Source organism: Synechococcus sp. MIT S9509 (assembly GCF_047303035.1).
In the GTDB taxonomy this organism is placed as follows: Bacteria; Cyanobacteriota; Cyanobacteriia; order PCC-6307; family Cyanobiaceae; genus Synechococcus_C.
Genome location: NZ_CP138940.1, coordinates 1,377,149 through 1,431,012, shown reverse-complemented (window position 1 = coordinate 1,431,012; position 53,864 = coordinate 1,377,149). Strand labels below are relative to the sequence as shown.

Below are 53,864 nucleotides of genomic sequence, written 5' to 3'. Positions count from 1 at the left end.
GCCCTGAAAAATTCTACGGACCGTGATGGTCTGATTGATTCCGCCGTGACGCTTGGCGATCACCACTCCTTCATAGGGCTGCACCCGTTCCTTGTTGCCTTCGCTGATGCGGACGCCGACCCGAACAGTGTCACCGACGTAGATATCAGGAAGGTTGGTTTTCTGTTGCGCCTGCTCAAACTCTCTGATCAGATCAGAAGGGTTGAGGCGTTCAGCCTTGGCAGCTGGAGCAGCAGTCTTCTTGGACTCTTTCTCAGTGTCTGTGACAACCGTATCCGCGCCGTCATTCGCAGATGTGTCTTTCTGATCCGCTGCCATCCCTGCTCCGGGTAATCACGCCAAACAACCACCTTAACCTGCCGACCCACCGTCGACTGAGCGTTTCTTCCAAGCGTTTCGCCAGGACTGCACCATCATTCCCCCGCCGGTGATCAACATCCAGAGAACGCCCATTGCGTTGAGAACCACCACCACCGGCTCAAGCTGCGGCCCCAGCCATTCGCCTTCGTGCAGGCTCATCAGCCAATGGGCGCTGTCCCGACTCACACCGAACCAGTCCCGTGCCACCCGGTAGCTCAGGCCCGTGACGACCGTGGTCATCAGCGGCAGGAGAACCAGAGGCGCCACCCTGCTGTGCCAGCGCCGCAGTCGTGCCATCCAGAGAGCCACCGGCATTAGCTCGTCACCATTGATAGCGTGACAGGAGGACGTCGGGACTGCCCGAAGGATTCACCGATGAACTTGTTCGCTGATCTGCTTGCCTCGACCAAAACCGGCAGCGTGACCGCCACCGGCCCTCGCATTCAGCAGCGTCGTGGGGTTGAGATCAAATCGGCGAGAGAGCTGAAAATCATGGCCAAGGCCAGTCGGATCGTGGCAACAGTGCTGCGGGAGATCATGGAGATGGTCGAACCCGGTCAGACCACCGCCGATCTTGATGCCCATGCCGAGCGGCGCATCAGGGAAATGGGGGCGACTCCAAGCTTCAAGGGTTACCACGGCTTTCCCGCCAGCATCTGCTCGAGCATCAATGATGAGGTGGTGCACGGCATCCCCAACAATAAAAAGGTGATACGCGCTGGGGATCTGCTCAAGGTGGACACAGGGGCGTTTTACGAGGGTTATCACGGGGACAGTTGCGTCACCATCTGTGTTGGTGAAGTGACCGATGAGGCCTCGAACCTCAGCAGAGTTGCCCAAGAGTCCCTGATGGCAGGGCTGGCTCAGATTCGCTCCGGCAACACGCTGCTGGACATTGCCGGTGCCGTCGAGGACCGCGTCCATCAAGGAGGTTTCAGCGTCGTTGAGGACTACACGGGACATGGTGTCGGCCGCAATCTTCACGAGGAGCCCTCAGTGTTCAACTTCCGAACGGATGCTCTGCCGAACGTCAAGCTGCGTCCAGGCATGACACTTGCTGTTGAGCCGATCCTCAATGCAGGCAGCAAGGCCTGCCGCACGCTCCGGGACCGATGGACAGTGGTCACCCGCGACGGCAGCCTCTCCGCTCAGTGGGAGCACACAATTGTAGTGACCTCCGACGGATGCGAGATCCTCACTGACCGTGGCGATTAGTCCACAAAACTCTGTTGTAGGTCAGCCGTCCAAGCTCAATCAGTGGCATCAGCAGCAGAGTGAGTGGATTGGGAGACACGATGACCAGTGGCAGGCCCAGCTCGGCTTGCCAGAGGATCTGTTCTGCCACGAAATCAGCTGACATCACACCGATTGGATTGAGATCCGAACGAAATGGTCCGAGCACCAGCTTGCGCAGTTTCGGAAGTCCGTTCCGCTGCTGACGCGGCGCACTCCAGCGCAGGCTCACGAGCTGGCCGATCAAGCGCTTGCTCAATTCATAAGCAGGGCTCAGTGCCGGTTGAATCTCGGCTTCCGATGTGTTCACCCACAGCTCCGGTGGACGTGACTGTTGTGGAAGGTCTCTCTCCACCTGCTCAAAGCGCTGCAGAAGCCTCCACTGGCTGAGAGCGTTGATCTCGAGGGCCATGTTCAGGCTCTCTGGACACTGATCTCCTCCAGGGTTGATGCCGTGGTTGAGCACGAGCACATCGAGATGACTCAGCGTGGAATCCAGTTTCTCCTCCTGTCCGCAGCTCCAGCAGATCCACTCCTGGGGCCCGCTCTGGCTGTTCTGTTCCGTTGGCTTTGGGCGGTGACTCAGGGCGACAACCCAGGCGCCCTTCTCTCTCAAGCGGCGCGTCAAGGCACGGCCCAGGGCTCCACCTGCACCTGTGATTCCCACTCTTCGTCCCACCCAGCTCCCTGCGACGGAGGTTGGGGCAGAAGTCCTTGGCACTGGCTGGGCCATGGCAGTGAACTGGTGCATCCTTGGAACAGCTCGACGGTATGACCTTGTCCAGTCCGTCCGGTGACGCTCAACAGGCGCTGTTCGCTGCATACTGCGGCGGGCTTCGTCGAGAGCAGGCGTTGCGAGATGCTCTTGATCAGCTTCCGCTGGGCCTGTTTGAAGGTGAGCGTTCCCGCGGTGATGCTCTTCCCCACCGGTACGTGCTGAGCTGGAGCCCGGCCAGTGCTCCGTTACAGGTGTGTCGCTGTGAGTTGCATTTTCAGGAACAGTCCAGGCAACGTTATTCGTTCGAATGCCCGGCGCATCAACTGCTGGACTGGTTGATGCAGGCTTCGGAGGAAGGTCGCAGGGACCTGCCAGACAGCTTCTGGCGGTGGTTATTGCTTGATCGGATTGGGGAGGATCGCTCCCCTTAAATTGAAGGCATCAACCTCAGACCTTCCGGATGGGCTCAACGCTGCTGATCGGATCCTGTGAACCCTTCAGCGGTAAGTCCGCCCTGGTGCTGGGGATCGCAAGACATCTGCGCTCGGAAGGCATTCGGGTCCTTTTCGGCAAACCGCTTGCCACAAGCCTGGACTGGGAGTCCGATCAAGGAGTTCTGCCTTCACCGTTGATCGATGACGATGTCCGTTTTGTTGGAGAGACTCTCGGTCTGCCCCATCAGGACCTCATCCCCTCTCTCCATCTCCTGTCTCCCGAGACTGCACAGCAACGTCTTGCCAAGGGAACCTTGGCAGCCGGGGAGGGTCTCGAGCACCTCAGGACCAGTCTTGAACAGTCAGAGAACAGTGTCACCCTGCTGGAAGCCGCCGGTAATCTCCATGAGGGTCTGCTCTACGGGCTGAGTCTGGTGCAACTGGCCCGCGATCTCGATGCACCGGTAGTGCTCGTTCACCTCTGGGAAGACAGTCGCAGCGTCGATGCGTTGCTGGCCGCCAGTCAACAGCTGGGTGATCGACTGCGTGGAGTGGTGCTGAACGCCGTCACTCCCGATGATGTGGAAAATCTGGAACGTGATGTCGTGCCGTCACTCCTTGCGCTCGGCATCAGGGTGTTCGGTGTGATGCCCCGTTCCCCGCTGCTGCGCAGCGTCACGGTGGGTGAACTCGTGCGTCGGCTCGATGCAAGGGTGATCTGCTGCAGAGAGAAGCTTGACCTGCTGGTCGAGACGCTCAGCATCGGGGCGATGAACGTGAACTCAGCAATGGAGTTCTTCCGCAGGCGCCGCAACATGGCGGTTGTCACAGGAGCCGACCGCACCGATATCCAGCTGGCTGCTCTGGAGGCATCCACTCAATGTCTGATTCTGACGGGCGCGGGAGATCCACTCCCTCAGCTGATCAGTCGAGCGGATGAACTGGAGGTGCCATTGCTCAAGGTCGAGCAGGACACACTCGGCACCGTTGAAGTGATCGAACAGGCGTTCGGTCATGTGCGTCTGCACGAAGCGGTGAAAGCGACTTATGCCTTCCGGCTTGTGGAGGAACACTGCCGGCTTGCAGACCTGCTCAGCGCCGTGGGACTTGAGCACCTCGCGATCAGCTCAAAGTGATGGTCCCGACAGGGTTCACCGCTGCTAGCGTCTGGTAAAGCCCGCAGGTAGTCATTGAGCCGATCTCTTGATCTTCCTGCAATCGACAGGGTTGACACCCTCGCTCAGGAATTGGCCTTGCTCCAGGACAAGGGAGCTCGGAGAATTGCCATTCTCGGCAGCCGCCATGTTCCTGTGGTCGCGATCCATCTGATCGAGCTGATTGCCCGGTCGCTCGCTCAGGAAGGTCACTCTCTGGTGACATCAGGAGCGCAGGGAGTCAATGCAGCCGTGATTCGAGGCGTTCTGGCTGTGGATGCCTCCAAGCTCACGGTCCTTCTGCCGCAGAGTCTCAGTCGCCAAGGGCCTGAGATCCGTGATCAGCTTGAAAGTGTTCTGCATCTGATCGAGAAGCCTGAACATGATGATCTGCCTCTGCCGATGGCCAGCAGTCTCTGCAATCAGGACATCATCAGCCGTTGTGACCAGCTGATCTGTCTGGCTTTCCATGACAGCGAGACACTGCTGTCGAGCTGCCGGAACGCCGAGGACATGGGGAAGGTCGTCAGCCTGCTGTTCTTCGACTGACGCTCAGGGCGTCGGGGGAGTCGGCAGAACCTGAAGTCTGGTGCCCTCCCGGTTGATCACGAGCACATAATCTCCTGCCTGAAGCGGGGTCTCCACATCCAGAGAGCTGGCGGCCCAGCTTTGTCCATGCCAGCGGACCCTGCCTTCTCCCCCAGGTTCAATCGTCACCAGCACCTCTGCGGTGTCCTCCTTCAACCGCCGATGCCCGGGTCTTGGGTTGCGCCTCGCAGACCAGCGGCTCAGCCAGAGTGTTCCCAGCACCGTGATGAGGCTGAAGAGGATGATCTGAATCCAGGCCGGGAGCGGCAGAAGGGCCGTCAGCACGGACAAGGCAAGACCGGCGAAGACAGCGAACATCAGGCCATCGAAACTCGGCTGCACCAGCTCCACGACCAGCAGTGCTCCCGCCACGAGCAACCAGATCAAAGGACTCCAAAGGGGTGGCATGTCTGGTGGGTTGTTCGCCTTACTTTGGGGACTAACGTCTCCGCAGACATCCATTTGTCATGGAAGCGCTGCTGAGCCTGCCTGCACTGATCCTGATCGCACTGCTCGGCAGTGGCAGTGTCAAGGTCACCAGCGGCGGCAGATCGCGACTGGTCGAGCGACTCGGTAAATATGACCGTGAGCTGCAGCCTGGGCTCTCCATTGTGATTCCCGTTGTCGAACGGGTGGTGAGTCACGAGTCCCTCAAGGAACGGGTTCTGGATATTCCCCCTCAGCTCTGCATCACGCGGGACAACGTTTCTATCGAGGTCGACGCTGTCGTGTACTGGCAGTTGCTGGAGCATTCCCAGGCTTACTACGCCGTGGACAATCTGCAGGCGGCGATGGTGAATCTGGTACTGACCCAGATTCGTGCCGAGATGGGCAAGCTTGATCTCGATCAGACCTTCACCACTCGCAGCGAGGTCAACGAGCTTCTACTCAAGGAGCTTGATGAGGCCACTGATCCATGGGGTGTGAAAGTGACCAGAGTTGAAATGCGTGACATCAATCCGTCACCTGGGGTCAAACAGGCCATGGAGGCTCAGATGACCGCCGAGCGGGAAAAGCGCGCCGCGATTCTCCGCTCCGAGGGCGAAAAGGAAGCTCAGTTGAATGAGGCACGTGGCCGTGCGGAGGCTCTCGTTCTCGACGCCCGTGCTCAGAAGGAAGCGATCCTGCTTGAAGCCGAAGCCCAGGCCCAGCAGCAGGGTGTGATGGCTGAAGCGAAGTCTGAAGCGGCCCGGGTCATGGCCAGGGCTCTTTCCGAGAGCCCCGAGGCTGAAGAGGCCGTCCGGCTGATGCTGGCTGAGAACTGGATGGCCATGGGACAGCGCATGGCTGATTCGCCCGCCGGCAGCGTGCTGATGGTGGATCCCCAGTCACCCGCCTCACTGCTGGCTGCTCTGAAGCAATTCCAGCAAGGCAAGGGCTAGGACGCCAGCAGAGCTTTCACTCCCTCGATGTAGAGGATGCCTGTACACAGCAAAGCACCTGCCCAGCACAGTCCTCTCAATGGAGGAACATTGGCCACATAGGCCGGCAGATAAATCAGTCGCAGCACCGGCTGGAGCAGCGCAGCAGGAACGGCAAGGCCCTGAAGCCCTCCGACCTGGAGCGCGGTGATCAGGGCCAGGAGTGCCGCTGGAGCATGCAATGTGAAGGCTTCAAAGCTGTTCTGATGAGCCCAGCTGGCCCGTTTCCCCCAGTCGGGAAGCCGGTCGAACATGGCTCTAGGAGCTTTCATGTCGGCCAGGGTGAAGTCCGCCTGTGAGCGGGCAGCTCCCAGGGGAATCACGCTTGCGATCACCACCGCACCCGAGAACGCAAGCGACAGGGCGAATGGTGCTGCTGGTGTACCTGTCAGCAGGTCATTGATGAACATAATCAATCAAATCGCGGTTGAAACAATACTGATCGACTGTTGTTCGCTGCGATCAATCCCGCTGCATCATCGAGTCTTTTGCAGTTCTCTTCTTCGTCCTGTCCTGAGGCTGTGTCTGACATGGATTTGCTGATTGCAGCGCAGATATTCATCGCCATTGATTGGTCGTTAGATCTCAGGTTGAGAGCAGCTCCATGAGCATTGCTACCCTTCAGCCACCGATATCTGATCAATGGCGTCGTATTCATTTGATGTGGTCTCTGATTTTGATCGTCAGGAGCTGGTGAATACGCTTGATCAGGTGCGGAGGGACGTTTCCCAGCGCTATGACCTCAAGGATTCCGGCACGGAGATTGTCCTTGAAGACTCTGCTGTTGTGATCACAACGGCCAGTGATATGACACTTCAGGCTGTCGAAGATATTCTGCGAGCCAAAGCCACAAAGAGAAATCTGTCCTTGAAGATCTTCGATTTTCAGCCGGCGGAAACAGTGGGTGGTAACCGCGTTCAACAGACGGTGCAGCTGAAGAAGGGACTCAGTCAGGAACTTGCAAAGAAAATGAGCAAAATTGTTCGAGACGAGCTCAAGAAAGTCACCGTGGCAATTCAGGGAGACAGTTTACGAGTGACAGGTAAGAGCAAGGATGATCTCCAGCAAGTGATTCAGTTGTTACGTTCAAAAGAAGATGAACTGGATATCCCTTTGCAGTTTGAGAATTATCGCTGACTCTCAGAGATTCAGATTGATCTGGATTCCACCGGCCCAGATCCCTTGCGACTGTCCTTTCCCGCCTGGATTGATAATCCATTGCATAACAGGTTGGATTTGAAGTTCGTCTGATAAATAGAAGGAGTAATTCAATTCCACCATTCCTTCGTAGTCCAGGCCTGGATTGATGGTTGGACTGAAGCTTGTTCGTCCAAATCCAAATGCAACCACATCTAAGGGTCTGCCTGGAATGATTCCCTGGCTCAACCAGCCACCTCCAACAAAGGATGGATACGGATTATTGCCAGGGTCAAAGCTGACCGTGCCAGCGGCCCAGAGACGATTATCCAGCCCAATTGCAACATCCATTGGCCATGTGAAAGATCCATAAATTCCTCGATTCGTTCCTTCTCCCAAGTCGATTCCGTTGTCAATGAGCAGACGCGTTGATGACAAATAACCCCCGATTTGAACCTCAGGCTGTGGAAGTTGTCTGGCAATATTTTTTTTGGATTTTGGAATGATGATGTCTTCTTTGAGATCAGTTCTTGACAAGAGTGGATTGCTCTTCCATTGAAGGGCTTGAACGCCTCCCTCTACATCAGGAATTCCAGGATCGACGCCAAGGCTTGACGCGATGTTTTTCTGAGGATTCAGGTAGAAATATCCGTACTCCAGGGAGCCGAGAGACTCTGAACTCGCCTGAAGCTTCACACCCGGGGCAACAAAGGGATTGATCGGTACTCCCACAATCAGCAGGTTGAAAGTGTTGTTGAGCACTGAGCTGATGTAGCTGTTCATCGCGGGTGCAGACAGAAAGCCTGGCTCCCCGGGCGAAACCGGACTCAGCGATAACAATCCAAGTTCCGCTTGCCACCAACTTTCCCCCTGGTTTCTGATCATTGAGACTTCAGTGATCCAGGTACCTACAGGGTTCGCCAGGGTTTGCAGGGCGAATTCCGCTCCCAGCTCGCTGTTCAGGTTGGGATCGCCGGCATTGTTTGTCAGCTGCAGGTTGAGCTGCCAGTGGTCCAGTTCGTTCCAGTCCTTCCGGTTCTTTGCGAAACCGCTGCTCATAGAAAGGTCGAGCACCACAGTTTGATACCAGCTCGCCGCTGAAGGATGGGCCCCACCGGTGATACCGGTCATCGGCTCTGAGGTGTAGTCAATGCTGAGGTCAAGCCACTCGGGAAGATCAAGCCACGTGTTGAGTGGTCCACTGCGGCCTGGAGCTCCCAGGAGTGATGAAGAGACCAAAGCAAGCCCTACCAAAAGCCCTCTGAGCTGCCCCCCCAGGCCGGTGGCTTGATGCGGCATGGGGTTCATTTCATGACCTTCCCTGGATCAGGCGACTGCAGCGAAACTTTCGCGGAATGCCTGAATCGTGGCCTCGATGTCTGCGTCCGAGTGAGCCAGTGAGGTGAAACCGGCCTCGAAGGCAGACGGCGCCAGATAAACGCCTCTCTCCAGCATGGCCCGGTGCAGTCTGCCGAAACGATCAGCATCCGTTGCCTTCGCCTCTTCAAAGTTGCGCACAGGCCCCTCACACAGGAAGAAACCGAACATGGCGCTGACACTTCCCGCCGTGATGGACAGACCAGCAGCCGTTGCTGCCTCCTTGATGCCAGCGACCAGTTTTTCAGTGGTTGCGGTGAGTTTGTCGTAGCTGCCAGGCTGTTTCAGGAGCTCAAGAGTCTTGATGCCCGCCGTCATGGCGAGGGGATTTCCGCTCAGAGTGCCGGCCTGGTACATGGGACCGGCAGGAGCCACCATCTCCATGATTTCCCGTCGACCTCCATAGGCCCCCACAGGCAGCCCTCCGCCGATCACCTTGCCCATGGTGGTGAGATCAGGGGTGACACCGAAATGCGCCTGGGCGCCGCCGTAACTGATGCGGAAGCCCGTCATCACTTCGTCGAAGACGAGCAAAGCTCCGTTCTCTTTGGTGAGTTCGCGCAAACCCTCGAGGAACCCAGGCTCAGGCTGGATGAATCCTGCGTTGCCAACGATGGGTTCAAGAATGACACCTGAAATGGCATCGGGGTTCTCAGCAAACAGCTGCTTGACCGCTTCGAGATCGTTGTAGGGCGCGGTGAGCGTGTTCGCGGTGGTGCTGCGTGGAACACCAGGTGAGTCAGGCAGCCCCAGAGTGGCCACACCCGACCCGGCCTTGACCAGGAACATGTCGGCATGGCCGTGGTAGCAACCTTCGAATTTGATGACCTTGTCGCGACCGGTGAAAGCGCGCATCAGTCTCAACACCGCCATGCAGGCTTCGGTGCCGCTGTTCACGAAGCGAACCATCTCCACACTGGGAACGGCGTCGATCACCATCTCCGCCAACGTGTTTTCGAGTGCGCAGGGGGCTCCGAAGCTGGTGCCCTTCTCAATCGTTTCCTGCAGCGCACTGATCACTTCGGGATGGGCATGACCACAGATCGCGGGCCCCCAGCTGCCGATGTAGTCGATGTATTTGTTGTCATCAACGTCCCAGGCGTAGGGGCCCTTGACGCGATCGAAAACGATCGGCTGGCCACCCACAGATTTGAATGCACGCACTGGGGAGCTCACGCCACCAGGCATCAGAGCCTGGGCGGCACTGAACAGCTCCTGGGAGCGACTGGTGTTGAAGCTTGGTGCTGTCACGGGGGCGGATGCCAAGGGGCCGATGCAAACCGTGCCACATCCTGACCCAAGAACGTGCCAAAACGGCCGATCTGTGTACGAAGCAGGGATTCCGGAACTTGTGATACATGTCAGAGCATCGTGTTTCCGGGCCTGATCATTTCGCGCCTGAACAGCGTCTGAGCTTGATCTGAGGCATTTCCAGGCCGCACGCGGTGTTGGCTGCCGCATTCAGGAATGGCTTGTTTAAGACTGTGACGGATCGACCTTGAACGCAACTTCATCGTCGTTTCCGGTCAGAGCAACCGCCTTGGACTGAACCATTTCCGTTTTGATTTTTTGGGCTCAATCAGCGACGAAGCTCCCGTCATCGTCACCGGATTCGTCCTCCAGCTCCCAGGAGAGATCAACGATCACAGGTGCATGGTCGCTGGGTTGTTCGCGGTCGCGCTCGCGTTTGTCGATCTTGCAGCTGAGTGCCAGCTCCTGAAGATCGGAACTCAGATAAATGTGATCAATCCTCCATCCGCTGTCTCGATTCCATGCGCCGCTTCGGTAGTCCCACCAGCTCCAGTGGCCGCTGCCCGATTCGAACAGCCGGAAAGCGTCCTTGAGATCATCCCCGAGCGCTTGAGACAAGGCGTCGCGTTCGGCATCGGAAGCCATGATCCCCCCGCTGAGCCGGTCCGGGTCATGCAGATCTCTGGCCTCCGGTCCGATGTTGAAATCCCCCACAACGCATAGAGGCTCATCCCGTAACTGAGTCGCTCTCAGATACCTCTCGAGGCAGGAAAGCCACTGGAGTTTGTATGCGTACTTCTCGGATTTGAGGCTGGAACCGTTCGGTACATAGAGGTTGATCACCCTGATCCCATCCACCAGCGCACTGATCACTCTTTTCTGTTGGCTCAGCTCTTCGGTCTGCAGATCGGCAGTCAGTTCTCCGGTGAACCCCAGGCGAACGTCTTCCAGTGAATGCCGGCTGACCAGAGCCACGCCGTTGTACGACTTCTGCCCATGGAAGCTGACGTTGTACCCCTTTGCGCGAAAAGACTCCGATGGAAAGAGCGGATCATCGACTTTGGTCTCCTGCAAGGCCAGCAGATCCACATCGCTGTTCTCCAGCCAGCGAAGGACATGATCCAGTCGAGTGCGAATCGAATTGACATTCCAGCTCGCGATCTGCACGGAAGCCCTGCTGCATCTCTTTGGAGACCCTTAGCATCCACCGGTACCGAGGATCTGATCCCATGCAATCGCTCCGCGTGACCTCCGGTCTTGTGATCGCCGTCAGCAGCGCTTTGCTTCCGGTTTCTCCCGCTGCCTATTCCCAGACCACGCTGTCGCAGCCGAGTGGGATTGAGCGCAATGCAGATCGTGACATCTACAACACACTCCCGGGGGAATCCAAAAAGAAGGGTTCCGTGCTCGATGTCACGAATCCGATGGAGCTGATGAGGAACCTGCGTCAGGCCTCATCGATGAACGATGCCACTGACCCTTCCGATGCCATTGACGAGGCGCTCAGGGAGTTGTCGCAGCCTTGAGAGCTCGGCTTGCCGGTTTGTTCCGTGCAGCTTCAAGCGCCCAGCGACGTTCAAGCGTCTTCAGTTCCGCTGCTGACGTCGCGGGATTTCTGTTCAGTTTGATGGCCTTGCGCAGCAAAGCGATGGCAGCATCCCCCTCACCCTGATCCCGTTTGAGAAGGGCGAATGCCAGAAATGGTTCTGGTCGTTGCGAATGGGTTTTGATCAGATCTCGGTAGCGATCCGAAGCGGCTTCCGAGTCACCTGACATGCGGCGCAGATCAGCCATCAGCAGTCCCAGTCCAAGCCGACGTTCAGCGGTTGCGGATTCGAATTGTCCGTTCAGATGTTTGATCAGCTCTTCCTCCCGGTCGGCTTCCAGAGCGAGCAGAGCCGATAAAGTCACCACCTCGAGTCGATCGGGATGCAGGCGCTGCAGAGGTCTCAAGGTGCGAACGGCTGCTTCGCGATCTCCGTTGTCGTGCTGTGCGCGAGCCAGCAGCAGTGACCAGCGCCAGTCGCCGGGGTGGTTCCTGACCTGGCTTCTGAGAATCTCCAGAGTGGATGGCTCGGAAGGGGACGAGTCTTCGCGGATGGTCGCCTGAGGTTCAGTTGCAGGCCAAAAGTTGATCACCATCCAACCCGCAAACACACACAGGCCAGTAACAGCGCTCAGCCTTGCCAGAGTTTCCGTCGTTTGACGCCAGTAGCCCGCCACCGTGCCGTGGGAACGCTCGCCCAGTCTGAGGCTCCTTGTCGAAGCTGGCTAGAGTTCCTGCGGGCCAGTGGATGCCCCTAAAGCTGATGCGCGACCATCCCATTCCCGCGGTCACCGAGCCGCTGCAGTACCGGGCGATCGGCGTCGTGCGCGGAATTTTCCGCCCGGAATCCGAAGAACAAAGCACCCGCGGCCATTTGCTTGATGCCGATGGACAGGAGATTGATGCCGTTGTTCTGGGCCGAATGCTCACGTTGATGCGTCGTCATCTCGACATGGGCAAACCCCACCTCTGGGTGGTTTACCCGCGATGCAGGGAGGCTGGTCAGCTGCATCTTCAGATCGCTGGAATCTGGGAGCCCAGCACCCTTTCAGCTTCCGATCCGGAGACCGATTCCGGTGATCCATCCATCGATGCGTTGCCTGAGGGTGACGATTACTTCTCGATCAGAGGCGAGCTCATCTACACAAAGCCCGAGGCTTCGGAGGTTGTCATCAAGGTGCGTCAGCAGCCGCGTGCTGATGGCTTCCGTCCCTTGCCGTTCAAGTTGCAGCTCAGTGGTGATGTCGAGCTTGCGCACCTGCGCCATTTCGTCAGCCTCGACGTGCGTCGTCAGGGACAGTTGCTTCAAGTCGAGTCCGTTGATGTGATCGCACCGATGCCCACCCGTGGCGGCAAGGGCCGCGGTGGCGCGTCCCGTCGTCCTGCAGAACGCAGTCGACCCGCTCGCAGTTCATGAACCCATCTCCCGTTTCCAGCACCACCGCCGGGCTTGCAGTCGCCGGATGCACAGGACTCGCGGTATTCGGTCCGCTTGTGGGCCTGTCGCCTGCCTGGATCGCTCTGATTGTCGGTGGTGGGCTACTGGGACTCACCCTCGATGCTTCCCAGCTGGAGGGGATGGGAGGGCATCTTCTTGCTGAAGCCCTTCCCGGAGGCAGGACACGCCTGCGTCGGGTGGCGCGCCATGAAGCTGGCCACTGGCTTGTTGCCCGCGAAGAGGAGATGAAGGTGCGGCGCGTTCTGGTTGGAACCCGTCCCTGTCTGGAGGCAGGCCTGCGCAGCAATGGAGCCACCGAATTCGAACTCCCTGATCAGGTCCGCTTACCCCTGGAGGATCTGCGTCGCTGGAGCAGGGTTCTCCAGGCCGGGATGGTGGCTGAGACACTGCTGGAGGGATCCGCTCGTGGCGGGGCTGATGACCGTGCCCTGCTCGGCAGGATCTGGGGTCTTTCAGGCCAGGATGTTGCCACTGCGCAACGGGAGCAGCGTCGTGCCCGCCGTGAGGTGGAGCAGCTTCTCAGAAAACGTCTGGATGATCTCGATGTCATCGCTGAAAGACTGCTGGAGGGTCTCGATCCGGAGGTGAAATGACCTCAGGGATCGATGCCACCTACGTGGTGGACTGTCCAACGGGGCTGGCAGGAGACATGTTGCTGGCGGCTTTCCTTGATCTGGGTGTTCCAACTGAGGTGGTTCATGCCCCTCTGAGGGAGCTTGGTTTCGAAAACGCCTATGTACTGCGAGTCGAGGAAGCGCAAAACGGCGGTTTGCGCGGACTCAGACTCGATGTTGAAGGCCGGGATCAGCAGCCACCGCATCGACGCTGGGGCGAGTTGCGTCGGATCATCGAGGCTGCCGTGCTTCCTCCATCACTGCAGGACAGGGTGTTGTCGGTGTTTTCCGCGCTCGCTGACGCCGAAGCGGCCGTTCACGGCATTCCAGCTGACCACGTGCATTTCCACGAAGTCGGAGCCATGGACAGCCTCGTTGATGTGGTTGGGGTCTGCGCCGCCGTGGAGCATCTCAATCCAAGGTCCTTCTGGTGTGTTCCTCCTCCCGCAGGACGAGGTGCGGTGGCCACGGCTCACGGACTGCTGCCGGTCCCCGCCCCAGCGGTGCTTGAGCTGGCGCGACGTCATTCTGTTGAACTTCGCTGGGGCGGGGACTGGCCGGAAGCTGAGCTGACAACCCCGACGGGGCTGGCTTTGATGGCTGTGCTTGCAGACGGGTTCGGATGGCCTGAACAGCTGGCTCCCGACGCGGTGGGAACCGGCCTCGGCCATCGTCAGCTTGACCGCCCCAATCTGCTCCGCCTCATCCGCCAGCGTCCACAGGGCCCTGATGCATCCAATCAGCCTCGTTGGCAGGACCTGATCGTTCAGGAGGCCTGGATTGATGATGTTTCAGCTGAAGCCATGGCGTGGTTGATACAGCAGCTGCGCGATGCGGGTGCTCTCGATGTGGCCTGTTCCTCGCTGCAGATGAAGAAGGGTCGTCCAGGAACCGCCTTGACGGCTCTTGTACTGCCTGAGCGAGCGGCGGACCTGCGCCGGATCTGGTGGAAGGACAGTCCAACCCTGGGACTGCGCGAGCGGCGTCAGGGGCGCTGGGTGCTGCCGCGGCGTCGAGGATCGCTCTCCACTCCGTGGGGTGAGCTTGCTGCAAAGCAGACTTTGAAGCCGGATGGAACCAGGACTGTGAAGCCCGAGAGGGATGCTCTCCATGAACTCGCACACCGAGCAGGCCTTTCTCCTGAGATGCTCTGGCAGAAGCTTTCTCAGGAAGCACTTCAGTTCGATTCCCAGCAGGAGTGGACATGTTGAAGCGTTTCCGGTCCCTGCTCTCGGCAAAGCTTCCCGCAGGCGTGAGGTTTCCCGGCGGCGTGAAGCTGTGGATCACCCTGCTCACGCTGGGATTTGTCGTCTGGGCGCTGGCCGGCCACGCAGCGGGACTGCGATCCCTTTCAATCACAGCTCAAGGCTGGTGGTGGCTTGTGCTTGCTCTCGGCCTCAGTTGGCTGAGCCTGCTTGTCAATGCAGGCGCCTGGCAGGTGCTGGTGAGCTGGCTGGGACATGGCACGGGCTCAACACCTCTGGTGCCTCTGTACCTCAGCAGCAATCTGCTCAAGTACCTGCCAGGCGGCGTGTGGCATTTCATCCAACGTGTGCGGGTCCTGGGCCCTTCCATCGGCACGGGGCCCGCACTGGTCTCCGTTTTGATGGAGCCCATGTTGATGGTGGTGGCGGCCCTGCTCTGGGTGCCCTTCGGTGGCTGGCAGAGCGGTCTGGCTTTGCTGACTCCGCTGCCTGCTCTGCTGTTACTGCCTCGCTGGAGAGAGCCCTTGCTCAGCCGGCTGGAACGCAGCCGTTTAAGGCAACTCAACCGGTCAGATCCCGATCTTGCCTCCTTGCCTCCGCTGGAACAGCTGGGAAGCGGCCGCAAGGACTACCCCTTGCTTCCTCTCCTGGCCGAGCTGGTGTTCATCACTTCCCGCTTCTCGGGGTTCTGGTGCTGCATTCAGGTGTTCGGTCTGACACCAGTGCTTCCGATCGGCAGCTGGATGGCAGCCTTCGCTCTGGCCTGGGCCACAGGGCTTGTTGTTCCTGCTGCGCCCGGTGGACTGGGTGTCTTTGAAGCGGTGCTGCTGCTGCGCCTGGGTTCATCCGTTCCGGAGCCAGCACTTCTGGCTGTGGCACTCAGTTATCGACTCGTGGTGACTCTCGCTGATCTGATGGCCGCGACAGGTGTCAAAGCGGACCGCATGATCGCTGTTCGTTTGCATCAGCTGAGCGATTCGCCGCAGTCTTCGTCGGGTTCTTCCAGTTGAACGGTGCAGTGTTCGATGCCCTTTCGTTGCATGGCCTGTCTCACCTCGCTCAGGAGCTGCGGATCCTGTTGGCTCACTTCTTTGGGCCTTTGGAGATGAACTGTGAGGGCTACGCGCGTTCCGCCGATGGACCAGATGTGCAGGTGATGGACTCCCTGAACGCCAGGCATGGTTTGCAGAGCCTCCAGAACGGCTGCGGGATCAATGCGATGGGGAGTTTCGTCCATCAGCTCGGCCAGACCATCACGCAGCAGCATGATTCCGAGCCATCCCACGCTCAGGCCGACTCCAAGCCCTGTGAGTGGATCCAGCCACGTCCAGCCGGTGATGCCGGACACAAGCGCACTCACCAGCACCGCCGCAGAAACGGCTGCATCTCCGAGCAGGTGAAGAGCGGCTGCTCGGCGGTTGAGATCACCATGATGATCTGATCCGAACAGCTGGGCGGAGAGCAGGTTCACGACAAGGCCAGCGCCTGCGGCGATGGCAACCGGCCATGCCACCACCAGCTCCGGTTGTCGGAATCGTTGCAGCGACTCCACGCAGACGACGGCGGAAGCCATCAGGATCAGAACGGCGTTGGCGACGGCTGCCAGCTGGGTGGAGCGTCCAAAGCCGTAACTGAACCGCCCCTTGGCAGGTCTTTGGCTCAGGCTCTCCGCTCCCCAGCCCATCAGGAGTCCCGCCACATCACCGACGTTGTGGAGGGCATCGCCGATCAATGCGATCGATCCGAAGGCAATCCCCACAGCGATCTGCAAACCGCTCAGAGAGGCATTGAGCAGAACCGTCCAGCGAAATGCCTGCCGACTGTGGCTGTGGTGGTGATGATGTTCCAGTTGCTCATGGCACCTAAGGACATGATGGTCATAGCTCTGTCGGCTTTGCCATCGCCAGCCCGGGCACTTCCTTGCCCTCTGGCAGCTGGCTGGGAGTTGCTTCACAACGTTGAACTCCCATCCAAAGGGTTGGATGGCGATAGTGTTGGTGGCTTCTCTGCTTTGGCCTATCAACGGAAGCAGGACCGTCTCTGGTTGCTGAGCGATGCAACCACGGGTTACCTGGTGTCGTTCACTGGCCTGAGCCATCTCCTGAAAGGGGAGCAGGCATCGCTGCAGGGTGGGCGACGTCTGCTGTTGAGGGGGCGAGAGGGCTCACCTCTGATGGCGGGCTTTGACGGAGAGGGGCTGGTGCTTGACGGCAATCAGATCTGGATCGTCAGCGAGGGGCGACGAAGCCCTGAGAGAAGGGCAAGACTGCAGCGTTACAACCTCTTGAACGGACGCCTGCAGCAGGAGATACCCCTTTTGGCCGACTGGCAGGAGAGGGAGGGTCAGGGGCTTGCCGCCAACAAGGGACCCGAAGCACTCACGCAGAGGGCATCCGGTGATCTGCTGATGGCAGCTGAGGCGCCGCTGATTCAGGACAAGGCTCAGAAGGGAAAGGACTGGGTGCGTTTCGCTCGCCTCGGTTCCGGTTCGCAGCCCGGTTCGCAGCATCGACTTGAACCGCTGGGGGGATTCGAAATCGGACCAGCAGGTGCAGCCGTCAGTCGGAAGCTGGGCTTGAGTGAACTGCTGGCGATGGAAAATGACGCAACTGTTCTCGCTCTGCTGCGCGGTTTTTCATGGCCGGCTGGGTGGACTGCCCATTTACAGATTCTGCGACTTCCAGCGAGGGAGTTGCCTAAAGCTCCGCCGATACAAGCATTGCAAAGCTGGGATCTGTTGGCGAGTGGTCTGCCATCAGCCAACTGGGAGGGAATGGCCTGGGGGCCGGTGATGAAAGACGGTCGAATTCCACTTGTGCTGGTGAGTGACGATGGTTTTCACCCTTTACAGAGCAGCTGGCTGTCCGTGCTGGCTCCTCGGCGTGGGCCGGACTGTGTGCCCAGTCGTTTCGCTTTCTGATCTCGACCTCTACTCCGTGTCCCGATCCAATCGGGGCACCAGAGCTGATGAAGCGATCAGACCCAGGACCAGGATCATCAGGGACGGCCAGACCGCAGCGGCGAGTCGCTCATCACCTGCGTACTGAAACACCCGCACGGCAAGCGTGTCGAAATCGAAAGGCCTTAGTGCGAATGTGAGCGGAAGCTCCTTCACGGTGTCCACGAACACCAGCAGGCTGCCAACAAGGATTGGGCCTCGCAGAAGCGGCAGATGAACCCGTCTGAGCACGGCCGGCCAACGCAAGCCCAGCCCTGTTGCTGCTTCGTCAAGGCTGGGGGAGAGTCGCTCCAGAGCTGCATCAATCCCTCCTTTGTTGACCGCGAGGAATCGGTCGCTGTATCCCCAGAGCAGAAGCAGTATCGGAGACAGTTGCCAGGGTCCGCCGACGACCAGCAGAGCCAGCGCCAGCACCGCGCCTGGAATGGCGTAGCCCATGCCCGCTAGAAACGTCACACCTCTGAGCCATCTGGCAGGACTCCAGCGCTTGGCAATGGCCAGCAACATGGCCGCCAGACCTGCCAGCAGTGTCGCTGCCAGCGCTAGACCCAGAGTGCGCAGGGTGAGCAGCAGCAATTCGGGTGTCAGACCTGTGGCCAGCTGCTGCCAGTTCATTCCGCCCCACAACAGAGGAATGCCAAGGGTGATCAGGGGAGGTACCGCTCCCAGCACCTGGGCTGCAAAGGCTCGTCCGCCGCTCAGCATCCACGCAGGAGATTCTCCTCCTGCCACGCCTTCTGACCAGCGGCGGCTGCGGCTGCGCAGTCTGCGTTCGCCGAACAGAAGCACCATCACGATGCCGAGTGTGATCAGCGCAAGACCCACGGCACCGGTGGGATTGCCTTCGATTCTCCAGGCCTCGATGATTCCAGCCGAAAGACTGGGAATGTTGAGCAGTTGCACAGCACCGTATTCATTCAAAACCTCCATGCCCATGAGGGCAATGCCTGCTCCGATCGCCGGCAGGGCCATGGGCAGTGCGATCCGGCGGAAACTGTTCCAGGGCCCGACTCCCAGCGAGCGGCAGGCTTCCAGTTGTCGGCGTCCGCAGATGGTGAAGCTTTCGGTGCTGAGCAGGAAGACATAGGGGTAGGTGGTCAGCGCCATCACGACGATTCCCCATCCCATCCCGCTGATGGTGATTCCCTCGAGACTGCCTATATCCACAAGGGTTGCCGCTAGCAGATACGACGGATTGGCCAGTGGCAGCAGCTGGGCGATCCGCAGCCAGCGGCGGCCTGGGAAACGGCAGTTCGCCAGCAGCCAACCGTTGGCGGTGCCGATCACACCTCCCAACAGGCTGGTGCCAAGGAGTAGCACCACCGTGCCGCGGATCTGAATCAGACCATCCGGCCTGAGGCTGGCATTGCCGTTGCTCACTCCACTGAGTCCCTCGCCCAGCAGGCCGATGACCGGAAGCAGAGCTAGGAAGGCAATGGCCACGGCTCCTGCCACCAGCCAAAAGCGGCCTGACAGCAAGCTGCGCATACGAGTGAGCACCCCTTGCCGAAGAGGATCTGCCATGGAGGAACTGTCACTATTCACGCTTGAATCACTTGCTAGGACTGGTGTTCAGGAGCAGACCAGGCTTCCGGTTCTGTTTGCTGGAGCCAGTGGGTGTGGTGCTCTCCAGGCAGAAGGAATCCATTGGATTGCTGCAGGAAGGCCGGAAAAAACACACTTGAAGCCGATCTTGAGAAGCGTATTCAATAACCTCAATGCCTGCATCAAAAAACCCTCACGCCAGGTGAGGGTTGTGAAAGTGACAGCAAATACAAGCCGCTGTTAACGATCGTTGCTCCGAACAGGGATGGGAACGAGGGCAGGCTCCATCAATCCTCCACCACCGTTGTCGTCATCGGAGTCGAGCAGCAGCCAGTAGGCGAGTGCCAGGACCATTACCAGTCCACCTGCAGCGAGAACTTCAACCATGCCCTCTCCTCATTGCTTGCCACCCTAATCAAGTTTGCTGAATACGGGGCAACTTCTCTCCCACTTAACGATCACCAGCGACGAAAACGCAGTCCTGAAGCTGCTGCCTCAGGGCGTCATGGTCGAGTCCACGGCCGATCAGCACCAATTGGTTCTTGCGGGTTCCGCTCCAGTCGCTGTCATCGATGGAGAAGCGTTTGCCAGCCAGATGAAATACATGGCGGCGCTCGCTTTCCTTGAACCAGAGAATTCCCTTGGCCCGGAAAACACTTTCAGGCAGCTGGTTGTCGAGAAAATTCTGAAACGCTCTCAGATCAAAGGGATCACTGCTTGAGAAGGACAGTGACGTGAAGCCTTCAATGGCCAGTTCATCAGCGGACCCGTGGTCGTGGTCATGGTCGTGGTGGCTGTGCCCATGGTCATGGTCGTGGTGGCTGTGCCCGTGGTCATGGCTGTGTCCGTGGTCATGGCTGTGCTCATGGTCATGGCCTTCTTTCACCACTCGGTCGGATTCGAACAGACCCACGCTCAACAGCAGCGGCAGCGGCACATCTCCCTTCACCGAGTGAAGGATTCGTGCATCCTTCTTAACGTCGCGCAGCTGTTGCTCGACATCCTTCACTCGACCCTCATCGACGAGATCGGTCTTGTTGAGCATGAGGATGTCGCCGTAGATCACCTGCGATCGACCGACTTCGCTGGCAATGGCCTCCGCCCCGAAGTTCTCGGCATCAATCAGGGTGATGATCGAGTCGAGTCTCGTCAAATCACGCAGCTCGCTGCCCAGAAATGTCATCGCGACGGGAAGCGGATCAGCCAGCCCCGTGGTTTCCACCACGAGATATTCCACAGGCTTGGGTCTTTTGAGAATGCGGTCGACGGCTTCAAGCAGCTCGCCGTTGATCGAGCAGCAGATGCACCCGTTGCTCAGTTCGACCATGTCCTCGTTGGTGCTTACCACCAACTCGTTGTCGATCCCGATCTCTCCGAATTCGTTGACCAAAACAGCTGTCTTAAGCCCTTCCTGATTGCTCAGGATGTGATTCAACAGCGTGGTTTTCCCTGCTCCGAGAAAGCCAGTGAGAATCGTCACCGGCACTGCGGCTCGCTTCACGCTGGTGGTCATAGACGGTTTTCTTCTCTAGTTCCACTCTGACAGCGGCTCACTGCAGGGCGTCAATGGAACGCGCCAGCTCAACATCCAGATTGCTGATGCCTCCCAGGTCGTGCGTCGTCAGTTCGATCGTCACCCGGTTGTAGACGTTGCTCCAGTTGGGATGGTGCTGTTTCGTTTCCGCCAACAGCGCAACCCTGGTCATGAAGGCGAATGCCTCGCTGAAGTCGCTGAATTGCCACTGGCGTTTGATCCGCTTATCTCCCACCTGCCACTGCGCCAGCGTGGCGCGAAGGTTGTCGCGTTCCTGAAGGCTGAGCAGTGCTGCCATGGACCATCTCTTCTGAACTTCAGCTTTAGCCTGGAACATGAGCAGCGGTTTCGGTCAACAGATGATCAACAGAATGGTCTGGCTTCCGCTGATTGCTGTTCCGATGCTCAGCGTTTCGCCTTCCCCGGCGATCGCGCAGCGCGTCGTCAAGAAGCTCACTGCGGAGTGCCCGATGGGCTACACGGATCTGTCAAACGGTAAGTGCAGCGCTCTTGGGCTGATGAGTTACACACTCCGCCCGGCAATGGATGCGAACTGTCCGTCCGGTTGGAATCCCATGGGCGGTGGCTATTGCCGCAAAGACTGAACCAATCGCCAGTTTTTGCGAGACAATGCGTTGATTGTGCGGTCAGCTTGCGATGGAGGTCTTGATTGATGACAGACGTCGACTATCTGGTCATTCGCTTTCATGAGCTGTTCAGGCGTCAGGAATCCCGTCGCCAGTTGAAACGGCTCACGTATGAACAACAGGAGGAACAGAAAAGCTCCTCTGAAGACGGCGAGGAACTGAAATGAGTGGGCTGTTGATTTCAACCACGCCCTCGGACCATCATTTCAATTAGAACAGCTTCTCTCCGGACCTTGGGAGATCATGAGACTCCTGTATTTCGCAGCAGTCTTCGCAACCGCCTCCTGGCTGATTGCACTGCTGTGGCGAAAACTTGTCGCTGTCAGGCAGGTCAATGTCATCGTTGAATCACCTGAACGAACAGCCCAGGTCAATGCTCTCGAGAGGGCTTTGCGCGCCGAGGGTGGGGAGCATGATTCCACTGCAAGCGATGATCAGGAACAGGCGTGAAGGCTGATTGATTTCAGTCATGTCAAGCGCTGATCAGAGCCCATGGATCTGTTTCCGGATCTTGAAGCTGGTTAAGGTCTTTTCAGATCGATGAAGCCAATGGCTGCCGGGACAACGGCTTGGGATCGTCTTGGCTCACACCTGCACGAAACCCAGGTTATGGATTCCATAACCAGGACTCTTTACTGGGATCAGAACACCCGGATGCCGAGCGGTGGAGCGGCCTGGAGGGGAGAACAACTGGCATTGCTGGCTCGCCAGCTTCATTCCCGCCAGAGTTCCGAGCACTATGCGGAGCTGATCGCGGATGCCCGCGAGGAGTGGCGAATCGGCGCCAACGATGTTGATTGCCCTGAAGCCATCAGTGGTCAGGGCCGCAATCTGGATCTTCTTGAGCAGGATCTGCAGCGGCAGCAAGCACTGGATCCTGATCTTGTCAGTGCTCTCGCCACAGCCAAATCCCAGGGTTACGACCTCTGGCAACAGGCCCGCAGCAGTTCCGATTTCCCCTTGTTCGCTCCGGCTCTGCGCCGGATGGTGGAGTTGCGACAGGAACAGGCCCGTCAGCTGGCAGAACCGCGAAGTTGCTGGGAAACCCTCGCGCAGCCATTTGAGCCTGACCTCACGCTGGAGAGGCTTCAGGATCTTTTCGCGCCGCTGCGCAGGCGTTTGCCTGAGCTACTAGAGCAACTCAAGGGCAGTTCCAGGCCGTCGTCTCTCAGCTGGGATCTGCCCGCGTCGACTCAGCAGCAGCTCTGTGATCAGCTTCTCAGTGACTGGGGCAGGGACAAGGGAATCACCTGTGTGGCGGCTTCGCCACACCCCTTCTCGATCACGTTGGGTCCTCGCGACTTCCGCATCACCACGCGTGTGGTGGCTGGCCAGCCCCTTTCATGTTTTCTGGCAACAGCCCATGAATGGGGCCACTCGCTTTATGAGCAAGGATTGCCGACCACAACGCATCAATGGTTCGCCTGGCCTCTCGGCCAGGCCACGTCGATGGCCGTGCATGAAAGTCAGTCGCTGTTCTGGGAGAACCGGGTGGCCCGCAGTGAACCCTTCTCGGAACTCTGGTGGGAGCGCTTTGCCGCTGCGGGTGCACCGCTTGAGTCGGCGGTGGATCTCTGGAAAGCGATGAATCCGGTTGCCCCTGGATGCAATCGCGTTGAGGCTGATGAACTCAGCTACGGGCTTCACATTCTTGTGCGAACGGATCTTGAGCTGGCTCTGCTGGAGCAGGGCCTGCCGGTGGAGGATCTCCCGAGCGAATGGAACCGTCGCTACCGCGATTTGCTGGGAGTCACTCCCGTCGACGATGCCCAGGGCTGCCTTCAGGATGTGCACTGGAGCGAAGGTTTGTTTGGTTATTTTCCCTCCTATCTGCTCGGGCACCTCGTCAGCGCGCAGTTGAGCGAGGCGATGGCAGCGTCCATCGGTTCTCCCGAAGAGCATGTCCGCCGTGGTGATCTCAGCGTCATGCTCGGTTGGCTGAGGTCCAACGTTCATCCAATCGGGCGTTCCCTCAATGCCGAACAGCTTGTCGAGCAGGTGTCCGGTCGACCTCTCTCCAGTGATCCGTTCCTGAACTACCTCGAGGCCAAGCTGGAGCGGTTGTTCCTTGCGAGCGCCTGAAGCTCCCTGAGACGTGCCTCGTAATATCACCGCTTCGAATGTCGTCTTCCATGGCCAACCTCGACCAGGCTCCAAGCCGCAGCATGCCCAACCTGCTGCATGTGCTGCCGGCCTTCGCTGATGAATCCGAGTTACGTCTGAACACGATCATTGAGCTCAACTCGAACACGATCAACAAGTACGAGCTGATCACCGAGACCGGTCACCTGAAGCTCGATCGGGTTGGTTATTCCTCGCTGGCCTATCCCTTCGCCTACGGCTGCATTCCCCGGACCTGGGATGAAGATGGCGATCCACTCGACATCGAGATCGTGAATGTCACTGAGCCTCTGGTTCCAGGTTCGATCGTTGAAGCACGCATCATCGGCATCATGACCTTTGATGATGGTGGTGAGGTTGATGACAAGGTCATCGCGGTGCTGGCCGATGACAAGCGCATGGATCACATCAAGAGCTTTGAGGACCTGGGTGATCACTGGAAAAAAGAAACCACCTATTACTGGGAGCACTACAAGGATCTGAAGAAGCCAGGAACCTGCAGCGTGAACGGATTCTTCGGAACAGACAAAGCCATCGAGATCATCAAGACCTGTGAGGCTCGTTATCAGGCTGAGATCGATCCCAAGCTTGTGGATTGATCCACTTGTTGATACGCGTTCAACGTGATGATGCTGCCCACCCATCCCCGCATCAGCAAGGTGCTGATGCAGGTCACCTGGCTTGTTGGTGGCATCGGCCTCTTCTTTGGATTGAATGCCCTGTCTAACGGCCAGATTGCTTCTGCGGTTCAGTGGGTAGCGCTCTGGTCAGTCGGTGGCGTGGGGCTGTTGTCATTCGTCCGCCATGCCGTGTTTCATCGCAGCGATGCGGTGCGGATGGACTGGGATCTCGGCAAGCGCAATGACTTCCAGATTGAGGTTGGATTCGCCAATCTTGCCTGGGGGGTGGTGGCGGTTGTCGCCTCCTTGCTGAACTGGGGAATCATGGTGCTGGGATGTCTCATCCTTGTCTTCGGCATTTACATGGTGCAGGCCGCGGTGTTGCATCTGCTGGAGTCAGCCCGAAACCCCAAGCGACCTTGGACTGCAAGCCAGTTCGTCAATGTTGCCTTTGCTGTTGTTCTGCTCTGGTTCGCCTTTGCGGTGTTGTCCTGAACCGGCAATTCAGGGTTTCAGGAGAATCGGTCCTTCGGATGCCGGAATGCTGTATCGGACCCTGAGGTCAGTGACCTGTTGATCGGCAACATCCCAGAAGTCAAGGTCCTGAATCAGGTTGATGTTGCAGGCCAGCCCCTTTTCATATCCAGCCATGGCCGCATCAGGTATGAACTGGCCGGTTTCCGGTGTGATCAGGCCCGTGGTGGTGCTGAAGGATTTGCCGAGATGGAAATCGAGCATCACCTCAAGCAGTGATTCAAAGCCGAATCCATCAGTGAATAAACCGGCCTGAAAGGCGGCCACATTCATTTCTCCCTGTGTATCGGTGTTGAAGCCGCCCAGGATGTGACAGCAGTCATGGTTAACCAGCAGTTCTGACGTGCTCTTGTGTTCGCCGGGAAGGGCCCACTGACGGTCGCGATACCAGTGGAAGAAGCTGTGGCCAAGGCTGTTTTCTGGGAACGATTCCAAAGACTGATAACGCCGCGCCACAGCGGGGTCGCCGATGGCCTGATGAAGAGCGCTGATCACCCCTCGAATGAATTTGGACGGCGTATCCAGCATCAGGAACTCACCCATGCTGCGTCGTCCGTAATTCAGCAGCAATCGCCTGAGGTGATTGTCCCTGACCTGGTGGAGATCGTTCAGAGTCTCTGGACTGACATGCAGGCAAGCGGCGAAGTCATCCACAACTCCCACCATGCGTGGATCGACTGACATGTCCACGTAAGGAATCAGCACCAGGATCTGAATCAGCTGGTCACGCTTGCTTCCAGGGCTGAGCCGATCGGGACAGGCCGCTGGGGCAATGATTTCCAGTTCCTTCAGGTCGATCTGAGAATGCAGAACGTGGTTCTGGATCGCCTCCATCATCTCCAAGGTGATTGGCGCCAGCGGTAACGCTCCTCCAGCTGTTCCCACGGTCTTGATGGCCTGAAGCACGAGACGTGCCTCATCCGCGTTCCACTCAAGTTGCTCTGGCATCGAAGAATCGAGGGATCTTTCCCTTTCAGCAAAGACGCGGAAACACCCAGGCGGCTGGTTGAATGCTTTTCTTCAGAAAGTCCTCCATTGGTGTGCGGTTTTTTATCCGGCAGATGGATAGCTTGAGACCAGTGAGTCTTGGCTGTCCGGGAATGCGTCTCAAGTGCGTCAATCGTTTCGCTCCTGCGGTGTTGGGCGCCGCTGCCCTTGCTTCGGCTGCATGGTGTCCAGTGGCTGCTTCGCCTCAGCTGCAGGTCCCTTCGTCTCTGATTGCCTCAGCGAGAGCGAGTTCTGAGAATACTGAGACCACTATTCATCTTGATCTCAAACAGCGACGCATCAGTGTGATCCGGGCTGGTCAGTCCATAGGACGCTGGCCGGTTGCGATTGGCGATCCCAAGACCCCAACACCGACAGGTGTCTTTCGTGTCGAGACCAAGCTCGTCAACCCTCAGTACGAAAGTACGAAGTCCGGTCGGGTCCACCCGGTCACCGGGCCTGCTAGCCCGCTTGGTCATCGCTGGATCGGCTTTTTGCAGCAGGGCCCCAACCAATTCGGCATTCATGGAACGCCCTGGCCGCACTGGGTGAAAATCCGAGCGGCCGTGTCCAACGGTTGTGTACGCATGCTCAATGCACACGTTCAGAAGCTCTATGAGCTCGTTGAGGTCGGCACTCCGGTGAGGATCACCCAGTGAGTGCTTGTGCTGTGATCAGCAATGACACAGTCAGGCCTCGGGACGAACCGCAGCGAAGATCTCCTGGAGAATTTCACCTGCACCTTGAGATTTCAAGTCGGCGGCGAGCTTCAGTCCCACATCCTCAGGATTACCGAGAGGCCCGCGGCGTTCATCACGGATCAGTCGCTTGCCATCCAAGCTGGCCACCATGCCTGTGAGAACAAGCTCATGGTCGTCGATACGGCTGTTAACGCCGATGGGCACCTGGCAGCCGCCTTCGAGCTCCCGCAGGAAGGCTCGTTCAGCCAGGCACCGTCCGGCTGTTGGGGCATGCTCGAGCACCTGAATGATGTCGAGAACATCCTGATTGTCGGTGACGCATTCGATGCCGAGAGCTCCCTGTCCAACGGCATGAAGCGAGATGTGACCAGGAATGATCTGGTGGATCCGATCTCCGAATCCAAGTCGACTGAGGCCTGCCGCTGCGAGGATCAGGCAGTCATATCCTCCTGAATCCAGTTTTTCCAGTCGGGTGATGACGTTGCCCCGAACGTCCTTGAACTGAAGGTGAGGGAAGTGGTAGCGAAGTTGAGCGAGTCTGCGCAGCGAGCTCGTGCCGACGATGGAGCCTTCCGGAAGTGTTTCCAGTGTGTAATCGGCATTTTTGCTGTTGACCACCAGGGCATCCGCAGGATCCTCCCGCTCGGTGATGCAACCCAGCATCAGGCCATCGGGCAGGTTGGTCGGCAGATCTTTCAGGGAGTGCACTGCGATCTCCGCTCGACCCACCAGCATCTGGGCCTCCAGTTCCTTTGTGAACAGCCCCTTGTCACCGATTTTGGCCAGGGCCACATCCAGAATCTTGTCCCCCTGAGTGGCCATGGCCTCCACTGAAATCGCCAGGCCCGGGTGTGCTTTTTCCAGTTCGGCTTTCACCCAGTTGGTCTGCACCATGGCCAGCTGGCTGCGGCGGGAGGCGATGCGCAGTTGCTCGAGAGCCATGGGCACGTTGAAACAGCCATTCAGCCTACGGAGTCGAAGGTCCGGTTCTGCTCAACATTTCACAGAATTCAGCCAGATAGATCAGGCTCTGCATCAGCAAGACGGCCCACTCTTCAGGACGAACAGCTTTACGATCTTTGCGTTCTCAGGAGTCGCAATGCCTGGTCCTGTGGTCAACGGGGTGAAGGTGAGTCATCCATCCGCCGGATCTTCTTTCTCTCAGGTGGACGAATCAGCTCCCTTCCTGCCTTTGTTGAGCGAAGGATCCATCCGTCTTGTTCTGCTCACCAGCGGTGTGATGCTGGTCGCCCGTCTCAGACAGACAACCGATTCCGATGGTGACCGCGCTTATCAGTTGATCAGGCCCCTGCGGCTTGAAAAGCAGGATGACTCAGGACCCTGGTCTCTGCATTCCTACCTGGAGGGATTAACTCCCCAGCGCAATGTTGTGATGCTCAAGGCTGCAGTCGCAGCTTTACTTGAGCCTGAAGCTCGCATTCTTCAGGCCTATACGCGTTCCACCAATCAGGAATGTCCGCCATCGGAAACGCCCGTTGAGCGTTTGAAGAAGGCATTTCAGGAGTTCACCGACAGCATCGAGTCACGCTGAATGGCTCAGACCCCAAAACAAGTTCCATAAAAAGAAGCTATCGGCCCGATTTTTATTGATCTGCAAGCTGAGTGATTCAATGACTTGATGTCATTATCACCCTTTTGACAGTCAGAGGTTTAATAAACACACCCTTCCATCAATCGCGGTTGATAAATAATGCCCTTAATGGGTCCCATATCCCACCGATAGGCGGCAAACTCCATGCCCACTCCACCCAACAGGGCGTTGCAAACACAACTGTATCTCTATCGAATCCCACCTCTTAGTCCTTTAGACTTGAATTTTTTAGCCATTGATGGCGATGCTCTAGTGCCTTTTCTTACCGTTACTTTTTGGTCTTCTGATAACACTAAAGACCATAAGGAAACAAGAACATGGTCTCATTTGTTCTCTTGAGGTGTATGGCGGAATGATCAAGCCATTCAGTACTAACTCGAAGCTTGCGGATTGGATTCCTTCTCCCCAGCAGATCGAAACCATCAAGGAAGCACATCGTCTGCTTGGTTTGGTGTCTGAAGAAGAGGGAGACGCCACCAATCGACTGAGAATCAACACTTTGAATGTCTATTCGCGCCTCCATCCAGAGGTGACTGACCCTCAGCAGTTGATCAACGATGCTTTCAAGTTTCTGGCGCAGCAAATTGATCGTCGACGCAATTGTCAAGAGTAAATGTCCAACAGCCTTGCTGAGCCATGGTGGCCAGCCAAGACAAAGATCCAGAGCTGATCAACAACCCTGTGATCCTTGGGCTTACTGATCAGAAAACAAGACTCTGGTGGTATGGATGCTTTGATTTCAGTTCTCGTAGCTCTTTCATCATTGCAGCTTCCTGTCTCTTCATTGCTGAAGACTTTGCCTTTTTGGTAAGGACATGACGCTGAATATCGGTCATACTCTCCCATCCTTTCAGGCGAATGTATTCGTCACGCCAGAGGGTTTTCGTGTCGCCCTTGCGCTTTCGAGGTGGATAGTTCTTTTCGATGTATTTTCCTACATTAAGTATGCATATGTATCCAAGAAAGAGGCCCTGAGGGATACCCTTATCCACGAGATAGTAACTGAAGCCCGCCCCTGCGAGGGAGACAAAGACCCAGAACTGTGCTTTCTTCGTTGGTCTCATTCGTGTTCTGCTAGGCGTTAGTCCTTTTAATCATGAACCTCCTGAAACGGCTCTGCTGAAACAGTTGATGCATCTGCAAGCTCACCACGGCTGCAAAAGCCCATCAAAATCCCATCCCCAATGCGGGCAGGGCAATGGTTGCTCTAAGCAACAGCCAAATCAATTCTCGCTGTTTCCCTCGCCACCGACAGGCTTCAGACGGATGTCCTTGAGAAGAGGGTAGTGGTTCATTCCCATTCTTCTTCAAATACTTACGGCACCCCTCTACAGACACATAGTGCTTAATGGTGGTTGTTCAAAAGTTCAGGTCACCATTCGCCGCCTGAGAACAAATCAGGTCGCCTAATTTGACTGGAAATTGTTGGAATGGACTATAACGCTGCTCCGTCAATTGATCTCATGTTGACATTGACCATCGACTACCGATCCAGTTTATTAAGTCAATGAACAGACCCACTGAAGACCCGCACGTCTATCGGATCTTCAGTGGGTGTGAGGAGTTGGAATCTCTGTGAGGAGAACCAACTTCCTCAGGTCTAGCCAGCGCTTGCGCTGTTCACTGCACTGGTCACAACTAGACAACTCTTAGATCAGTCTTTGTCGGTCAGCTACTGAGTGATTTCCAAAGCAGGTCATCAGAGCCTCTTCCCATCCAAAGCGGTTGTTGATGGGGCAGGCAGGGAAATGTTGGTTTCTGTCAGCCAGCATTTTCATCATGGTTTCTTCTGTGAACTCATGACCCTTGTCCAGGGCCAGGTTCACCGTGTGCATTGGCGGGGTTGCAGTTGTCATGGGTGTCTCCGATTGGGACCTTCTCGGTCTATCTCCAGTTGATGCGGTTGTGGAGGGGGGAAGAAGGTTCGGTTTCGGGGCCTTTTCGGACGGGTTCTACGAGAGCAAATTCACTTGGTTGCACACGAGCGCCAAGTCCTGAGAATTCAACAGTGAGGAATAACACTCGCGGAATGGCAACAAAGCAACAGTCCCAAAAGAGTCTTCGGAACCTCTGCCTCAGGCAGAGTTTTTTTGTCTGCCCTGTGCTCTTGGTGGGGCTGGCAAGCGCAGTCAGGCCAAGCCCGGCATCATGCGCGGACTGACGCCACGCCAATGCTCCGCCGTCTCTCGATTGGTTTGCTTGCGTCTGCTGTTGCCATCGCCCCGCTGCCTTTGAAGGCACAGGACGGCAAGGCTGAGGATCTCGGCGATGTGATGAGCATCAGCCTCGAGGGTCTGGTCAAACCCAACTTTGGCTTCCAGGGCGCATTGCAGGGTGCTGGAACACCGAACCAGGCAGGAATCGGCGGGTTCCTGTCACTGTCGGTTGGCGACAACAGCGTCTGGTTCGTTGATGCCCTGGTCAACGCCAACTTCGCTGACCGTGAGGGTGACAGCAGCATCATCAACACCGATGTGGCTGGCACCACCGTCAGACCTCAACGCGTATTGGCTATCGCTGGCTCAATGCTGATCGCAGTTGGATGTTCGGACTGAATGGTGGTTATGACAGCCGCCCCATGAATACAGGTGGAGCCGATACCGGAATCAATGTCAGCGGCACAGAGAAGAGTGCTTTCTTCCAGCAGGTTGCAGTCAATGCAGAAGCTGTTGCTAATGACTGGAACTTCAATGCCTATGCCTTGTTACCCGTTGGCGACACGGAACAAGATCTCAACGTCTTCTACCAAGGCGGAGCACTCAACACCTATGGACTGGATGTTGGCTACTTCATCACGCCTGAACTGAATGCCTTTGTTGGTTGCTACTACCAAAATGATGATCTTGGAACAGCTGATGGTTCAGGTGTGCTTGGACGCATGGCCTATGAAATCAGCAGGGGTTTAACCGTAAGGATAAACATCTCCTATGACGAAGCCTTTGAAACCAGAGTTTCAGCAGACCTTGAAGTTCGCTTTGGTGGTGCGAATACAACAGCGCAGCGACAAGAAGTTCAACAACTACCTGTTATCAATGCTCTGACATCAAGAGCAAGTTATCGCGACGTGAGGGTGCACAATGTAGGGATTGGAGGATTTGGGTCAGTTGAGGGCGGTGGTGGTAGCGACGGGAAAGAGAAAAAGATTGGATTCATAAGATCTATGGCAAGCAGACTACTCCGATCACTATTAATGACCAAAGAGATGAATTACTTGCGACCCGCAGTTCAGTGAGTCAAAGAGCCCGTCAATTGTGTGAAGGATATACCCCGCTGTGTCACCATCTATCCACCCGATTGCATCGTCGTTGATGTCTGCAACGTGAAAGAGTGAGTGAATGTTTGGGTTCCTGTCTCCACAAACGTGATCATAGGATCCTTTGACGCTGATCAGCTCAGCCGCCGACGTTCGTCTCGACTAATCCAGAGCAGAAGAATAACGAGCAAAGGAGTCAGGAGATCGGTGTACAGCACGGCACCGGCATTGGAAGCAGCGTTGTTCTTAAACACCACAAGGGAAACCACATGACCAACCCCGTCAGCGAAGAGCCAGCTGGCAAAAGCCACCATGCTCGCCAGAAGGTAATCACGTTTGCGATACAGGAAGCTGCTGTAACCCAGAATGCCGATCATGAGATTGGCGTAAGCCACTTCGTACTGAAAAGGACTATTGGGCCAGCCAATCTGTTCTGCTGAGAATGTTCCGAAGACAAGATGCATGATGAATCCATAGACGCCACCAAAGCCAAGAACCCAGAACGCAATCCAAAGCAAAGAGGCTTCCGACCAACGGCTGAGCGTCCATTGCTGCCGTGTCTGCAAAGCGCCCAGCAACAACGCCAAAAGTAAAGTCCAAACTCCGTAATCGGCCTCGAGAAAATGCATCAATGTCGTCATCGACTCCAACCAATCACCGATACCAAGATGACCAGTGTTGCCCCAAGTGACCAGATCATCCATTGATGGCTGGTACGGGCGCACTGCTCGGGCTGAGTGCGTTTTGAGGCTTCTTCAGGCTGATAATTGCTGAAATGTCTCAGTATCCAGGCCAATATTCAGACACTGAAAAGCCCCAGAATTCCTATGTGGCCAGGGATCCTGGGGCGATGCGAATCGAGTGGCTGATTATTTGATGTATTCCTTGAGCACTCCGTTGCGATTGGGATGCCGCAGCTTGCGTAATGCCTTGGCTTCGATCTGACGGATTCTTTCTCGGGTCACATCAAAAATCTGTCCGATTTCCTCGAGTGTCTTCATGCGTCCGTCATCAAGGCCGTAGCGAAGGCGGAGCACGTCGCGCTCCCTCGGGCTGAGGGTGGCCAGCACCCCTTCCAGATCCTCCCTCAGGAGATTCTTGGCAACGTCCTGTTCGGGATTCTCGATGTCTGCTTCGATGAAGTCGCCGAGGCGTGAATCCTCCTCTTTGCCGATGGGTGTCTCAAGGGAGATGGGAAGCTGAGCGCTCTTGGCAATGAATCGCAGCTTTTCAATGGTCATTTCCATTGATTCGGCGATCTCTTCCTCCGTTGGTTTGCGGCCGAACTCCTGGCTGAGCACTTTGGTGGTTTTCTTGATGCGCGAGATGGTTTCGTAAAGGTGCACCGGGAGGCGAATCGTTCGACTCTGATCAGCGATGGCCCGTGTGATCGCCTGGCGAATCCACCAGGTCGCGTAGGTGGAGAATTTGTAGCCCTTCTCGTGATCGAATTTCTCCGCGGCACGGATCAGGCCAAGACTGCCTTCCTGAATCAGGTCCTGGAAGCTGAGACCTCGATTCATGTATTTCTTGGCAATCGACACCACGAGACGGAGATTCGACTGAACCATTTTTTCCTTGGCTCGGCGGCCGAGCATCAGCCGGCGGCGGAAACGGATCAGAGGCATCTCGACCAGCGCCGCCCACTCCTTGTTGTCGGGTTCGCGTCCGTTGTCACTCTCGAACTGGGCAGCGAGCTCTTCGAGGTAGAGAAGATCGGCGATCTTCCTGGCCAGTTCGATCTCTTCGTCTGGACGCAGCAGCCGGATCCTGCCGATCTCCTGCAGATAAACCCGAATGGAATCCTCTGTGTAGACCCCTTTAGGCCCAACCTTGATGCTTGCCAGCACCTTGGCCTTGGCGTCTGCTTTGGCTTTCTCTTCCTTGCTTGCCGCAGAGTTTCCGGAGGCTTTGGCCAGCAACTGATCGGCGGCCGCATCGAGATCAGCGGGTTTGGCAGCGGCCGAGGTCTTGGCTCGGGTCGCCTTGGCGGGGGTTTTCGCGCTCTTGGTTGTTTTGGTGCTCTTGGTTGTGCTGCTTTTGCTGGCCGGTTTCGATTTCGCTGCGGTCTTCGTGGTTGAGGCTTTGGCTGTTGAAGACTTCGCGGCTGAGGTTGTTGACTCCGGTTTGCCCTTCTTGCTCATGCCTTTGGGAAGTCCCTTCGAATCCGCCAGCATCACGATGGATGGAGCCGCCTTCGATGCCGCCGCTTTGGGAGAGGCAGTCTTGGGCGACGCGGCCTTGGGCTGAGCTGACTTGCTCGCAGCAGGACTCATGGGGATAGGGATGGTGAGGGTGTTCGGAACTAACGCAGTCAACTGAAACGCAAACAGGCTCAACCTGCAGGCGCATCACAATGATCAGATCTCCCCTGACAAAGGGGTTGGAAACTGATGACGGTGATTGTGAATCGATTGATGGGCTGTGGTCAGGGGCAGGGCTGTCAGGGGCGTTCGCAGACCGGTCGGCCGTCGGGATAATCCCTGGCTCGAGCTTCGAGTCTTCCCACTGGACGGAACTCTGCTCTGTTCCGACAACAGCTGATGAGCTGTCCAACGTCTGTATCTTAAGAAAAACATGTGATGTCGGCAACCCCCGTCGATCAATCCACCAGTCCTTCTGCAGCGCAGTCGGTTTCAGAAGTCGATGTCTGGCTGGAGGCCGGTCGAGACGGGCGTACGTTCAGTTATTGCGACAGTCGCAGTCTCGGAGTGGGACTGGGGGATCTGGTGGTGGTCCGTCTGCGCGGCCGTCGATTGCAGGGGCTGATCACGGGCTGTCGGCCGATCGAAGCAGGGGCGAATGCTGCTGACTGCAGGGTTGCTCGGCTCAACCCCGTCGAAGAGCTGGTGCAGCGCGCCGCCGTTGATCCATCCTGGCGGTCATGGCTGGATGCCATGGCGGCCCGTTGCCATACCAGTTCCTTTCGCATGCTCAAGGCGGCGTTGCCGCCGGGATGGCTGGGGCAGCGACCTTGTGCGGGTCCGGTTTCGCGCCAGTTGTGGTGGGTGGAGCGGTGTGAACCTGCTGATCCCCACTCAACCCTGAAGGCTGCCAGGCAGCTTGAACTGCTTGCGGAGCTGGATCGCAGGGGCGGTGGCGCCTGGCAGCGCGATCTTCTCGCGCAGGGCTTTCCATCGGGAATGGTCAAGAGCCTGGAAAGCAAGGGCCTGATTCGCCGGCAACGGAAATCAGAGGCAGGCCCCGGTGGATCAGACAGGACATCAGCCTGCGTTGCAGAGCTGGAGTCACCGCGCCCGCTCACGGATGAGCAGCGATCCGTGGTGGATCGCTTTCGATCACTCCCCGAAGGTGGAGGTCTATTGCTGTGGGGCATCACCGGCTCCGGCAAGACCGAGGTCTATCTGCAGCTGGCAGCTGCAGAGCTGGTAGCCGGTCGCCACGCTCTGTTGCTCACTCCGGAGATCGGGCTCATTCCCCAGCTCGTGGATCGTTGCCGTGAGCGATTCGGAGATCAGGTTCTTGAGTATCACAGCGGCTGCACCGCCCGCGAGCGTGTTCGTGCCTGGCGGCATTGCCTCGAAAGCGACGATCCGCTTGTTGTGGTGGGCACGCGCTCCGCTGTGTTTCTGCCTCTGCGACCGCTCGGTCTGGTTGTTCTTGATGAGGAGCATGACAACTCCTACAAACAGGACTCACCCATGCCCTGCTACCACGCAAGGGTCATGGCAACCGAGCGGGTCAGGCTGCAGGGGGGCCGTCTCCTGCTGGGAAGCGCCACACCATCGCTGGAGAGCTGGAGCCTTGTGCGGCCAGAAGGACCTCTGGTTCTCGCCCGGCTGAGATCACGGATCTCGAGTCAGCCGCTGCCGCCGGTCCGGATCATCGACATGCGCCATGAGCTGGCCGAGGGCAACAAACGACTGATCAGTCGCGCACTGATGGATCGTCTTGCACAGCTGCCGGCAAAGGGTGAACAGGCGGTCGTGCTGGTGCCGAGACGCGGATACAGCACGTTTCTGAGCTGTCGCAGCTGTGGAGAGGTGGTGATGTGCCCCCATTGCGATGTTCCGCTCACCGTTCACGGCAACCGCGGCTCACAGCAGTGGCTCCGTTGTCACTGGTGTGATCATCGAGCGGCCATCACACCCTCATGCACGTCATGCGGTTCCCTGGCGTTCAAGCCTTTTGGAGCAGGGACCCAGAGAGTGCTGGAGCGGCTGGGAGAGGAACTCGGTGATCTGCGCCTGCTGCGCTTCGACCGGGACACCACCGGAGGACGGGATGGCCACCGCAGGCTTCTGGCCCAGTTCGCCGATGGCGAAGCCGACGTACTTGTCGGCACCCAGATGCTCGCCAAGGGAATGGACCTGCCGCGAGTGACACTGGCAGCTGTGCTGGCCGCCGATGGCCTGCTGCATCGGCCTGATCTGAGAGCCGGAGAGCAGTGCCTGCAGCTTCTGCTGCAACTCGCGGGTCGAGCGGGGAGGGCGGAGAAACCCGGGGAGGTGCTGGTCCAGACCTACAGCCCCGACCATCCGGTGATTCGTCATCTCGTTGATGGTCGTTACGAACGCTTCCTGGAGGAGGAATCGGCTCTGCGTCGTCAGGCAGGTCTGGTGCCTTTCGCGCGGGCCTGTCTGCTGCGTCTTTCGGGTGAGTCCGCAACTGATACGGCGACTGCCGGAACCCTGCTGGCTGAAAGGATTCGCGCCGGCTGCACCGCTGCAGGCTGGCAGTTGCTGGGTCCTGCTCCAGCACCCGTGGCGCGGGTGGCGGGTCGCAGCCGCTGGCAGTTGCTTCTGCATGGTCCCAGGGAGAGTGAAATTCCCCTGCCTTCCGGAACAGGACTCTGGGAAGGTCTCCCCAAAGATGTTTCCCTCGCCGTTGATCCGGATCCTTTGCAGCTCTGAATCAGGAGGGCAGCTCGGGGTAGCCGAAGCCGAGTCGAAGCCGCACGGACTGCAGCAGAAAACTCAGCAGCAGCAGCAGAGCGATCAGCACACTGCCAAGGCCAAGAGGACTCCACTGCCAGCGCCGGATCTGCAGCTGGTTGATGCTTCCGCTTTCTAGGCTCCAGAGCAGTCTGTTTCCCTCCAGCCGACCCGTTGTGGGTGTGCTGTTCACCTGTCGGAGATCTTGCACAGGGGTGATGGTGACCTGGAGATCACCGGCTGGAAATCGCTCAAGGGGAGAGAGGTCCAGGCTCAGGTTCAGTTGCTGCTGCACCCCGATCAGCCAGTTCCTCTCCACGACCGACAGTTCCGGAGCGGGCAGGCTCAGTCCGGCGCTGCGTCCCGCCAGCTCCACACTGCTGCGCAACAGCGTGGCGGCCCGGTCAGCTCCAACAGGCGGACTGCTCAGGTTCAGCGCACCTTCTCGGCTCTGATGCACCGACCAGCCGAGACCCGCCTGACGCAGTGACTTCGCGAAGTTCTGCTGCCATGGGAGGCTGTTGCCGCTGAGGCTGTTGATCCGCCAGCTCATCGACAGGCGATCCGGACCTGCCAGATCAATCTCGGCAGTCATGCGCACACAGCCACTGAGCAGCAGGGTCAGTCCGAGCAGAACTGCCAGCACCAGCGAGGCAAATCCAGCTGACGGTGCCGGGGTGGGACCTGTCGGGGGTGGTGGTGGCGGACTGGGACCACGTCTGCGGCGGCCGGTCACGGTTCCTTTCCCCACCCGGGGAGCCATGTCGAGAGTGGGCAGCTGCATCGACCAGCGCGCCGGACGTTCGAGGCTCGGAGCCTCAAGCACACTCAGCAGCTGACGGGCACGGTTGCGCAGGTCAGGGTCCTTGCAGCGTGTCAGCAGCCGACATGTGGCAATGGCTTTGCGCTCTTCGCCCTGTCCCATCCATGCCGTCACCATCACCATCCGGATGGCCGCCCCCTCGGGCTCCGTGATCGGGCTGGCTTCGGCGAGGGGTTCCAGAAGGCGCAGGCACAGGCCGTAATCACCACGCTCAAGTGCCCGCTCAGCTGCCGATAGCCCGGTGCTCATGCCTCAGCTGCGTCCCACCACCATGGTGCCGATTCCCGCATCGGTGAACACCTCCAGAAGAAGAGCATGGGGGACCCGCCCATCCACGATGTGGGCAGCGGAGACTCCCTGGGCAAGAGCCCTGATGCAGCATTCGGTCTTGGGTGTCATGCCACCGGCCACAACACCGTCATGAATCAGCTGTCTGGCCTCTGAAAGTTTGAGCTGACGGATGAGTGATTGTGGATCATCGCGGTTGCGAAGGATGCCGGGGGTATCGGTCAGCAGGATCAGCTTCTCAGCTTCGAGAGAGGCCGCAACCTCGCCGGCAACGGTGTCGGCGTTGATGTTGTGGGTCACGCCGTCGAGATTGGCGGCCACGCTGGAGATCACCGGCACATAACCTCGCTCCAGCAGAGGTTCGAGCACGTCGGGATTGACGCGTGCCACATCACCGACCATCCCGTGGCTGCCATCACCCCAGGCGCGGGCCTCCACCAGACTGCCGTCACTGCCACTGAGGCCGACCGCTCTAGCGCCAAGCCGGTTGAGTCCGTTGACGATCTGCTTGTTGACCCGGCCGACCAGAACCATTTCCACGACGTCCATCGTCTCGGCGTCAGTGACGCGAAGACCGTCCCGGAATTCCGGAGCGATGGCAAGTCGCTTCAACCAGTGATTGATCTCAGGACCCCCGCCATGCACCACAACGGGCTGAACCCCGACACTGCAGAGCAACGCCAGATCTCTGAACACAGCTGTTTGCAGTTCGGCATGGGCCATGGCCGCACCGCCGTACTTGACCACGATCCTGCGGCCGGCGAACCGCTGGATATAGGGAAGAGCCTCACTCAGAACGGAGACCCTGAGGGCATCATCCATTCACCGTTTCTCCGGAATCACTCTGTTCGCCAGAGGCGGGAACGCCCACCGGCAGAAGAAACAGATCCAGGCGGTCTCCCTTCAGAGGAGTGATTGTGGCTTCGAATCCCTTGGCGAAAAATCGACTGAGTCGGCCTTTCTTCTCCTGCCAGAGCTGGATGGGAACGGCCTCACAGGCGAACCTCAGTCGCAGGCCGTAGTGGCCACTGGGGCAGATCTCCTCAATCTCCAGAAGCTGTGGGGGGTTGTCCTCATCCCAAAGCTTGAGCGATTCCAGAGAACTTTCAAGATGGGCTTTCTGGCCGTAGCGCCAACGGGTGACATCGCCGAGAAGCTTTCCAAGTTCAGGGGTGGCAGCCTCACGTTCTCCCTTCAGCTTTGCTTTAGGTGTCACACGCCGAGTCGGTGGCAGTTCCGATGATTTGAGGGCCAGACCGCCCAGCAGAATCGGAATGCCGTAAAAAATTGTCGGCAGGCTCAGGTTGGCGGCGCCGGTTCCATAAGCCACAGCACCAACCACGGTGAGCACTCCGCCGGCGATGGTGACCAGGCTTCCTGGCGAGAGCAGATCGTTCATGCGGCATTGGAAGTGGCGCCATTCTGACCGTGCGGGGTTCAGGATGGATGAACCTGCGGCCGCAGTTGATGGACAGCACCCGATCGCAAGACCTTGACCAGAGTTCAATGGAGGATTCAACAGCCCTGATCCAGCAGCTTGAGCAGGACAGGGCCTGGTTGCTGGAACAGATCGACCGGGGTCGATGGCAGGAATTCCGCCTGGATCTGGCGGCACTCGAGAGGGAGCTCGGGCAGCTGCTTCAGCGTGCCTCCGAGCATTTCAGTGACGGCGACGATCGGCCCTGAGAGGATCGGCGCTGAAAGGTGTTTCCGCGGCTCAGAAGGGGATGTCGTCAGTGTCCGGTACCAGAGGCGAGGTGTTCCACTGCGCTGCAGGCTCCTTCGCAGGGGAGGGTGCCGCAGCGGCGGCAGCTGGCGCCTGCTTAGCGGGGGAGGGCATCTGAGCTGCGGCGGCATCGCTTCCCCCCACAGGGTGGAGCCGGGCAAGGGTGAATTCGGCACGCTTCTCCTTGGTGCCATCCTGACGGGGCACCGTGTTCATCCTCAGCCTGCCTTCGATCAGCAGCCGCTGACCCACCTGCACCCGATTCTGGAGGTCCTGGGCAAGATTGCCCCATCCGACCACTTTCAGCTGGCCTCTTGGGTCATCCGGGCGCAACGCATCAAAACCCACCTCCATCTCCGCGATCGGTGTCTGGTTGTCCTGGGTGTAACGCAAGGTGGGAGCCTGAAGAACATCCACCTCAAGTACGCAGTGATTCATCCTCGGCCTGGTCGGTGAGCGCCATCCTGATGCACCGCTGGCGTAATCGCCTGACTCATGTGCTGATCTTCGCCGGTACAGGTGAAGGCCCTTCCATCGCACTGGCGCTGCTGGAGGCAGGTCATCGCGTCAGCGTCAGCGTTGTCAGTTCAGCTGCATCGAGGGCCTATGAGGGTATGCCGCTGGATGCACTGCAGGTGGGTCCTTTCCCGTCCCCGGAGTCAATCAGTGATTACCTGGCGGCTCGGGCGGTATCGCATGTGGTGGATGCGACGCATCCCTTTGCGATGACAATCAGCACCGAGCTCCGTTCGGCCTGCTTCGGCAGCAATCTGCCGCTGATGCGATTCGAGCGTCCTGACCACGCGGTGTTTGAAGGTTCAGTTCTGGAAACGGTGGGTGATCTCGCCGGATGTGCACTGTCAGGCCATCGTCTGCTTCTCGCTGTTGGGGCGCGGCAGCTGGCCGCCGCCGCCGCCGCTGCCAGGCTCGCCGGAGCTCGGGTTCACGCCCGGGTGCTTCCCACTCCTGAAGCCATTCGTCTTGCCGGCCTCGCGGGCTTGTGTGGGGAGCAGCTGGCTGTGTTGAGACCAGCCAGTGGAGAACGCACCGGTGGCTTGGAGGCCGCCCTCTGTCGTCGCTGGCAGATCACCGATGTGCTCTGTCGGCAGTCGGGTGGATCTGCAGATCAAGTCTGGAGTGAGCTGTCCAGTACAGGTTCTGTCAGGCTCTGGAAGCTGAAACGCCCCAACCCGATGCCCAACGTTGAGGTGGTCCATAGCGTAAACCAGTTGTGTCGACGGCTTGATGCCCATGTCAACGGACCTGAGCCTGGTGCTCACCACGGAGGCTGATCAGTCCAAGGCAGAGGCCCTTGCTGAGCAATTGATCACGGGGCGGTTGGCGGCCTGCGTCACCTTGATGCCCGTGCAGTCCTGTTATCGCTGGCAGGGGGAGATCGAGCGTTCGCAGGAAGTGCAGCTGATCATCAAGACGAGCCCTCAGCGCCTGGAGCAGCTTCTTGCTTCTCTCGAAGCCATTCACAGCTACGACACTCCCGAAATCCTCCACCTGGCAGCTCGGGCGGGAGCTGCCTACGGGGCGTGGGCGCTGGATGCCCTCAGTTCAGATGACTCTTCATCAGATCCGGCAGAGAGACCTGGGAGCGAGCACCAAGCTGGGTGACGATCTGACCGGCGCAAAGAGCTCCCAGCTGTCCGCAGCGCTCCAGAGAATCGCCCTGGGTGAAGGCATGCAGAAATCCTCCGGCGTAAAGATCACCGGCACCGGTGGTGTCAACCAGTTCGCCGAGCCCATAGATGCCGATGTCCCAGCGCTGATCGCCGCTGAGCACGACCGATCCATCGCTTCCGCGGGTGACCGCCGTCACTGAGCAACAACCGCGTACCTTCTCGATGGCGGTGTCGAAGTCTTCTGTTTCATAGAGGGATTTGATCTCCACTTCGTTGGCGAACAGCACATCGACATGACCGTTCACCAGCTCAAGAAAGCTCTCTCTGTGGCGATCCACACAGAAGCCATCGGAGAGGGACAGAGCGACCTTTCCGCCGGCGGCACGGCAAGCCTCCGCGGCCGCGATGAAGGCCCGCTTGGCTGCCGGGCTGTCCCAGAGATACCCCTCGAGATAGAGCACTTTCGTCTCCTTCACCATCGAGAGGTCGAGATCCTCCGGTTCAAGCTGCGTTGAGGCTCCGAGGAAGGTGCACATCGTGCGCTCTGCGTCCGGCGTCACGTAGATGAGACAGCGTGCGGTGGTGGCGCCAGTGGTTGCGGAGGGTGTCTCAAACCGAGTGCCCACTGCACGAATGTCGTGACTGAAGATCGATCCAAGCTGGTCATCACGCACCCGACCGATGAACCCTGTTCGCCCACCAAGCTGAGCGATGCCGACCATGGTGTTGGCGACTGATCCACCGGAGGTTTCCAGTCCAGGACCACTGGATGTGTAAAGCGCTTCCGCCTGCTGTTCATCGATCAGGCACATCCCCCCTTTCTGCAGACCGTGCTCACTGAGAAAACCGTCCTTGGTCTGCACCAACACATCCACAATGGCGTTGCCGATTCCGACGACATCCAGGGAGGCGTTGGGCTGGAAACGGGAGGAAGCGGCCATGAACAAGGTGCATCGACTGCGGCAGTCTTACGCCCTGACGGGCTCTGCCGTTATCAGGCGCTGAGAAGTGCCCGTTTTGGACCGTGAATCGGATCCTCAACAACAATGGTCTGATCGCGACCTGCGCCCAGTGAGACGATGGCGATCGGGACCTCCATCAGATCGGCCAGGAAGCGCAGGTAGGCCATGGCTTTCTCAGGGAGGTCCTCAAGCGTGCGGCATTCAGCGGTGGAACACTGCCAGCCCGGGAGTGTCTCGAAAATCGGTTGACAGCGTGCGAAGGCCTCTGCACAGGAGGGGAAGTGTTCGATTCTTTCTCCATCAAGTTCATAGGCCACACAAACCTGAAGTTCGTCGAGTTCGTCCAGCACGTCGAGTTTGGTCACGGCCAGGCAATCAAGACCGTTGACACCGACTGCGTAACGTCCGATCACACCGTCGAACCAGCCGCAGCGGCGGCGGCGGCCGGTGGTGGTGCCGAACTCTCCACCCCGGTCGCAGAGATGATCATTGAGGCTGCCGTCGAGTTCGGTGGGAAACGGCCCTTCTCCAACTCTGGTGGTGTAGGCCTTGGCCACGCCGATCACCCGGTCGATCAGGGTCGGGCCCACGCCAGCCCCGATGCAGGCACCACCGGAGACGGGGTTGGAGGACGTGACGTAGGGATAGGTGCCATGGTCCAGGTCGAGCAGTGTGCCCTGAGCGCCCTCGAACAGGATGTTTTGACGAGCGCGTGCGGCCTGGTGAATCTCCCGGGTGCAGTCCACCACATGGGGGGCCAGCCGTTTGCCATAGGCCAGATATTCACTGATCACCGCTTCCGAGTCGAGCGGCTCCACGCCGTATATGGTCTGCAGAAGCTGATTCTTTTCGTTCAGCGGGCCTTCAAGGCGATCACGCAGTCTCGCCTCGTCGAGAAGGTCGATGACGCGGATTCCGCTGCGCTGGGATTTGTCCGCGTAGGTCGGACCAATGCCCCGGCCCGTGGTGCCGATGCGCCGATCGCCTCGCTGCTTTTCCATCGCCTGATCGAGCAGGCGGTGGTAGGGCATGGTCACGTGCGCTGTTGAGGAGAGCTTCAGCCCGGCAATGTCGATTCCGTTCTCGATCAGCATGTCGAGCTCGCCGAGCATCACCTTGGGATCAACCACCGTGCCGGAGCCGATCAGGCAAACGGTGTCGGGATAGAGAATTCCAGAGGGGATCAAGTGGAGCTTGAGAACCTGATCGTCCACAACGATGGTGTGGCCTGCGTTGACGCCGCCCTGATAGCGGACGACGACATCGGCGGAACGGCTGAGGAGATCTGTGATCTTTCCTTTCCCTTCGTCACCCCACTGCGCACCGATGACGACAACATTGGCCAAAGACACTGCGGCCCGAAGCCGCCAATCTGCACAATCCGGAACTCTCTCAGATCCACCTGCCTGAGGTCAAAGAGAGTTGCGAAATTGTGATTGGAACCTGAAAAGCCTGGCGGGATCTGATGCTCAGGTGCCACGAAGAGCGGCTTTCTCGGCTTTGCTCAGCTCTTTTTCAACGCGAGTGCGCAGTGCTTCAGGCACCGGCCGATTGGTGTAGGTGTTGTAGTGACCCTGCAGAGAATTCAAGGCTGTCTGCATGGTGGTGAAGGAGCTGAGACCATTCACCTGGGGCCTGGGCCGATACCTCGACATGTAGTCATTGATGAGGTCGTGGGCTTCCTGTTCCGAGGTCTGGAGACCTTCCGCATCTGCAGGCAGTGAAAGCGTGGTCTGAAGAGAGTGAACGACTGCCACTGTGTCTTCGACGTAGTCACCGGTCAGGGTTGAAACGGTGTCGCCGCAAGCGGTGAGCAACAGGGAGAGACCAAGGCAGAGGGCCAGGGTGAATCCCCTGAGTTGTCGGCTGAGGCGTTGCAGCGCTATTCGCATGGCAGGAAAAGTTTGAGGAACTTTAAGGCGGAGCAGACTTCGATCAGGTGCCCCCCTGGACGGCCACGAGCACGGAGTTCAGCGCGTCTTGATGCGACATGGTGCTGTTGGACCGGCTGGAACGCTCCACCACTTCGACCCGTCCGGCTTCGGCTTCGCGACCGACAACGATTCTCCAGGGGATTCCGATCAGATCGGCATCTTTGAATTTGACTCCGGCACGCTCGCTTCGGTCATCCAGGAGGGCATCAACTCCTGCGGATTGCAGTGATCCGTAAAGAGACTCTCCCAAGTCCAGCTGTGTCGAGTCCTGCACATTCGCGATAACCACGATCACCTGGAAGGGCGCAATGTTCACTGGCCAGCAGATTCCCGCTTCATCGTGATGCTGTTCCACTGCTGCCTGGGCAAGGCGAGAGATGCCGATGCCGTAGCAGCCCATCAGCAGCGACGCCTGCTTGCCGTCCTTGTCGGTGAAGCGGGCCTCCAGAGCGTCGGAGTATTTGCTGCCGAGCTGGAAGATGTGACCCACCTCGATGCCTCTCCTCTCCTCAAGGATCTGTTCCTGGTTATGGAGGGAGCGATCACCGGCCTTGGCATTGCGCAGATCAGCTTCGATCTGAGCGGGCATCGAGCTCCACGTCGCTCCCCAGCGATGCTGGTCGGCGCTGTTGGCGCCACAGACGAAGCGGTCAAGATTGAGGGCGGTTGGATCCGCCAGGCGGACAAACCGTTTTTCCCAGCTTCGGACATCCTGCAGTGAGCAGTCTTCAAGATCAGGGCCGATGGAGCCGAAGGGCAGCGGAGAGAGCCCCTGCTGGCGGAGCTGCTCTGGGTTGATTGGTGCAATCTCCAGTGCGGGGGACCCCATGCGCTGGGTCACGGCATTGGTCAATTTGACGTCGTTCAGCTCCTGGTCCCCTCGCAGGCTGACCAGCAGCGGTTGCTTTCGGCCATCGTCGAGGCGGGCCAGCAGCACCAGCACCTTGACGGTCTGAGATGGGGAGAGGCCGTTGGCAGCGCAGAGATCCTCAATCGTTGCCTGACCTGGCGTGTCAAGGTTTCGTTCCTCGCCCGGAGGCAGTGTCTCTGCAACTGATGGAAGCGACACCGCTTTCTCCTGATTGGCGGCATAGCTCCCATCCGGCGTGGAGAGAATCAGGTCTTCGCCCGCATTCGCCATCACCATGAATTCCTGGGATGCGGCTCCTCCGATGGCGCCGCTGTCGGCATCCACCGCAACGGCGTTCAGACCGCAGCGCTTGAAGATGCGGGCATAGGCCCCGGCCATCAGTGCATAGGTCTTCTCCAGATCCTTTTCATCAGCGTGAAAGGAGTAGGCGTCCTTCATGATGAATTCCCGACTGCGCATCAGACCGAAGCGGGGCCTGATCTCGTCGCGGAATTTGGTCTGTATCTGATAAAGCGTGACCGGAAGCTGTTTATAGGAGCGCAGCAGATCGCCGGCCAGCTCGGTGACGATTTCTTCGTGAGTTGGGCCAAGGCCCACCTGCCGGCCCTGGCGATCCTCCAGATGAAACATGATTCCCTCGCCGGCTGTATAGCCCTGCCAGCGACCGCTGCGTTCCCATGGTTCCGCGGGTTGAAGCTGAGGAAGCAGCGTCTCGAGTGCACCGAGGCTGTCAAGCTCGTCACGAACGATGGTGTTGATCTTGCTCAGCACGCGCCACATCAAGGGGAGGTAGGCGTAGAGGCCAGGCCCAACACGTCTGATGTAACCACCGCGAACAAGTAATTGATGAGATGGAATCTCAGCGTCTGCGGGAACGTTCCTTAACGTCACCAGCGACAGGCGGGAGACGCGCATGACGGCAATAAATAGGTGGGGTCAGGAAGCTATCACCGCCAAGAAAACGGTCGATCCGGGAACTGTCACTTTTGCTGTGATCGATGCTGGCGTCCTGAGTCTCAGCTGCTATGTTCAGCAAATTCCAAGCTGTCCCAGGGCTGTCTCATGTTTCCTCGGCCGATAGAAGTTTCAGTGCCGGCCGTAAGCGAATCCTCGGATTTTCGGAGTGATGCTGCATCTGTACTTTCGCAGTCAGAAGCGCTTGTTGGAATCGATGATGTTCAGAAGTCGTTGAATCGATCTCGTGCATCCGTATATCGCTACACCAATACTGATCCGCGCAACCTCAACCCAGTTTTCAACCCTCGTAAACTCAATCCTGAATACAGGAGCGACCAAAAGGATCCCCTTCTTTTTCATCCCAACGAGGTAGCTCGTTTCGCCAAGGACGTGCTGAGGATCAAGGAGGTCACCGTTGAGGTCCTCAATTCGCCTTCCACAGCCACCCAGCAGGTGCTTGGAGCGATCCTTGATGAGTTGCGTTTAATCCGATCCCGTCTTGACGGTCTTCCCGAAGCTCCTTCGGATCTGGCGACGCGCCGCGATCGTCAGGATCGCCCCGCTGCATAAGACTTGCATTGGTGTCACAATGAATGTGAGTCATCGAGTCCTCGATTCATGACTCAATCTCCCTTCAGAGCGCCCATGAGATGTTCTGAATCGGCCTCCGCCTCCGGGCGGAAAGCCTGGGATGTCCCCGACCACCACTGAATGGACCCTGAGCCTGCCCCCAAGCCCCCTGTGTCTGCAGCACAGTTCGTGGCTATCCCTGCTCTTGCTGTTTTCGGATTCACCCTTGCCATCACTGGGCTGGGTATTCCATTGGCCGCTGTGCTGACCGATCGTCCCACCAATCCCTCCGTCGCCGCCAAGGAGCGTCATGGATCTCAGGGCTCTTACCCCGTCTCCATCTCCAGGACTGGTCAATCTGATCGTTGAGATTCCAGCTGGCAGCAGCAACAAATATGAGTATTTCGCTGGTGCGGGGGTGATGGCTCTTGACCGCGTTCTCCATTCCGCGGTCAGATATCCGTTTGATTACGGCTTCATTCCGAACACGCTTGCGGAGGATGGCTCACCGCTCGATGCGATGGTGATCATGGCTGAACCAACCTTCGCTGGATGTCTGATTCAGGCACGACCGATTGGTGTCCTCGATATGCACGACATGGGCCACTACGACGGCAAGATCCTCTGTGTGCCTGTGGCAGATCCACGTCAGCAGACGATTCAGAGCATTCATCAGATCGCTCACAATCAGCTGGAGGACGTTGCTGAATTTTTCCGCACCTACAAAAACATGGAAGGTCGTGTGACGGAGATCGGCGGATGGCGTGACGTGGATGCGGTTCAGCCGCTGCTGGACAGGTGTGTCACGGCCGCTTCCTCCTGATCGGGCATTCGCTTGGTCGACACCGTTTTCAGCACGGCTTCCGAATGGAATCCTCACCTGAAACTTCGAAGCTTGTAAATTAGGCGACATTCACGTGTGATCGATCCGTGCCCACCATCCGTTTTGAGCAGGAAGGCCAACAGGTCAGTTGCATCGAAGGCGCCAATCTGCGCAAAGCGGCTCTGTCTGCAGGGGTCAATCCATACAAGGGTCTCAACAACCTCAACAACTGCGGCGGGGTCGGTCAGTGTGGGACCTGCGTCATTGAGGTACTCGAGGGTTCCCAGAATCTCTCCCCACTCAGTGATGTTGAGGAGGTTTACCTCTCCGATCGACCTGCGAACTACCGCCTCAGCTGCCGAACCACGGTCAATGGAGATGTGACAATCCGTACCCGTCCCGACGATGGGGTAGGTCAGGGCTCCAACAGCCTCATCGGCGCCGTCAAGGATCTTCTTGCCCGTTGACGGTGGCTGTTCTTACGGTCTTCAGTTATTCACGCTGCAACACCTGTCGAAAAGCCTTGTCATGGCTTCATGATCAGGGTTTGGATTCCGAAGTGATCGATATCACGGTTACCCCTCCATCAGCTGAACTCCTGCGCAAGGCGTACGAACAGTTCGGTCAGGTCAAACCCCTCTTCAACACCAGTGGTCAGAGCTACAGAGCCCTTGGAGCTGATGCGGTCAAAGCGATGACCATCGAACAGGCACTGCAGGCACTGGCAGCTGATGGGAAGCTCATCAAGCGTCCTTTTGTCCGTTGCCCTGACGGTCAATTTCTTGTGGGCTTCAGGCCCGAGGTCTGGTCTGAGGTTCTTCTGAATTGAAGTTCAATCCATCCAGCTCCGTGATCAACTCGTCGACATTCCTCTGCAGTCTCAGCTGATTCATGCTGCTTCTCTTGAGATCCTCGAGAAATGCAGACACGAGTATCTGGCTGCGTTCCAGCACCGGTCCTTGCTCGAGTGTTCTGGCCAATTCTTCCCAGAAACGGTCCACGGTTTGGACCCCGAGATCAACAAGCATCGGATCTTTCTGAGCCAGACGATCTCCAGCGCTGCGGGAAAGGTTCAGAAGTGAATCAACGAGTCCGGCGGAAAGTTGCTGACTGAGCTCAGCTTCAGCTTTACCGATTCCAGGTAGGGACCGGAGTGACGCCGGGACCGCCGTTTCCTCGAGATTGCGTCTCAGGGCATGGCTCACCAGTGCCACAAGCTGGGGGCGCATGCCAGGTCCAACCTGAGTTAGCACCAACGGAAGCCAGAGACGAAGCAGTTCTGAGAGTTCCTGTTCGCCATCGGATTCGATGCTCTGATGACTGCACAGACGACGGATCTTTTCCGGCCAGTGGGGTGAGCGAACTGCATCCTGGGCGGTATCGAGGATCCGCAGCGTGATCACCTCGAAAAGCTCAAGCGCGAGAACAGCGACGACACCGCGGCTGACCGCTGCCCTGAGGGGCTCAAGCTGAATCATGCGTGCGCTGGACAGCCGCTCGGTGACCGGCAGAACCCGCAGCAGTCTCCAGAACGGAATCAGCAGCGGCACATCAATCCATCGACGCAGCAGTGCGTCTCTCCAGGCAATGCCCGGATAGCGCTGCTTCAGCCTGATGGCACGCAGCATGATGTCGAGGACGAAGAGGATCTGGAAGGGGAGATCGATCCTCCATGACAGATCGACCGGCTGCCCGTTTTCATCCGTGCCGCGCCAGTAATTGGTGGCAGCCAGGGGAAGAATGCTCTTGCGCCAGAACCGTTGTTCCTCCGGCCATCGTTCATCCGAGAGATAGCTGTCTCCAAGCAGATGGGCTGCGGACTGCTTGGCTGAATCCATCCCTGCTCTCGCTCTCAGTCGACTCTTGAGTTTCTCCAGGGTTCCGGTTTTGTCTGAACTGACAAAAGGGTTTTCATCAATCAGCTGGCTGTTGCGCACCACCATTTCCAGCCGCAGCTGTTTTGCAGCAGGGCTGTTGATTCCGCTTGACGCGGCGGTGGTTTCCAGCTGCTGGAAATGTCGTACGTAGGCCTCGGTGTCCCGATGGGGCTCAATTCCCTTCACCGGGTCATAGAGGGGTGTGATGTCGGGCAGCCATGGCAGTGGAACCGCAAGGCTGATGGAGGGCAGAGGAAAGAGTGTGCGCTGCAGCCAGAAGTTGCGCAGCGGCACATAGGTCACATCGAAGACGACCCAGGCCAGATTGAGTGCGGCGATTCCCGCGATCACCCGATCCCAGCCAAGCCAGAAGCGATGGCTCGCGGAGGGTTTCACACCTAACCACCGGGGCCTGACCATGGGTGTGAGCGTTCTGTCCTGAGGCTAGGTGGCCGTCGCCAACAGGCCTATCTTGGGTGACCAAAGGCCAGCAAGGTTTCCGTTGCAAGACGCTCCACACGACGCTTCGCCATCACAAGCTGACACTCAATCGGATGCGTCTTCGTCCTCCAATAAGCCCAAGAATCAAAAAGGACATCCGTTCTGGGATTTCTGGGGACCGGTGATCTTCACTCTGGCCCTTTATCTGGGGATTCGTCATTACGTGGCGGAGGCGCGCTTCATTCCATCGGGTTCGATGCTCCCAGGTCTGCAGATTCAGGATCGCCTGCTCGTTGAGAAACTCTCCTACGCAACGCGAGGCCCCAGGCGTGGAGAGATTGTGGTGTTCAACTCTCCGCATGCTTTTGATCCGGCACTGAAAACCGCTGGTTCACCCCCAACGTTCCGCTGCGCTCTGGCCAATTTTCCGCTGCTGGGCCTGATTCCAGGTATCGGCCATCCTGCCTGTGACGCCTACATCAAACGGGTTGTCGCTGTCGGAGGAGACCAGGTCTCAGTCAACCCGCGGGGTGAGCTGCGCGTGAATGGAGATCGTGTGCAAGAGCCCTACGTGACCAAGTACTGCCCTGTTGATGAACAGGGAATGAGTCTCTGCCGAACGCTCAATGTCACGGTGCCGGAAGGTCATGTTCTGGCGCTCGGCGACAACCGCAGCAACAGCTGGGATGGACGTTACTGGCCAGGCGGTCCTTTTCTGCCTGAGGATCAGATCATCGGACGCGCTCTCTGGAGGTTCTGGCCGCTCAATCGTCTGGGTTCGCTGGGGTCCTGAGTCCGCATTGCAGCACGCGTCCATCCAGAGGACGGCCGAGGCAGGGTTGATTGGCTGCCTTTGAAGACCATGGATCCGATCGCGTGGGTGTCCAGACCTCATCCGGATCGAACAGAAGCCAGCGATTGCTGCCCGGAATCAGACGCTCCTCGGAGATCCCGAGCATTCTGGAGGGTCCGAAACTGAGCACGTCCCAGAGACGTTCAGGTGTCCAGCCGCTTGAAACAACAAGCGCTTTCCAGAGGGAGGGAAGCACGTGCTGGTGACCGGCAATCCCTCGTTGGCGTTGATCAGGAGGCAGCAGGCTCTCTTCATCGTCAAGCGGTGATGCGTGCACAGCGATCGCCTGGATCAGGCCCTCGCTCAGTCCTTCGATCAGCGCATCACGGTCTTTGCTGTTACCCAGAGACGGTGAGACGAACCATGAGGCTGCCGTTGCCGCACTTGAACTGCTGCTGGTCACAATGTGCCACCAGCTCACGGTTGCGGCAGGAGGTGACGCCGACCGCCGAAGCAGATCAATCCCTGCGGCAGTGGAAAGACCCATGAGGATCAGCTTGCGCTGTGGGTGCTCCAGCTGAAGCTGAGCGAGCTGACTGAGGGGCAGCGTTTCGCTGCTCAGAGGATCGTTGGGCCAGCCTGCTCTCAGTGCTTCGGGTCCTTCCCGAAGCAGTCCCTCACCCCGCAGAACGGCATCAAGGGGTGGGATCAGAACGGGTGATGCACCCGATTCACCCAGGGTCAGGGCGCGGTCGAGCAAAGGGACAGGCGGCAGGCTGGTGCCATCGGAGAGTCCAATAGCCCCTGCTTCGATCAGGTCGGCATGGGGAGTCAGTTGCTCCCCCTTCCCTCCCTGGCTGAATCCCCCCCAGAGATGGACAGCCACATCACAGCCGTCCGGCTGAAATCCTTGAAGCTGATCAGGCAGTTCACGGCGGTTCCCCGACGCCTCAGGCAGCAGGGCAATCTGTCCATAACCGCCTGCAGCGGCGGATCTCACAAGGCTCTGCAGAGTTTCGCCCTGGCTCTGGAAAGGCTCAGGTAAAAGGGAATGACTGTCGACCAGGCATGGAGCGAGAAGCTGATGCCCTGCTGCCCGGGGGGCGATGCCCGCTGACCGAGCCGTTTCGCGGGCCTGATCTCCCAGTGCCTCAAGACATCCGTCTTTCAGCAGGGCAGCGCCCTGTTCCTGCAGCGGCTGGTCGGGCCCGACCAGCACCCTCACCGGGTCCAGCAGGATCATCTCGGTCATCGGTCTCAGTGTCAGAGCGCTCCTGCCGCCGTGCGATCGAGCACACCGCCGAGGTGGGAGGTGAGATTCAGGCAGGCGACCACTGCAGGCTGGCCCTGTTCGGGTGGCATGTCGACCACCGTGACACCTCCGTTGCCCTGTTTCACAGCCCAGATATCAGCAGGGCTCAGGCCGAGAAGGTGACAGAGGATTGTTTTATTCACAGCGTCATGGGCCACCACGAGGGCGGTTTCCGTGGCATCGAGGCTTGATGCAATGGCATTCCAGCTGTCAACGGAGCGATTCCAGACGTCCTGGATTGTCTCCCCTTCAGGCATCTGCACCGTGTCAGGGGAGCGTTTCCACTCTTCAAGCAGATCTCCCCAATCCGCGCTGATCTCCGATTCAAGCTTGCCTTCCCAGAGTCCATGACCGATTTCCATCAGGCCGTCCGTGAGCGTGATGGAGATTCCAGGGTGGGATTTCAGAATGCCCTCAGCTGTCTGGCGGGGGCGTGACATTGAACTGCTGAAGGCCTTTTGCAACGGCACGTTCTGCAGAAAGCCCCTCGCAGCCTCAGCCTGCGCATGCCCGTTGCTGTTGAGGGGGATGTCGATCTGTCCCTGGAAGCGACCTTCCCTGTTCCAGTTTGTCTCGCCGTGTCGCACCAGGAGGAGTCGTGACCCTTCCCCTTTGGCTGGAAGTGGTGGGTCAAGGTGAGCAGTGCTGTTCAGACACTCGATCTGCACCTGGTAACCGTTGTCACGGGGGCTGAGATTGAAAACCGACAGTGAAGCGTTGTCGAGGCGGAGTCGGCGGAAGCCACGTTCCGGTTCTCCCAGCAGGGTCACGATCAGGCAACGCAGGATGGCGTTGTGCCCCACCAGCAGCACGGTGTCCTCGCTGTTGGCGGGATGCCGACTGAGCAGTTCGTTCAGGAAGCGGCGGGCCTGCTGGAGCAACTCCTCATAAGGGCGATAACGGCTCCCGTCCTTCCTGATCAGCTCAAGAGTTTCCGGTGTCTTTTTCCATGTGGCGAATTCATCCGGAAAGCGTTCCGATCGTTCGGCCGCCGTCAGTCCGCTCCAGGGCTCGAGATCAATCTCCAGGAGGCCGTCATCGAAGGTTGGTTCAAGTCCGTCGTCCCTGGTCTCGAGGATTCCCGCCGCTGTGGATGCAGCTCGCTTCAGCGGAGAGCTGTAAACCGCCTTGATGGGCACATCGGTCAAAGCCTGACCGAGCCGGCGAGCCTGAGCCTGTCCTGAGGCAGTGAGTGTGGAGAGATCGTCACGCCCCTGAATCCTCCGCTCCACATTGAAGCTGCTAAGACCGTGGCGAACGAGAAGAAGACGCAGGGGCACCGGTTCTTGCTGAGAGAGCGCCGCCATCGTATGAGTGTGACCAGAGAGGCACTTCATCGGCTGCGGCACGCGCTACCGACGAGAATCCGTCGAAGTTGCCCGATCCGTGTGACCAGCCCACCCTCCGGACGTTCAACGGCGGCCCCGTCCTGGAAGGTGCTGCTTTCCCTTCTGTCGCTGGTGCTGGCCACCACGGTCTGGGCTCTCGGCCTGGTGGACAGTTTTTCCAAACCCACTGTCGCGCCTGCGTTGTCGCTGGAGCAACAGGAGCTGACCTTGCTGGCAGAACCTCAGATTCCCGCCCCTCTGAGAACGCTTCTGATTGGCGCGGATGCCTCTGATTCCCTGTTGAGCAGCCTGCGCCAAATTCCCCTGGAACGGCTCGATGATCGACAGAAGATTCTATTCACTGCCCTGGAGACGGACGCGGAGCATCGGCGCAGCCTCCAGCAGGTGGAGCTCGAATCCAGTGATCTTCTTCAGCTTCAGAGAGCTCTTGCGGAAGTCGAGACTCGCCATGTCTCGGCGGAAGAGCGTTCCAGGCTTCTGCTCCTGACTTCTGACCCTCTGATCCGTCGACTCGCCTGTGAGGCCCTCGGTGGCGAAGAGAAGAGCTGTCTCGATCAGACCTCAGCCAGAAACGCCGCTCGCCGTCTGGTGATCAGTGAGCTTCTTCCTCTGCTGGCCCTGTTGATCGGTGGACTGTTGCTGGTGCGCCATCTCTGGCAGTTGCTGCGACGACGACTGCCGTCGTGGCTGACTTTGACGGCACCTCCTCTTGGGATTCTTGACATGGTGCTGCTTGTGGCGGGCGGTTTCGTGGTGCTCGGGGAGGTGTTGATGCCATTGCTGGTGATCCCGATGTCCTCCGTCTTGACGCGTGGTCTGTCGGAATCTCTGACTCAGGGAATCAATGTGTTTCTCGGGTATGTGGCCCTGGCGGCACCGCCACTGCTGATCCTGCGGCAACAGCTGGGGCAGCTGGACCAGGCACTCACGCCATCGCAAGGGTGGCTGCAGTGGCGCCTCAAGCCTGTTGGCAGTGCTCTGTTGCAGGGGGCCAGAGGCTGGCTGATGGTTCTGCCTCCCGTTGTTCTCTGTGGCTGGTTGATTGCGCGTCTGATCGGAGATCAGGGGGGCAGTAACCCACTGCTTGAAATCGTTCTCAACAGCCAGGATCCCGTCGCCCTGACGCTGCTGTCTCTCACAGCTGTGGTTCTGGCACCTCTGTTTGAGGAGACCATTTTCCGTGGAGTGCTGCTGCCGGTGCTTGGCCAGTCCCTCGGTCGATCAGGGGGTGTGCTGGTGAGCGCTCTGGTGTTCGCTGTGGCTCATCTCAGCATTGGAGAACTGGCTCCCTTGCTTGTGCTCGGCATCGGTTTAGGTCTGCTGCGTCTCAGCACAGGACGTCTGCTCCCCTGCGTGGTGATGCATTCACTCTGGAACGGTGTGACCTTCCTGAACCTGGTGTTGCTGGGCGGTTGATTCAATCTTCAGTCCTGGTCAAGGTTTCAGGCTTGCGATGTCCTCCCTCAGGTGGTTCACTGGCGCATTGATGAGCCTTGTCCGTGGTCGCGGTTCCGCAGTCACAACCGTCTTCCGCACAACGTCAGGCCTCCAGCGGTCCGTTCGAGGTCATTCAGGGGTCTCTCTCCGCACGTCGCGTTGCAC

General features: G+C 58.4%; 64 protein-coding genes and 1 pseudogene (2 of these 65 running past the window's edge). 35 read left to right on the top strand and 30 right to left on the bottom strand.

Going from position 1 to position 53,864, the window contains the following annotated elements; all coding sequences use genetic code 11:
- A protein-coding gene (rplS, locus tag SIB73_RS08305) for a 50S ribosomal protein L19 (RefSeq protein WP_413406021.1) crosses the window boundary here: on the bottom strand, positions 1-318 show its 5' portion. The gene continues 150 nt to the left of window position 1, outside the view; 318 of the gene's 468 nt are visible here — the first part of the coding sequence; its start codon is at positions 316-318; its stop codon lies off the left edge, out of view.
- A 33-nt stretch (positions 319-351) separates the two neighbouring features.
- The gene (locus tag SIB73_RS08300; RefSeq protein ID WP_413406023.1) at positions 352-675 is read right to left on the bottom strand and encodes a PepSY domain-containing protein; all 324 of its coding nucleotides are present in this window, start codon (positions 673-675) and stop codon (positions 352-354) included.
- Positions 676-735: 60 nt separating this feature from the next.
- On the opposite strand from SIB73_RS08300, the gene map reads away from it, so the two are divergent.
- On the top strand, positions 736-1,575 hold the full coding sequence (gene map / locus SIB73_RS08295) for a type I methionyl aminopeptidase (protein WP_413406025.1): 840 nt from the start codon (positions 736-738) through the stop codon (positions 1,573-1,575).
- Here map and SIB73_RS08290 read toward each other — a convergent pair.
- Positions 1,556-2,326 (bottom strand): SDR family oxidoreductase, encoded by a 771-nt coding sequence (locus SIB73_RS08290; protein WP_413406027.1) that lies wholly within the window; start codon positions 2,324-2,326, stop codon positions 1,556-1,558. The genes map and SIB73_RS08290 overlap by 20 nt on opposite strands.
- Positions 2,327-2,346: 20 nt before the next feature.
- Between SIB73_RS08290 and ebsA the strand changes: the two genes are divergently transcribed.
- Genes ebsA through SIB73_RS08275 form a run of 3 tightly spaced genes read left to right on the top strand, consistent with a single transcriptional unit; the run spans position 2,347 to position 4,448 of the window.
- Entirely contained in the window at positions 2,347-2,742 is a 396-nt protein-coding gene (gene ebsA, locus SIB73_RS08285; protein ID WP_413406029.1) for a type IV pilus biogenesis protein EbsA, read from the top strand.
- A 29-nt stretch (positions 2,743-2,771) separates the two neighbouring features.
- Complete coding sequence (locus tag SIB73_RS08280) at positions 2,772-3,881, top strand: phosphotransacetylase family protein (RefSeq protein WP_413406031.1); 1,110 nt, start codon at positions 2,772-2,774, stop codon at positions 3,879-3,881.
- A gap of 54 nt (positions 3,882-3,935) precedes the next feature.
- A complete protein-coding gene (locus tag SIB73_RS08275) occupies positions 3,936-4,448 on the top strand; it encodes a DNA recombination-mediator protein A (protein ID WP_413406033.1) in 513 nt (170 codons plus the stop codon).
- Positions 4,449-4,451: 3 nt separating this feature from the next.
- Here the strand turns inward: SIB73_RS08275 and SIB73_RS08270 are convergent, their stop codons facing one another.
- Positions 4,452-4,895 carry an NfeD family protein gene (locus SIB73_RS08270; RefSeq protein WP_413406035.1) on the bottom strand — a complete coding sequence of 148 codons (444 nt, stop codon included), beginning with the start codon at positions 4,893-4,895 and terminating at the stop codon, positions 4,452-4,454.
- Between the two features lie 59 nt (positions 4,896-4,954).
- Here SIB73_RS08270 and SIB73_RS08265 point away from each other — a divergent pair, with 59 nt between their 5' ends.
- Positions 4,955-5,869, top strand: a complete 915-nt coding sequence (locus tag SIB73_RS08265) for an SPFH domain-containing protein (protein ID WP_413406037.1) — start codon at positions 4,955-4,957, stop codon at positions 5,867-5,869.
- Here SIB73_RS08265 and SIB73_RS08260 read toward each other — a convergent pair.
- The gene (locus tag SIB73_RS08260; protein ID WP_413406039.1) at positions 5,866-6,318 is read right to left on the bottom strand and encodes an MAPEG family protein; all 453 of its coding nucleotides are present in this window, start codon (positions 6,316-6,318) and stop codon (positions 5,866-5,868) included. The genes SIB73_RS08265 and SIB73_RS08260 overlap by 4 nt on opposite strands.
- Positions 6,319-6,357: 39 nt before the next feature.
- Here SIB73_RS08260 and SIB73_RS08255 point away from each other — a divergent pair, with 39 nt between their 5' ends.
- Positions 6,358-6,516, top strand: coding sequence for a hypothetical protein (locus tag SIB73_RS08255; RefSeq protein WP_413439570.1), 159 nt, complete (start codon positions 6,358-6,360; stop codon positions 6,514-6,516).
- A gap of 34 nt (positions 6,517-6,550) precedes the next feature.
- Entirely contained in the window at positions 6,551-7,045 is a 495-nt protein-coding gene (locus SIB73_RS08250; protein WP_413406041.1) for a YajQ family cyclic di-GMP-binding protein, read from the top strand.
- A 3-nt stretch (positions 7,046-7,048) separates the two neighbouring features.
- On the opposite strand, the gene SIB73_RS08245 is transcribed toward SIB73_RS08250, so the two are convergent.
- From SIB73_RS08245 to xth, 3 genes are all read right to left on the bottom strand, one after another.
- Positions 7,049-8,344 carry a carbohydrate porin gene (locus SIB73_RS08245; protein ID WP_413406043.1) on the bottom strand — a complete coding sequence of 432 codons (1,296 nt, stop codon included), beginning with the start codon at positions 8,342-8,344 and terminating at the stop codon, positions 7,049-7,051.
- A 27-nt stretch (positions 8,345-8,371) separates the two neighbouring features.
- On the bottom strand, positions 8,372-9,673 hold the full coding sequence (gene hemL / locus SIB73_RS08240) for a glutamate-1-semialdehyde 2,1-aminomutase (RefSeq protein ID WP_413406327.1): 1,302 nt from the start codon (positions 9,671-9,673) through the stop codon (positions 8,372-8,374).
- Between the two features lie 324 nt (positions 9,674-9,997).
- Positions 9,998-10,840, bottom strand: a complete 843-nt coding sequence (gene xth, locus SIB73_RS08235; protein ID WP_413406045.1) for an exodeoxyribonuclease III — start codon at positions 10,838-10,840, stop codon at positions 9,998-10,000.
- A gap of 62 nt (positions 10,841-10,902) precedes the next feature.
- On the opposite strand from xth, the gene SIB73_RS08230 reads away from it, so the two are divergent.
- Positions 10,903-11,199, top strand: coding sequence for a hypothetical protein (locus tag SIB73_RS08230; RefSeq protein ID WP_413406047.1), 297 nt, complete (start codon positions 10,903-10,905; stop codon positions 11,197-11,199).
- Here the strand turns inward: SIB73_RS08230 and SIB73_RS08225 are convergent.
- Entirely contained in the window at positions 11,177-11,815 is a 639-nt protein-coding gene (locus SIB73_RS08225; RefSeq protein ID WP_413439569.1) for a tetratricopeptide repeat protein, read from the bottom strand. The genes SIB73_RS08230 and SIB73_RS08225 overlap by 23 nt on opposite strands.
- 167 nt (positions 11,816-11,982) lie before the next feature.
- Here SIB73_RS08225 and SIB73_RS08220 point away from each other — a divergent pair, with 167 nt between their 5' ends.
- The 4 genes from SIB73_RS08220 to SIB73_RS08205 are packed head-to-tail and all read left to right on the top strand — an operon-like array spanning position 11,983 to position 15,507.
- Positions 11,983-12,636 (top strand): hypothetical protein, encoded by a 654-nt coding sequence (locus tag SIB73_RS08220; RefSeq protein ID WP_413406329.1) that lies wholly within the window; start codon positions 11,983-11,985, stop codon positions 12,634-12,636.
- Positions 12,633-13,271, top strand: coding sequence for a hypothetical protein (locus SIB73_RS08215; RefSeq protein ID WP_413406050.1), 639 nt, complete (start codon positions 12,633-12,635; stop codon positions 13,269-13,271). Before SIB73_RS08220 ends, SIB73_RS08215 begins: the two co-directional genes overlap by 4 nt.
- Positions 13,268-14,503, top strand: coding sequence for a nickel pincer cofactor biosynthesis protein LarC (gene larC, locus SIB73_RS08210; RefSeq protein WP_413406053.1), 1,236 nt, complete (start codon positions 13,268-13,270; stop codon positions 14,501-14,503). Before SIB73_RS08215 ends, larC begins: the two co-directional genes overlap by 4 nt.
- The gene (locus SIB73_RS08205; protein ID WP_413406055.1) at positions 14,497-15,507 is read left to right on the top strand and encodes a lysylphosphatidylglycerol synthase domain-containing protein; all 1,011 of its coding nucleotides are present in this window, start codon (positions 14,497-14,499) and stop codon (positions 15,505-15,507) included. Before larC ends, SIB73_RS08205 begins: the two co-directional genes overlap by 7 nt.
- Here SIB73_RS08205 and SIB73_RS08200 read toward each other — a convergent pair.
- The gene (locus tag SIB73_RS08200) at positions 15,462-16,292 is read right to left on the bottom strand and encodes a cation diffusion facilitator family transporter (RefSeq protein ID WP_413439789.1); all 831 of its coding nucleotides are present in this window, start codon (positions 16,290-16,292) and stop codon (positions 15,462-15,464) included. The two genes, SIB73_RS08205 and SIB73_RS08200, sit on opposite strands and share 46 nt — an antisense overlap.
- Positions 16,293-16,334: 42 nt before the next feature.
- Here SIB73_RS08200 and SIB73_RS08195 point away from each other — a divergent pair, with 42 nt between their 5' ends.
- The gene (locus SIB73_RS08195; RefSeq protein ID WP_413439568.1) at positions 16,335-17,417 is read left to right on the top strand and encodes an esterase-like activity of phytase family protein; all 1,083 of its coding nucleotides are present in this window, start codon (positions 16,335-16,337) and stop codon (positions 17,415-17,417) included.
- A gap of 9 nt (positions 17,418-17,426) precedes the next feature.
- On the opposite strand, the gene SIB73_RS08190 is transcribed toward SIB73_RS08195, so the two are convergent.
- The 4 genes from SIB73_RS08190 to SIB73_RS08175 form a co-directional block, all read right to left on the bottom strand.
- On the bottom strand, positions 17,427-18,944 hold the full coding sequence (locus SIB73_RS08190; protein ID WP_413406335.1) for an ABC transporter permease: 1,518 nt from the start codon (positions 18,942-18,944) through the stop codon (positions 17,427-17,429).
- Positions 18,945-19,241: 297 nt separating this feature from the next.
- A complete protein-coding gene (locus SIB73_RS08185; protein WP_413406056.1) occupies positions 19,242-19,388 on the bottom strand; it encodes a hypothetical protein in 147 nt (48 codons plus the stop codon).
- Between the two features lie 64 nt (positions 19,389-19,452).
- Complete coding sequence (locus SIB73_RS08180; protein ID WP_413406058.1) at positions 19,453-20,514, bottom strand: CobW family GTP-binding protein; 1,062 nt, start codon at positions 20,512-20,514, stop codon at positions 19,453-19,455.
- 37 nt (positions 20,515-20,551) lie between these two features.
- Positions 20,552-20,833, bottom strand: a complete 282-nt coding sequence (locus tag SIB73_RS08175; RefSeq protein WP_413406060.1) for a 4a-hydroxytetrahydrobiopterin dehydratase — start codon at positions 20,831-20,833, stop codon at positions 20,552-20,554.
- Between the two features lie 37 nt (positions 20,834-20,870).
- Here SIB73_RS08175 and SIB73_RS08170 point away from each other — a divergent pair, with 37 nt between their 5' ends.
- From SIB73_RS08170 to SIB73_RS08145, 6 genes are all read left to right on the top strand, one after another.
- The gene (locus tag SIB73_RS08170; RefSeq protein ID WP_413406062.1) at positions 20,871-21,140 is read left to right on the top strand and encodes a hypothetical protein; all 270 of its coding nucleotides are present in this window, start codon (positions 20,871-20,873) and stop codon (positions 21,138-21,140) included.
- 68 nt (positions 21,141-21,208) lie between these two features.
- On the top strand, positions 21,209-21,349 hold the full coding sequence (locus SIB73_RS08165) for a hypothetical protein (protein ID WP_413406064.1): 141 nt from the start codon (positions 21,209-21,211) through the stop codon (positions 21,347-21,349).
- Between the two features lie 76 nt (positions 21,350-21,425).
- Positions 21,426-21,632 carry a hypothetical protein gene (locus SIB73_RS08160; protein WP_413406065.1) on the top strand — a complete coding sequence of 69 codons (207 nt, stop codon included), beginning with the start codon at positions 21,426-21,428 and terminating at the stop codon, positions 21,630-21,632.
- Positions 21,633-21,731: 99 nt separating this feature from the next.
- On the top strand, positions 21,732-23,264 hold the full coding sequence (locus SIB73_RS08155) for a carboxypeptidase M32 (protein WP_413406067.1): 1,533 nt from the start codon (positions 21,732-21,734) through the stop codon (positions 23,262-23,264).
- A gap of 50 nt (positions 23,265-23,314) precedes the next feature.
- Positions 23,315-23,902: an inorganic diphosphatase gene (locus SIB73_RS08150; RefSeq protein WP_413406069.1), complete on the top strand. Its 588-nt coding sequence runs from the start codon at positions 23,315-23,317 to the stop codon at positions 23,900-23,902.
- 27 nt (positions 23,903-23,929) lie between these two features.
- Positions 23,930-24,418: a DUF6790 family protein gene (locus SIB73_RS08145; protein WP_413406071.1), complete on the top strand. Its 489-nt coding sequence runs from the start codon at positions 23,930-23,932 to the stop codon at positions 24,416-24,418.
- A 9-nt stretch (positions 24,419-24,427) separates the two neighbouring features.
- Here SIB73_RS08145 and SIB73_RS08140 read toward each other — a convergent pair whose 3' ends face one another.
- On the bottom strand, positions 24,428-25,405 hold the full coding sequence (locus tag SIB73_RS08140) for a hypothetical protein (protein WP_413406073.1): 978 nt from the start codon (positions 25,403-25,405) through the stop codon (positions 24,428-24,430).
- A gap of 113 nt (positions 25,406-25,518) precedes the next feature.
- Here SIB73_RS08140 and SIB73_RS08135 point away from each other — a divergent pair, with 113 nt between their 5' ends.
- Positions 25,519-26,103 (top strand): L,D-transpeptidase, encoded by a 585-nt coding sequence (locus SIB73_RS08135; RefSeq protein ID WP_413406075.1) that lies wholly within the window; start codon positions 25,519-25,521, stop codon positions 26,101-26,103.
- 30 nt (positions 26,104-26,133) lie between these two features.
- Here SIB73_RS08135 and hemC read toward each other — a convergent pair whose 3' ends face one another.
- Positions 26,134-27,087 carry a hydroxymethylbilane synthase gene (gene hemC / locus SIB73_RS08130; protein WP_413406077.1) on the bottom strand — a complete coding sequence of 318 codons (954 nt, stop codon included), beginning with the start codon at positions 27,085-27,087 and terminating at the stop codon, positions 26,134-26,136.
- 157 nt (positions 27,088-27,244) lie between these two features.
- Between hemC and SIB73_RS08125 the strand changes: the two genes are divergently transcribed.
- Both SIB73_RS08125 and SIB73_RS08120 read left to right on the top strand, forming a co-directional pair.
- Entirely contained in the window at positions 27,245-27,697 is a 453-nt protein-coding gene (locus SIB73_RS08125; RefSeq protein ID WP_413406079.1) for a DUF6561 domain-containing protein, read from the top strand.
- 412 nt (positions 27,698-28,109) lie between these two features.
- The gene (locus tag SIB73_RS08120) at positions 28,110-28,370 is read left to right on the top strand and encodes a hypothetical protein (protein ID WP_413406081.1); all 261 of its coding nucleotides are present in this window, start codon (positions 28,110-28,112) and stop codon (positions 28,368-28,370) included.
- Positions 28,371-28,458: 88 nt separating this feature from the next.
- Here SIB73_RS08120 and SIB73_RS08115 read toward each other — a convergent pair whose 3' ends face one another.
- On the bottom strand, positions 28,459-28,821 hold the full coding sequence (locus tag SIB73_RS08115) for a hypothetical protein (protein ID WP_413401449.1): 363 nt from the start codon (positions 28,819-28,821) through the stop codon (positions 28,459-28,461).
- Positions 28,822-29,928: 1,107 nt separating this feature from the next.
- Here SIB73_RS08115 and SIB73_RS08110 point away from each other — a divergent pair.
- Positions 29,929-30,989: pseudogene (locus tag SIB73_RS08110) on the top strand (carbamoyl-phosphate synthase).
- Between the two features lie 155 nt (positions 30,990-31,144).
- Here the strand turns inward: SIB73_RS08110 and SIB73_RS08105 are convergent.
- Together SIB73_RS08105 and rpoD are read right to left on the bottom strand one after the other, a co-directional pair.
- Entirely contained in the window at positions 31,145-31,735 is a 591-nt protein-coding gene (locus SIB73_RS08105; RefSeq protein ID WP_413439567.1) for a DUF6790 family protein, read from the bottom strand.
- Positions 31,736-31,879: 144 nt separating this feature from the next.
- Positions 31,880-33,286, bottom strand: a complete 1,407-nt coding sequence (gene rpoD / locus SIB73_RS08100) for an RNA polymerase sigma factor RpoD (protein WP_413401453.1) — start codon at positions 33,284-33,286, stop codon at positions 31,880-31,882.
- A 306-nt stretch (positions 33,287-33,592) separates the two neighbouring features.
- Between rpoD and priA the strand changes: the two genes are divergently transcribed.
- Positions 33,593-35,884 (top strand): primosomal protein N', encoded by a 2,292-nt coding sequence (gene priA / locus SIB73_RS08095; RefSeq protein ID WP_413401455.1) that lies wholly within the window; start codon positions 33,593-33,595, stop codon positions 35,882-35,884.
- Between the two features lies 1 nt (position 35,885).
- On the opposite strand, the gene SIB73_RS08090 is transcribed toward priA, so the two are convergent.
- From SIB73_RS08090 to SIB73_RS08080, 3 genes are read right to left on the bottom strand one after another with little or no spacing between them, the layout of a single operon-like run.
- Positions 35,886-36,977, bottom strand: a complete 1,092-nt coding sequence (locus SIB73_RS08090) for a DUF3153 domain-containing protein (protein WP_413401456.1) — start codon at positions 36,975-36,977, stop codon at positions 35,886-35,888.
- Positions 36,978-36,980: 3 nt separating this feature from the next.
- A complete protein-coding gene (gene argB / locus SIB73_RS08085; RefSeq protein ID WP_413401458.1) occupies positions 36,981-37,838 on the bottom strand; it encodes an acetylglutamate kinase in 858 nt (285 codons plus the stop codon).
- Positions 37,831-38,415 carry a DUF2854 domain-containing protein gene (locus SIB73_RS08080; protein WP_413401460.1) on the bottom strand — a complete coding sequence of 195 codons (585 nt, stop codon included), beginning with the start codon at positions 38,413-38,415 and terminating at the stop codon, positions 37,831-37,833. Before SIB73_RS08080 ends, argB begins: the two co-directional genes overlap by 8 nt.
- A gap of 107 nt (positions 38,416-38,522) precedes the next feature.
- Here SIB73_RS08080 and SIB73_RS08075 point away from each other — a divergent pair, with 107 nt between their 5' ends.
- The gene (locus SIB73_RS08075; RefSeq protein ID WP_413406337.1) at positions 38,523-38,702 is read left to right on the top strand and encodes a hypothetical protein; all 180 of its coding nucleotides are present in this window, start codon (positions 38,523-38,525) and stop codon (positions 38,700-38,702) included.
- Positions 38,703-38,733: 31 nt separating this feature from the next.
- Here the strand turns inward: SIB73_RS08075 and SIB73_RS08070 are convergent, their stop codons facing one another.
- The gene (locus tag SIB73_RS08070) at positions 38,734-39,180 is read right to left on the bottom strand and encodes a single-stranded DNA-binding protein (protein ID WP_413401462.1); all 447 of its coding nucleotides are present in this window, start codon (positions 39,178-39,180) and stop codon (positions 38,734-38,736) included.
- 14 nt (positions 39,181-39,194) lie between these two features.
- Here SIB73_RS08070 and SIB73_RS08065 point away from each other — a divergent pair, with 14 nt between their 5' ends.
- Both SIB73_RS08065 and cutA read left to right on the top strand, forming a co-directional pair.
- Positions 39,195-40,034 (top strand): precorrin-6A/cobalt-precorrin-6A reductase, encoded by an 840-nt coding sequence (locus SIB73_RS08065; RefSeq protein WP_413401463.1) that lies wholly within the window; start codon positions 39,195-39,197, stop codon positions 40,032-40,034.
- A complete protein-coding gene (cutA, locus tag SIB73_RS08060) occupies positions 39,994-40,365 on the top strand; it encodes a divalent-cation tolerance protein CutA (RefSeq protein WP_413401465.1) in 372 nt (123 codons plus the stop codon). The genes SIB73_RS08065 and cutA overlap by 41 nt, the downstream gene beginning before the upstream one ends.
- Here cutA and SIB73_RS08055 read toward each other — a convergent pair.
- The 4 genes from SIB73_RS08055 to SIB73_RS08040 all read right to left on the bottom strand — a co-directional run bounded on the left by SIB73_RS08055 (position 40,301) and on the right by SIB73_RS08040 (position 45,055).
- Positions 40,301-41,314 carry an adenosine kinase gene (locus SIB73_RS08055; RefSeq protein WP_413401467.1) on the bottom strand — a complete coding sequence of 338 codons (1,014 nt, stop codon included), beginning with the start codon at positions 41,312-41,314 and terminating at the stop codon, positions 40,301-40,303. The genes cutA and SIB73_RS08055 overlap by 65 nt on opposite strands.
- A gap of 53 nt (positions 41,315-41,367) precedes the next feature.
- The gene (locus tag SIB73_RS08050) at positions 41,368-42,687 is read right to left on the bottom strand and encodes an adenylosuccinate synthase (protein ID WP_413401469.1); all 1,320 of its coding nucleotides are present in this window, start codon (positions 42,685-42,687) and stop codon (positions 41,368-41,370) included.
- 117 nt (positions 42,688-42,804) lie between these two features.
- Entirely contained in the window at positions 42,805-43,227 is a 423-nt protein-coding gene (gene psb27, locus SIB73_RS08045; protein WP_413401471.1) for a photosystem II protein Psb27, read from the bottom strand.
- Positions 43,228-43,270: 43 nt separating this feature from the next.
- The gene (locus SIB73_RS08040; RefSeq protein WP_413401472.1) at positions 43,271-45,055 is read right to left on the bottom strand and encodes a proline--tRNA ligase; all 1,785 of its coding nucleotides are present in this window, start codon (positions 45,053-45,055) and stop codon (positions 43,271-43,273) included.
- A 147-nt stretch (positions 45,056-45,202) separates the two neighbouring features.
- Between SIB73_RS08040 and SIB73_RS08035 the strand changes: the two genes are divergently transcribed.
- The 5 genes from SIB73_RS08035 to SIB73_RS08015 all read left to right on the top strand — a co-directional run bounded on the left by SIB73_RS08035 (position 45,203) and on the right by SIB73_RS08015 (position 47,319).
- On the top strand, positions 45,203-45,667 hold the full coding sequence (locus tag SIB73_RS08035; RefSeq protein ID WP_413401474.1) for a resolvase: 465 nt from the start codon (positions 45,203-45,205) through the stop codon (positions 45,665-45,667).
- Between the two features lie 141 nt (positions 45,668-45,808).
- A complete protein-coding gene (locus SIB73_RS08030) occupies positions 45,809-46,036 on the top strand; it encodes a hypothetical protein (RefSeq protein ID WP_413401476.1) in 228 nt (75 codons plus the stop codon).
- A complete protein-coding gene (locus SIB73_RS08025; RefSeq protein ID WP_413401477.1) occupies positions 45,978-46,490 on the top strand; it encodes an inorganic diphosphatase in 513 nt (170 codons plus the stop codon). The genes SIB73_RS08030 and SIB73_RS08025 overlap by 59 nt, the downstream gene beginning before the upstream one ends.
- 107 nt (positions 46,491-46,597) lie before the next feature.
- Positions 46,598-46,957 (top strand): 2Fe-2S iron-sulfur cluster-binding protein, encoded by a 360-nt coding sequence (locus tag SIB73_RS08020; RefSeq protein WP_413401479.1) that lies wholly within the window; start codon positions 46,598-46,600, stop codon positions 46,955-46,957.
- 2 nt (positions 46,958-46,959) lie between these two features.
- Positions 46,960-47,319 (top strand): arsenate reductase family protein, encoded by a 360-nt coding sequence (locus SIB73_RS08015; RefSeq protein ID WP_413401481.1) that lies wholly within the window; start codon positions 46,960-46,962, stop codon positions 47,317-47,319.
- Here SIB73_RS08015 and SIB73_RS08010 read toward each other — a convergent pair.
- Positions 47,282-48,787 (bottom strand): hypothetical protein, encoded by a 1,506-nt coding sequence (locus tag SIB73_RS08010; protein ID WP_413401483.1) that lies wholly within the window; start codon positions 48,785-48,787, stop codon positions 47,282-47,284. The two genes, SIB73_RS08015 and SIB73_RS08010, sit on opposite strands and share 38 nt — an antisense overlap.
- A gap of 202 nt (positions 48,788-48,989) precedes the next feature.
- On the opposite strand from SIB73_RS08010, the gene lepB reads away from it, so the two are divergent.
- Positions 48,990-49,601 carry a signal peptidase I gene (gene lepB / locus SIB73_RS08005; protein WP_413401485.1) on the top strand — a complete coding sequence of 204 codons (612 nt, stop codon included), beginning with the start codon at positions 48,990-48,992 and terminating at the stop codon, positions 49,599-49,601.
- Here lepB and SIB73_RS08000 read toward each other — a convergent pair.
- On the bottom strand, positions 49,573-50,853 hold the full coding sequence (locus tag SIB73_RS08000) for a dihydroorotase (protein WP_413401487.1): 1,281 nt from the start codon (positions 50,851-50,853) through the stop codon (positions 49,573-49,575). The genes lepB and SIB73_RS08000 overlap by 29 nt on opposite strands.
- A gap of 11 nt (positions 50,854-50,864) precedes the next feature.
- Positions 50,865-52,193: a histidine phosphatase family protein gene (locus tag SIB73_RS07995; RefSeq protein ID WP_413406339.1), complete on the bottom strand. Its 1,329-nt coding sequence runs from the start codon at positions 52,191-52,193 to the stop codon at positions 50,865-50,867.
- Positions 52,194-52,301: 108 nt separating this feature from the next.
- Between SIB73_RS07995 and SIB73_RS07990 the strand changes: the two genes are divergently transcribed.
- The gene (locus SIB73_RS07990; RefSeq protein ID WP_413401489.1) at positions 52,302-53,678 is read left to right on the top strand and encodes a CPBP family intramembrane glutamic endopeptidase; all 1,377 of its coding nucleotides are present in this window, start codon (positions 52,302-52,304) and stop codon (positions 53,676-53,678) included.
- Between the two features lie 83 nt (positions 53,679-53,761).
- A protein-coding gene (locus SIB73_RS07985) for a hypothetical protein (protein ID WP_413401491.1) crosses the window boundary here: on the top strand, positions 53,762-53,864 show its beginning. Its footprint extends 353 nt past the window's final position; only the first 103 of its 456 coding nucleotides appear in the window; its start codon is at positions 53,762-53,764; its stop codon lies off the right edge, out of view.

Coding starts and splice junctions, on each gene's coding strand:
- SIB73_RS08155 (WP_413406067.1), top strand. CDS start 21,732: ATGGCTGCCGGGACAACGGCTTGGGATCGTCTTGGCTCACACCTGCAC.
- SIB73_RS08145 (WP_413406071.1), top strand. CDS start 23,930: ATGATGCTGCCCACCCATCCCCGCATCAGCAAGGTGCTGATGCAGGTC.
- SIB73_RS08160 (WP_413406065.1), top strand. CDS start 21,426: ATGAGACTCCTGTATTTCGCAGCAGTCTTCGCAACCGCCTCCTGGCTG.
- SIB73_RS08260 (WP_413406039.1), bottom strand. CDS start 6,318: ATGTTCATCAATGACCTGCTGACAGGTACACCAGCAGCACCATTCGCC.
- SIB73_RS08230 (WP_413406047.1), top strand. CDS start 10,903: ATGCAATCGCTCCGCGTGACCTCCGGTCTTGTGATCGCCGTCAGCAGC.
- SIB73_RS08080 (WP_413401460.1), bottom strand. CDS start 38,415: ATGAACGATCTGCTCTCGCCAGGAAGCCTGGTCACCATCGCCGGCGGA.
- SIB73_RS08040 (WP_413401472.1), bottom strand. CDS start 45,055: ATGCGCGTCTCCCGCCTGTCGCTGGTGACGTTAAGGAACGTTCCCGCA.
- map (WP_413406025.1), top strand. CDS start 736: ATGAACTTGTTCGCTGATCTGCTTGCCTCGACCAAAACCGGCAGCGTG.
- SIB73_RS08150 (WP_413406069.1), top strand. CDS start 23,315: ATGGCCAACCTCGACCAGGCTCCAAGCCGCAGCATGCCCAACCTGCTG.
- SIB73_RS08300 (WP_413406023.1), bottom strand. CDS start 675: ATGCCGGTGGCTCTCTGGATGGCACGACTGCGGCGCTGGCACAGCAGG.
- SIB73_RS08195 (WP_413439568.1), top strand. CDS start 16,335: ATGATGTTCCAGTTGCTCATGGCACCTAAGGACATGATGGTCATAGCT.
- SIB73_RS08220 (WP_413406329.1), top strand. CDS start 11,983: ATGCGCGACCATCCCATTCCCGCGGTCACCGAGCCGCTGCAGTACCGG.
- SIB73_RS08225 (WP_413439569.1), bottom strand. CDS start 11,815: ATGGTGATCAACTTTTGGCCTGCAACTGAACCTCAGGCGACCATCCGC.
- SIB73_RS08070 (WP_413401462.1), bottom strand. CDS start 39,180: ATGAATCACTGCGTACTTGAGGTGGATGTTCTTCAGGCTCCCACCTTG.
- SIB73_RS08185 (WP_413406056.1), bottom strand. CDS start 19,388: ATGGTTGAAGTTCTCGCTGCAGGTGGACTGGTAATGGTCCTGGCACTC.
- SIB73_RS08000 (WP_413401487.1), bottom strand. CDS start 50,853: ATGACCGAGATGATCCTGCTGGACCCGGTGAGGGTGCTGGTCGGGCCC.
- SIB73_RS08120 (WP_413406081.1), top strand. CDS start 28,110: ATGATCAAGCCATTCAGTACTAACTCGAAGCTTGCGGATTGGATTCCT.
- SIB73_RS08250 (WP_413406041.1), top strand. CDS start 6,551: ATGGCGTCGTATTCATTTGATGTGGTCTCTGATTTTGATCGTCAGGAG.
- rpoD (WP_413401453.1), bottom strand. CDS start 33,286: ATGAGTCCTGCTGCGAGCAAGTCAGCTCAGCCCAAGGCCGCGTCGCCC.
- SIB73_RS08030 (WP_413401476.1), top strand. CDS start 45,809: ATGGACCCTGAGCCTGCCCCCAAGCCCCCTGTGTCTGCAGCACAGTTC.
- SIB73_RS08290 (WP_413406027.1), bottom strand. CDS start 2,326: ATGGCCCAGCCAGTGCCAAGGACTTCTGCCCCAACCTCCGTCGCAGGG.
- SIB73_RS08125 (WP_413406079.1), top strand. CDS start 27,245: ATGCCTGGTCCTGTGGTCAACGGGGTGAAGGTGAGTCATCCATCCGCC.
- SIB73_RS08135 (WP_413406075.1), top strand. CDS start 25,519: ATGGATAGCTTGAGACCAGTGAGTCTTGGCTGTCCGGGAATGCGTCTC.
- SIB73_RS08270 (WP_413406035.1), bottom strand. CDS start 4,895: ATGCCACCCCTTTGGAGTCCTTTGATCTGGTTGCTCGTGGCGGGAGCA.
- SIB73_RS08035 (WP_413401474.1), top strand. CDS start 45,203: ATGTTTCCTCGGCCGATAGAAGTTTCAGTGCCGGCCGTAAGCGAATCC.
- SIB73_RS08265 (WP_413406037.1), top strand. CDS start 4,955: ATGGAAGCGCTGCTGAGCCTGCCTGCACTGATCCTGATCGCACTGCTC.
- priA (WP_413401455.1), top strand. CDS start 33,593: ATGTCGGCAACCCCCGTCGATCAATCCACCAGTCCTTCTGCAGCGCAG.
- SIB73_RS08115 (WP_413401449.1), bottom strand. CDS start 28,821: ATGAGACCAACGAAGAAAGCACAGTTCTGGGTCTTTGTCTCCCTCGCA.
- larC (WP_413406053.1), top strand. CDS start 13,268: ATGACCTCAGGGATCGATGCCACCTACGTGGTGGACTGTCCAACGGGG.
- SIB73_RS08075 (WP_413406337.1), top strand. CDS start 38,523: ATGGAGGATTCAACAGCCCTGATCCAGCAGCTTGAGCAGGACAGGGCC.
- SIB73_RS08180 (WP_413406058.1), bottom strand. CDS start 20,514: ATGACCACCAGCGTGAAGCGAGCCGCAGTGCCGGTGACGATTCTCACT.
- SIB73_RS08190 (WP_413406335.1), bottom strand. CDS start 18,944: ATGCGCAGCTTGCTGTCAGGCCGCTTTTGGCTGGTGGCAGGAGCCGTG.
- SIB73_RS08170 (WP_413406062.1), top strand. CDS start 20,871: ATGAGCAGCGGTTTCGGTCAACAGATGATCAACAGAATGGTCTGGCTT.
- SIB73_RS08245 (WP_413406043.1), bottom strand. CDS start 8,344: ATGCCGCATCAAGCCACCGGCCTGGGGGGGCAGCTCAGAGGGCTTTTG.
- SIB73_RS08025 (WP_413401477.1), top strand. CDS start 45,978: ATGGATCTCAGGGCTCTTACCCCGTCTCCATCTCCAGGACTGGTCAAT.
- SIB73_RS08205 (WP_413406055.1), top strand. CDS start 14,497: ATGTTGAAGCGTTTCCGGTCCCTGCTCTCGGCAAAGCTTCCCGCAGGC.
- hemC (WP_413406077.1), bottom strand. CDS start 27,087: ATGGCTCTCGAGCAACTGCGCATCGCCTCCCGCCGCAGCCAGCTGGCC.
- SIB73_RS08090 (WP_413401456.1), bottom strand. CDS start 36,977: ATGAGCACCGGGCTATCGGCAGCTGAGCGGGCACTTGAGCGTGGTGAT.
- SIB73_RS08010 (WP_413401483.1), bottom strand. CDS start 48,787: ATGGTCAGGCCCCGGTGGTTAGGTGTGAAACCCTCCGCGAGCCATCGC.
- argB (WP_413401458.1), bottom strand. CDS start 37,838: ATGGATGATGCCCTCAGGGTCTCCGTTCTGAGTGAGGCTCTTCCCTAT.
- cutA (WP_413401465.1), top strand. CDS start 39,994: ATGTCAACGGACCTGAGCCTGGTGCTCACCACGGAGGCTGATCAGTCC.
- SIB73_RS08055 (WP_413401467.1), bottom strand. CDS start 41,314: ATGGCCGCTTCCTCCCGTTTCCAGCCCAACGCCTCCCTGGATGTCGTC.
- SIB73_RS08215 (WP_413406050.1), top strand. CDS start 12,633: ATGAACCCATCTCCCGTTTCCAGCACCACCGCCGGGCTTGCAGTCGCC.
- psb27 (WP_413401471.1), bottom strand. CDS start 43,227: ATGCGAATAGCGCTGCAACGCCTCAGCCGACAACTCAGGGGATTCACC.
- SIB73_RS08140 (WP_413406073.1), bottom strand. CDS start 25,405: ATGCCAGAGCAACTTGAGTGGAACGCGGATGAGGCACGTCTCGTGCTT.
- SIB73_RS08165 (WP_413406064.1), top strand. CDS start 21,209: ATGACAGACGTCGACTATCTGGTCATTCGCTTTCATGAGCTGTTCAGG.
- SIB73_RS08280 (WP_413406031.1), top strand. CDS start 2,772: ATGGGCTCAACGCTGCTGATCGGATCCTGTGAACCCTTCAGCGGTAAG.
- SIB73_RS08175 (WP_413406060.1), bottom strand. CDS start 20,833: ATGGCAGCACTGCTCAGCCTTCAGGAACGCGACAACCTTCGCGCCACG.